The organism is Aeromonas intestinalis (genome assembly GCF_054052485.1).
Genome location: NZ_JBSTYK010000007.1, coordinates 113,862 through 171,532, shown reverse-complemented (window position 1 = coordinate 171,532; position 57,671 = coordinate 113,862). Strand labels below are relative to the sequence as shown.

Annotated in this window: 49 protein-coding genes (1 of these 49 only partly in view); 28 read left to right on the top strand and 21 right to left on the bottom strand. The window is 60.6% G+C overall.

The window, feature by feature from the left end:
* Positions 1 to 249 precede the first annotated feature (249 nt).
* The gene (locus ACW5W7_RS11075; protein ID WP_349917579.1) at positions 250 to 429 is read left to right on the top strand and encodes a hypothetical protein; all 180 of its coding nucleotides are present in this window, start codon (positions 250 to 252) and stop codon (positions 427 to 429) included.
* A 22-nt stretch (positions 430 to 451) separates the two neighbouring features.
* On the opposite strand, the gene ACW5W7_RS11070 is transcribed toward ACW5W7_RS11075, so the two are convergent.
* Entirely contained in the window at positions 452 to 1,507 is a 1,056-nt protein-coding gene (locus tag ACW5W7_RS11070) for a PA0069 family radical SAM protein (RefSeq protein ID WP_456501729.1), read from the bottom strand.
* A 174-nt stretch (positions 1,508 to 1,681) separates the two neighbouring features.
* Between ACW5W7_RS11070 and ACW5W7_RS11065 the strand changes: the two genes are divergently transcribed.
* The gene (locus tag ACW5W7_RS11065; protein WP_456501728.1) at positions 1,682 to 2,272 is read left to right on the top strand and encodes a tetratricopeptide repeat protein; all 591 of its coding nucleotides are present in this window, start codon (positions 1,682 to 1,684) and stop codon (positions 2,270 to 2,272) included.
* Positions 2,273 to 2,326: 54 nt separating this feature from the next.
* On the opposite strand, the gene ACW5W7_RS11060 is transcribed toward ACW5W7_RS11065, so the two are convergent.
* Complete coding sequence (locus tag ACW5W7_RS11060) at positions 2,327 to 2,935, bottom strand: Crp/Fnr family transcriptional regulator (RefSeq protein ID WP_456501727.1); 609 nt, start codon at positions 2,933 to 2,935, stop codon at positions 2,327 to 2,329.
* A 293-nt stretch (positions 2,936 to 3,228) separates the two neighbouring features.
* Here ACW5W7_RS11060 and ACW5W7_RS11055 point away from each other — a divergent pair, with 293 nt between their 5' ends.
* Together ACW5W7_RS11055 and ACW5W7_RS11050 are read left to right on the top strand one after the other, a co-directional pair.
* Positions 3,229 to 4,425, top strand: coding sequence for an EAL domain-containing protein (locus tag ACW5W7_RS11055; protein ID WP_456501726.1), 1,197 nt, complete (start codon positions 3,229 to 3,231; stop codon positions 4,423 to 4,425).
* A gap of 4 nt (positions 4,426 to 4,429) precedes the next feature.
* Complete coding sequence (locus ACW5W7_RS11050) at positions 4,430 to 5,671, top strand: diguanylate cyclase domain-containing protein (RefSeq protein ID WP_456501725.1); 1,242 nt, start codon at positions 4,430 to 4,432, stop codon at positions 5,669 to 5,671.
* A 40-nt stretch (positions 5,672 to 5,711) separates the two neighbouring features.
* Here ACW5W7_RS11050 and ACW5W7_RS11045 read toward each other — a convergent pair whose 3' ends face one another.
* Positions 5,712 to 7,244, bottom strand: coding sequence for an EAL domain-containing protein (locus ACW5W7_RS11045; RefSeq protein WP_456501724.1), 1,533 nt, complete (start codon positions 7,242 to 7,244; stop codon positions 5,712 to 5,714).
* Positions 7,245 to 7,562: 318 nt separating this feature from the next.
* On the opposite strand from ACW5W7_RS11045, the gene thrS reads away from it, so the two are divergent.
* The 14 genes from thrS to ACW5W7_RS10975 all read left to right on the top strand — a co-directional run bounded on the left by thrS (position 7,563) and on the right by ACW5W7_RS10975 (position 26,074).
* Positions 7,563 to 9,491 carry a threonine--tRNA ligase gene (gene thrS / locus ACW5W7_RS11040; RefSeq protein ID WP_434662296.1) on the top strand — a complete coding sequence of 643 codons (1,929 nt, stop codon included), beginning with the start codon at positions 7,563 to 7,565 and terminating at the stop codon, positions 9,489 to 9,491.
* A 3-nt stretch (positions 9,492 to 9,494) separates the two neighbouring features.
* A complete protein-coding gene (gene infC / locus ACW5W7_RS11035; RefSeq protein ID WP_434476195.1) occupies positions 9,495 to 10,043 on the top strand; it encodes a translation initiation factor IF-3 in 549 nt (182 codons plus the stop codon).
* Positions 10,044 to 10,129: 86 nt separating this feature from the next.
* Positions 10,130 to 10,327, top strand: coding sequence for a 50S ribosomal protein L35 (rpmI, locus tag ACW5W7_RS11030; RefSeq protein WP_005315535.1), 198 nt, complete (start codon positions 10,130 to 10,132; stop codon positions 10,325 to 10,327).
* A 14-nt stretch (positions 10,328 to 10,341) separates the two neighbouring features.
* Positions 10,342 to 10,698: a 50S ribosomal protein L20 gene (gene rplT, locus ACW5W7_RS11025; RefSeq protein ID WP_005300683.1), complete on the top strand. Its 357-nt coding sequence runs from the start codon at positions 10,342 to 10,344 to the stop codon at positions 10,696 to 10,698.
* Between the two features lie 399 nt (positions 10,699 to 11,097).
* Complete coding sequence (locus tag ACW5W7_RS11020) at positions 11,098 to 13,092, top strand: alkyl/aryl-sulfatase (RefSeq protein WP_456501723.1); 1,995 nt, start codon at positions 11,098 to 11,100, stop codon at positions 13,090 to 13,092.
* 404 nt (positions 13,093 to 13,496) lie between these two features.
* Positions 13,497 to 14,480, top strand: a complete 984-nt coding sequence (gene pheS / locus ACW5W7_RS11015; RefSeq protein WP_349917570.1) for a phenylalanine--tRNA ligase subunit alpha — start codon at positions 13,497 to 13,499, stop codon at positions 14,478 to 14,480.
* A 12-nt stretch (positions 14,481 to 14,492) separates the two neighbouring features.
* The gene (gene pheT, locus ACW5W7_RS11010; RefSeq protein ID WP_456501722.1) at positions 14,493 to 16,880 is read left to right on the top strand and encodes a phenylalanine--tRNA ligase subunit beta; all 2,388 of its coding nucleotides are present in this window, start codon (positions 14,493 to 14,495) and stop codon (positions 16,878 to 16,880) included.
* A gap of 3 nt (positions 16,881 to 16,883) precedes the next feature.
* Positions 16,884 to 17,180, top strand: coding sequence for an integration host factor subunit alpha (gene ihfA / locus ACW5W7_RS11005; protein WP_005300715.1), 297 nt, complete (start codon positions 16,884 to 16,886; stop codon positions 17,178 to 17,180).
* Positions 17,181 to 17,216: 36 nt separating this feature from the next.
* Positions 17,217 to 21,170, top strand: a complete 3,954-nt coding sequence (locus ACW5W7_RS11000; protein ID WP_456501721.1) for an ATP-binding protein — start codon at positions 17,217 to 17,219, stop codon at positions 21,168 to 21,170.
* A gap of 1 nt (position 21,171) precedes the next feature.
* Entirely contained in the window at positions 21,172 to 22,416 is a 1,245-nt protein-coding gene (locus tag ACW5W7_RS10995) for a response regulator (protein WP_456501720.1), read from the top strand.
* Entirely contained in the window at positions 22,413 to 23,027 is a 615-nt protein-coding gene (locus tag ACW5W7_RS10990; protein ID WP_456501719.1) for a GNAT family N-acetyltransferase, read from the top strand. The genes ACW5W7_RS10995 and ACW5W7_RS10990 overlap by 4 nt, the downstream gene beginning before the upstream one ends.
* 70 nt (positions 23,028 to 23,097) lie before the next feature.
* Entirely contained in the window at positions 23,098 to 23,871 is a 774-nt protein-coding gene (gene cobB / locus ACW5W7_RS10985) for a Sir2 family NAD+-dependent deacetylase (protein WP_349922320.1), read from the top strand.
* An 86-nt stretch (positions 23,872 to 23,957) separates the two neighbouring features.
* Positions 23,958 to 24,434 (top strand): hypothetical protein, encoded by a 477-nt coding sequence (locus ACW5W7_RS10980; protein ID WP_349922318.1) that lies wholly within the window; start codon positions 23,958 to 23,960, stop codon positions 24,432 to 24,434.
* A complete protein-coding gene (locus ACW5W7_RS10975; protein WP_349922316.1) occupies positions 24,431 to 26,074 on the top strand; it encodes a GGDEF domain-containing protein in 1,644 nt (547 codons plus the stop codon). The genes ACW5W7_RS10980 and ACW5W7_RS10975 overlap by 4 nt, the downstream gene beginning before the upstream one ends.
* Positions 26,075 to 26,168: 94 nt before the next feature.
* Here ACW5W7_RS10975 and ACW5W7_RS10970 read toward each other — a convergent pair whose 3' ends face one another.
* The 7 genes from ACW5W7_RS10970 to ACW5W7_RS10940 form a co-directional block, all read right to left on the bottom strand.
* The gene (locus tag ACW5W7_RS10970; protein ID WP_456501718.1) at positions 26,169 to 27,179 is read right to left on the bottom strand and encodes a substrate-binding domain-containing protein; all 1,011 of its coding nucleotides are present in this window, start codon (positions 27,177 to 27,179) and stop codon (positions 26,169 to 26,171) included.
* Positions 27,179 to 28,111 carry a ribokinase gene (gene rbsK / locus ACW5W7_RS10965; protein ID WP_456501717.1) on the bottom strand — a complete coding sequence of 311 codons (933 nt, stop codon included), beginning with the start codon at positions 28,109 to 28,111 and terminating at the stop codon, positions 27,179 to 27,181. Before rbsK ends, ACW5W7_RS10970 begins: the two co-directional genes overlap by 1 nt.
* A 122-nt stretch (positions 28,112 to 28,233) precedes the next feature.
* On the bottom strand, positions 28,234 to 29,109 hold the full coding sequence (gene rbsB / locus ACW5W7_RS10960) for a ribose ABC transporter substrate-binding protein RbsB (RefSeq protein WP_456501716.1): 876 nt from the start codon (positions 29,107 to 29,109) through the stop codon (positions 28,234 to 28,236).
* 34 nt (positions 29,110 to 29,143) lie between these two features.
* A complete protein-coding gene (gene rbsC / locus ACW5W7_RS10955; protein WP_349922308.1) occupies positions 29,144 to 30,112 on the bottom strand; it encodes a ribose ABC transporter permease in 969 nt (322 codons plus the stop codon).
* Positions 30,109 to 31,683, bottom strand: coding sequence for a ribose ABC transporter ATP-binding protein RbsA (rbsA, locus tag ACW5W7_RS10950; RefSeq protein WP_456501715.1), 1,575 nt, complete (start codon positions 31,681 to 31,683; stop codon positions 30,109 to 30,111). Before rbsA ends, rbsC begins: the two co-directional genes overlap by 4 nt.
* A gap of 32 nt (positions 31,684 to 31,715) precedes the next feature.
* Positions 31,716 to 32,135, bottom strand: coding sequence for a D-ribose pyranase (gene rbsD, locus ACW5W7_RS10945; RefSeq protein WP_349922304.1), 420 nt, complete (start codon positions 32,133 to 32,135; stop codon positions 31,716 to 31,718).
* A 196-nt stretch (positions 32,136 to 32,331) separates the two neighbouring features.
* A complete protein-coding gene (locus ACW5W7_RS10940) occupies positions 32,332 to 32,949 on the bottom strand; it encodes a glutathione S-transferase family protein (RefSeq protein ID WP_456501714.1) in 618 nt (205 codons plus the stop codon).
* A gap of 293 nt (positions 32,950 to 33,242) precedes the next feature.
* On the opposite strand from ACW5W7_RS10940, the gene ACW5W7_RS10935 reads away from it, so the two are divergent.
* Both ACW5W7_RS10935 and ACW5W7_RS10930 read left to right on the top strand, forming a co-directional pair.
* A complete protein-coding gene (locus ACW5W7_RS10935; RefSeq protein ID WP_456501713.1) occupies positions 33,243 to 33,995 on the top strand; it encodes a hypothetical protein in 753 nt (250 codons plus the stop codon).
* A gap of 26 nt (positions 33,996 to 34,021) precedes the next feature.
* On the top strand, positions 34,022 to 34,690 hold the full coding sequence (locus ACW5W7_RS10930) for a DUF2987 domain-containing protein (RefSeq protein ID WP_456501712.1): 669 nt from the start codon (positions 34,022 to 34,024) through the stop codon (positions 34,688 to 34,690).
* Positions 34,691 to 34,759: 69 nt separating this feature from the next.
* Here the strand turns inward: ACW5W7_RS10930 and ttcA are convergent, their stop codons facing one another.
* The 11 genes from ttcA to ccoN all read right to left on the bottom strand — a co-directional run bounded on the left by ttcA (position 34,760) and on the right by ccoN (position 44,976).
* Positions 34,760 to 35,668 carry a tRNA 2-thiocytidine(32) synthetase TtcA gene (gene ttcA, locus ACW5W7_RS10925; RefSeq protein ID WP_456501711.1) on the bottom strand — a complete coding sequence of 303 codons (909 nt, stop codon included), beginning with the start codon at positions 35,666 to 35,668 and terminating at the stop codon, positions 34,760 to 34,762.
* A 67-nt stretch (positions 35,669 to 35,735) separates the two neighbouring features.
* Positions 35,736 to 36,683, bottom strand: coding sequence for a universal stress protein UspE (uspE, locus tag ACW5W7_RS10920; RefSeq protein WP_434668266.1), 948 nt, complete (start codon positions 36,681 to 36,683; stop codon positions 35,736 to 35,738).
* Between the two features lie 140 nt (positions 36,684 to 36,823).
* Positions 36,824 to 37,579 carry an FNR family transcription factor gene (locus ACW5W7_RS10915; protein WP_349922295.1) on the bottom strand — a complete coding sequence of 252 codons (756 nt, stop codon included), beginning with the start codon at positions 37,577 to 37,579 and terminating at the stop codon, positions 36,824 to 36,826.
* Positions 37,580 to 37,647: 68 nt separating this feature from the next.
* A complete protein-coding gene (locus tag ACW5W7_RS10910; protein ID WP_456501710.1) occupies positions 37,648 to 38,334 on the bottom strand; it encodes a sulfite exporter TauE/SafE family protein in 687 nt (228 codons plus the stop codon).
* Complete coding sequence (gene ccoS / locus ACW5W7_RS10905) at positions 38,318 to 38,527, bottom strand: cbb3-type cytochrome oxidase assembly protein CcoS (protein ID WP_349922293.1); 210 nt, start codon at positions 38,525 to 38,527, stop codon at positions 38,318 to 38,320. Before ccoS ends, ACW5W7_RS10910 begins: the two co-directional genes overlap by 17 nt.
* A 128-nt stretch (positions 38,528 to 38,655) precedes the next feature.
* Positions 38,656 to 41,058 (bottom strand): heavy metal translocating P-type ATPase, encoded by a 2,403-nt coding sequence (locus tag ACW5W7_RS10900; RefSeq protein WP_456501709.1) that lies wholly within the window; start codon positions 41,056 to 41,058, stop codon positions 38,656 to 38,658.
* A gap of 76 nt (positions 41,059 to 41,134) precedes the next feature.
* Positions 41,135 to 41,623, bottom strand: a complete 489-nt coding sequence (locus ACW5W7_RS10895) for a FixH family protein (protein WP_456501708.1) — start codon at positions 41,621 to 41,623, stop codon at positions 41,135 to 41,137.
* A 118-nt stretch (positions 41,624 to 41,741) separates the two neighbouring features.
* Positions 41,742 to 42,731, bottom strand: a complete 990-nt coding sequence (ccoP, locus tag ACW5W7_RS10890) for a cytochrome-c oxidase, cbb3-type subunit III (protein ID WP_456501707.1) — start codon at positions 42,729 to 42,731, stop codon at positions 41,742 to 41,744.
* Positions 42,731 to 42,910 carry a cbb3-type cytochrome oxidase subunit 3 gene (locus ACW5W7_RS10885; protein ID WP_349922289.1) on the bottom strand — a complete coding sequence of 60 codons (180 nt, stop codon included), beginning with the start codon at positions 42,908 to 42,910 and terminating at the stop codon, positions 42,731 to 42,733. Before ACW5W7_RS10885 ends, ccoP begins: the two co-directional genes overlap by 1 nt.
* Positions 42,911 to 42,920: 10 nt before the next feature.
* Positions 42,921 to 43,535: a cytochrome-c oxidase, cbb3-type subunit II gene (ccoO, locus tag ACW5W7_RS10880; RefSeq protein ID WP_349922288.1), complete on the bottom strand. Its 615-nt coding sequence runs from the start codon at positions 43,533 to 43,535 to the stop codon at positions 42,921 to 42,923.
* A gap of 16 nt (positions 43,536 to 43,551) precedes the next feature.
* A complete protein-coding gene (gene ccoN, locus ACW5W7_RS10875; RefSeq protein WP_349922287.1) occupies positions 43,552 to 44,976 on the bottom strand; it encodes a cytochrome-c oxidase, cbb3-type subunit I in 1,425 nt (474 codons plus the stop codon).
* A 283-nt stretch (positions 44,977 to 45,259) separates the two neighbouring features.
* On the opposite strand from ccoN, the gene ACW5W7_RS10870 reads away from it, so the two are divergent.
* The 8 genes from ACW5W7_RS10870 to pyrD all read left to right on the top strand — a co-directional run.
* Positions 45,260 to 45,718 carry a hypothetical protein gene (locus ACW5W7_RS10870; RefSeq protein WP_456501706.1) on the top strand — a complete coding sequence of 153 codons (459 nt, stop codon included), beginning with the start codon at positions 45,260 to 45,262 and terminating at the stop codon, positions 45,716 to 45,718.
* 110 nt (positions 45,719 to 45,828) lie between these two features.
* Positions 45,829 to 46,287, top strand: coding sequence for a GAF domain-containing protein (locus ACW5W7_RS10865; protein ID WP_349922285.1), 459 nt, complete (start codon positions 45,829 to 45,831; stop codon positions 46,285 to 46,287).
* A gap of 101 nt (positions 46,288 to 46,388) precedes the next feature.
* A complete protein-coding gene (gene proQ / locus ACW5W7_RS10860; protein ID WP_349922284.1) occupies positions 46,389 to 47,030 on the top strand; it encodes an RNA chaperone ProQ in 642 nt (213 codons plus the stop codon).
* 8 nt (positions 47,031 to 47,038) lie between these two features.
* Positions 47,039 to 49,054, top strand: coding sequence for a carboxy terminal-processing peptidase (prc, locus tag ACW5W7_RS10855; protein WP_349922283.1), 2,016 nt, complete (start codon positions 47,039 to 47,041; stop codon positions 49,052 to 49,054).
* 127 nt (positions 49,055 to 49,181) lie between these two features.
* A complete protein-coding gene (gene pepN / locus ACW5W7_RS10850) occupies positions 49,182 to 51,803 on the top strand; it encodes an aminopeptidase N (protein ID WP_456501705.1) in 2,622 nt (873 codons plus the stop codon).
* Positions 51,804 to 51,882: 79 nt separating this feature from the next.
* On the top strand, positions 51,883 to 52,104 hold the full coding sequence (locus ACW5W7_RS10845; protein ID WP_434668242.1) for a DUF2835 family protein: 222 nt from the start codon (positions 51,883 to 51,885) through the stop codon (positions 52,102 to 52,104).
* Between the two features lie 371 nt (positions 52,105 to 52,475).
* Positions 52,476 to 57,314, top strand: coding sequence for an NAD-glutamate dehydrogenase (locus ACW5W7_RS10840; protein WP_456501704.1), 4,839 nt, complete (start codon positions 52,476 to 52,478; stop codon positions 57,312 to 57,314).
* Between the two features lie 65 nt (positions 57,315 to 57,379).
* Positions 57,380 to 57,671: the beginning of a quinone-dependent dihydroorotate dehydrogenase gene (gene pyrD, locus ACW5W7_RS10835; protein ID WP_456501703.1), read on the top strand. The gene runs 719 nt beyond the window's last position; only the first 292 of its 1,011 coding nucleotides appear in the window; it begins with the start codon at positions 57,380 to 57,382; the stop codon falls past the right edge of the window.

The following is a 57,671-nucleotide window of genomic DNA, read 5'->3' as shown; positions in this document are numbered from 1 at the left end:
ACCGGGTGGGGATGCTTTCTCCCCTCGATAAGGTTGTCAACGTGCGCTGATGCAAAGCCCTGCCAGATCTGGCAGGGCTTTTTCATTGTCTGACCGGGCGCCAGGCGCCCCGCCTCGCAGTGGTTCTCTCATCAATGTTTCACCGTTCGGTCATCCCGGTGTCATCTGGCCGGGGCAGGCTGCCCCTATCGACAGGCGGCCAAAATCCGCCGGTCACCATGGGCCAACGCCTCGTCAAAGGAGCATCTTATGACCAGCTGGGTAATGTGGGAGATCTGGTGGAGCCGGATGTGGGGTGGGTCTGCGCTGGGGCAGACAACCGAATATGAGTACGACGCCGAGGTGGCCCATGAGCCATCCCGCCTGCCGGTGGAGCTGATTGCCGAGGGCAGGGCGACACGTCCCTATCCGCCAAGGCCGCGGGGCTAGCCGTCACAGCGTAAAGGCAACGTTAAAATAGCCGCAACTGCTCGTTGGGGCGGATAAAACGCTCCGTATTGAGTGGAATGTGGCGCTTTCCAAGGGCGAGGCGCCTGCTGACAAGCTTGAAACGCTGGGACAGCAGGTCTGCAAATTGCCCCTCACCGCGCATGCGGGTGCCGAAGGCGGGGCTGTTGAGGGAGCCGCCCCGGCTTGCCCGCAACTGATTCAGGATGGCCTCTTTCTGCCCGGGATAGTACTCATCCAGCCAGTCACTGAACAGGGTGGTGAGCTCGTGGGGCAGGCGCAGCAGTATGTAGTCGGCGCAGCCAGCCCCCGCGGCCACGGCGGACTTGATGATCTGTTCGAGCTCGGGTTCGTTGAGGCGGGGGATCATGGGGGCGGCCAGCACCCCGACCGGTACGCCGGCCCCGGCCAGCTTCTCGATCACCTTCAGACGCCCGGCACCGCTACTGGCCCTGGGCTCCAGCTGTCTCCTCAGGGTGTCGTTGAGGGTGGTGACCGATACCATCACCTGGCAGAGTCCCTCCTTCGCCAGTTCCCCCAGCAGATCGAGATCCCGCAATATCATGGCGCTCTTGGTAATGATCCCCACCGGATGGCGGTGGGCCAGCATCACCTCCAGTAGCGCGCGGGTGAGGCGATAGTGTTGCTCGATGGGTTGGTAGGGATCGGTGTTGGCGCCGAGCACTATGGTCTGGGGCTGATAGCTCGGCTTGGCAAATTCCCGGCGCAGCAGGGCGGCGGCATTGAGCTTGGCAAATAACTTGGTCTCAAAGTCGAGGCCCGGCGAGAGTTCCAGATAGGCGTGGCTGGGTCTCGCGTAACAGTAGATGCAGCCGTGCTCACAGCCCTGATAGGGGTTGATGGAGCGCCCGAAAGGCACATCCGGTGAGAGGTTGTGGCTGATGATGCTCTTGGCCTCGATCTCCTGCACCTGGGTCTGGATGGCCTGGGCGTCAAACGCCGGCTCCCACTCCTGGGTCTGCCAGCCATCGTCGACGGCATCTACCCGAGGGCCGCTGAATCTGTGATCGACATTGTGGCTGCTGCCGCGTCCCGCCATCTCGTCATACCAATACTGTTTATATATACAGTCATTGTGGCGGCAATGGGGCGAGAGTGCAAGCCACGCTGATCGGGCGCTATCTAAAACTGCATCGCAAATGAATCTCCTGCTTGATCTGTCGCTACATTTCGTTTACATAGACGAAATGCGAACTGGATCACGGAAAACATCATGAAACCCACTGCCTCACGCTGGCTCTTTATCGGTGTCATCGGCCTGGTCATCTGGCGCCTGATCCCGCTCTCCACCGAGCAGGAAATGGCGGCGGCGAACCGTGCCTGGCGAGTGGGCCATTTCGAGGAGGCGACCCGGATCTGGCAGCCGCTGGCGGAGCAGGGCCAGCCGAGGGCCCAGGCCCTGATGGGCTGGAGCTTCGAGGTGGGGCAGGGGAGCGAGCAGGATCTGGAGCGCGCCCTCGCACTCTATCGCCAGTCCGCCGAGGCGGGGGATGCCTTTGGCCAATACCGGCTCGGGGAACTTTATCTGCGCGGGGTCGGGGTGCCGCGGGATCTGCACCTCGCGTTTCAGTGGATGGAGCGGGCCGCCCGCAACGGGGACGTGCCGGCCATGCTGAAAGTCGGGGTTCTGCACCTGATGGGGGTCAATGGCCGGGTGGAGATGGGAGAGGCCAAACAGTGGCTCTATCAGGCCTCCCAGAAAGGCAACAAGCTGGCACTCAAGGTATTGCAGGAGCTGGCCCTGGCCGAGGAGGGGCGCAGCGAATTTGACTTCAATTGGCAACCCTTGCTCGGCACCTCCTGAGTCAAACTCCTCGACATCACCTTCTTACCTGGATGCGGCAAGAGCAGAGAGTGCTCATGCCGTTAGTGGATCGTGGTACTGAAACGAGAAGCTGTGCAGCCGCGTTTTCAACCCGGCGGGATCCCGGATGACGATGGTTCCCCTTTCCGTCCTGATGGCCCCCAGCTCTGACAGGACATGCAAAATTTCGTTCAGTCTGGGGCGGCTGATGCCCACGATGTGGCTGAGGGTTTGCTGGGTGATCTTGATGCGGCTTTCGACGTCATTGGGCGGGGCCGCCTTGTTGGCCAGTTCCAGCAGCACATAAATGATCCTGGAGGTCAACGACAGCAGTGTATTGCTGCCAGTCTGCACCAGGATCCGCCCTATGTGCTGGGCGATGAAGAACAGCAGCTGGTATCCCTCGGGATGGCGGTTCAGCCATGACTCCACCTTTTCCTTGGGGAATAGCACCAGTTCGGTGGGGGTGATGGCCTCGTAGATACCCGGGGTGGGGATCGCATGGATTGACTGGATACCAAACCAGCAGCCATGACCATGGAGCATGCCAAGGGAGGCATCCATGTTTTCACTGAAGGTATAGCCGGTGAGACAGCCGGAGCGGATATACACGATACCGGGTAATCCATCATTCAATCTCTTGAGGTCCAGCGGCTCAGCCATATCGATGAAGTCATCGCGAAGCTGAGGGGGCAAGGGGCAGGGCCATCGAATGTCGGTCGCCAACCCTCCACGCCAGTCACGTTGTTTCGTACTCATCCGCGCTTTCCTTGTTCTATCGAGATAACCGACAGCGTTATTCACCCGGGATATTATCGCCAATGTTCTTGAAAGAACAGAGCTTCCCTTTATGGATTGTTAATATATGAAAGCACCGTCATGTAAAAAATAAAATAAACCTAACCCTTATGCCGAGCATTTAATAGAGAAACATGGAGTGTTCGTTGTTTTGCCAGATGGAACGTTCTGATGTCAGACCATTCTGGAGTAGCGATGCAACCCAAAAAAAATTCATTATTAGTCAGCAACAAGACAGTCTCGTACGATCTTGTTCTGCATTCACCGATGATATTCATTGTTTCGATGACTGCCTGGCGGCATATATGTCCATGGCTGATATGGGCTGGCCTGATATCGTCATGTGTGACTTTAACACCAGGGACAGCCATGTCGTGAAATTCCTTCATGCATTCTCTGAGGTAAAGAAATGGACTGGCGTTATTTTATTGTCAGAGACTCACCATGACATTTTGCCGTCGATAATCGACATGCTGCGATTGAATCAGGTTGATGTCCGGTTGTTATCCGGCCCCATGGCGGATGGTGGCGCGCTGGTTTGCACGCTGCAGAGCCTGCTGATGATGCAAGGGATGAATGTGGACAAGCAGGTGTTGGCGTTTGAACCGACGAGAGCGCAGCTGCTCGAGGCGTTATCCTGCGGGCATATTCAACCCTATTTTCAGCCCCAGATAACCATTCAAAATGGACGATTGATGGGGGCTGAGGCCCTTGCCCGCTGGGAACATGTTGCTCTCGGCCTGCTGGCTCCGGCGCAGTTCATGGATGCAATACGTCGCCATGATTTGTTGAATCGGCTGAGCGAGGTCATCCTGGATGCCTCACTGCAATTTGCGAAAAAATGGTGTGATGCCGGCCGTGAGATCCGGGTGTCGGTCAACGTCTCGGCGGATCAGATCGCCGATGAACATTATCCGGAACGGGTCGTCTCGCTGCTGGCAAAGTACCGATTGCCTTCATCTTGCCTGTGTATCGAGATCACTGAGGATGAGCGCCATCAATATGCTTCCCGCACGCTGGCAGGCGCTGCCCGCCTGCGCCTGCATGGCATAGCGCTCTCGCTCGACGACTTCGGGAAGGGGCATGCATCCCTATTCAACCTGATCCGCAATCCGGTGACCGAGTTGAAGATTGATCGCGCCTTTATCAGTCGAATGCTGGACGATCCTCGCCACTATGCAGCGGTGAAAACCTCCATCTCGATAGCCCAAAGCCTGGGGCTGCAGACAGTCGCGGAGGGGGTTGAAAACATCGATCAGATCCATGCACTCAAAGCACTGGGCTGTCACTGCATGCAAGGGTTTTATTTTTCACCCGCCATATCATCCCTCCATTTCTATAATTGCTGGAGTTAGCCTGATGAGAGAGAGAATTATCGATGCCATCGCCACGGGTGATGAGACATTTGTATCATCGGTCCTGATTACCGAAGAAGCTGAACTGCAATACAATGACTTTTTGGGTACCCGGCTGGCTAGATTGAGCAAGTTCTGCATGCTCTCTTTTATTATCGCTAATCTTTTCTTTCTCGCCTTGGCAGGGGCAAGGTTGTCTTATTTACATGCCAATGACATGCTGATATTCAATCCCGCAGCATGGATACCATTTGAGCAAGGCAAGGTCGATATATTCTCTTTTTTGTTGGCCTCGGTTGCATATGTGGTCTTTTTATTCAGACCAGGTGGGGTGACGTCCCGGGAAGGCCATTTGACCTGCATCATCATACCTCACCAAAAATTATTCACATCACTCGTCTATGTTGTCGGCCTGGCCTGGATGTGGGTGCTGCACCTGCATCACAACATGTTGTCTGTCGCACCGATGGGATATTCGTTGCTGCCAGTATTGAGTGTGGTGCTGCCATTATCGTTTATCTGTGCCATGGTCACGTTGCCTTTTTATAGCGTCGTGATGTTGGCCGCGCTGCTGGTAGCCAATATGCGCCCTGTGGTTGAGCTGGATACCGGGTTGTTTGTCATCAACCTCGCATTCTTGATGCTGTTCGTCATCGGAGTTGTGGCCTTGGCGTATTACGTCCTCACCGTCATTGTGAGGCTCGAGTATCAACATTTTCTGCTGACCAAGAAGGTCGTGGGGCGACTCAATCTCGATCCCTTGCTGGCGATCAGCAACCGGCGGATGTTTTTCACCCGGCTTGAGAAGCGGTTATCCAGAAGGCGGGCGGGGGAGATGCCAGGGTGTCTCATGATGATCGATGTGGATCACTTTAAAAAGTACAACGACAGCTATGGTCATGCCGAGGGGGACACCTGTTTGCAACTCATCAGCCAGGGTCTGCTGGAGTGTACGCGGGATGACATGGATCTGGTGGCGCGTTATGGGGGGGAAGAGTTCTGCGTCTACCTCGACGGGGCGTCTTGCGTTGAAGCTGAGATCGTTGCGGCCAGGATTGGCCGCTGGATGCGAGAACAGGCCATTCCCCACCGATCATCGACCGTGTCTGAGCATGTTACGTTGAGTATCGGGATTGCCGAATGCCGCCTCGATGAGCCTCCGGCGGCAAGCTGCGAGCGAGCGGACAAGGCCCTCTATCAGGTGAAAGCGCGGGGCCGCAATGGCTTTCTCATCTCGCTAGGGTGAATCATGTCTGCCATGGGCACGAACGCCTCATGGCAGAGGCTCAGGCCTGTCTGATCTCGCCGGGCTCGCTCTCTTGCTGAGGGCTCCATGTCAGGGCCTGCTCCAGCGGCATGGGTTTGGCATAGACATAACCCTGGATGAGATAGACGCCGTGTTTGGTGAGATAATCGAGCTGGGCCTGATTTTCCACCCCTTCTGCGATCATCTCCATCTTGGATTCGTGGCCGAAGGCGATGATGGCATCCAGCACGGTACGCTTGAAATCCTGGGTGCCGATGGTGTCGACGAACATCTTGTCGATCTTGATGCTGCGGATCCCCAACTGCTGCAGATAGGCGAATCCCCCGTAACCGGTGCCAAAGTCATCGATCTTGAAGTGATACCCCCGCAGTCCCAGCTTGGCTATCTCGCGTGCTGCGACCTTGATATTGGTGATGGGAAGGCGCTCGGTGAGCTCGAACGTCAACCTGTCCGGGCTCGGCCATTTCACTTTGCTCAGCATCTCCAGCAGATAGCGCTGCTCAAGATGGTCAGCGACCAGGTTGACGCTGACCCAGCGAGGCTGGGGCAGGTGCGCCAGATCGTCCACCACCTTGAGCACGAGCTGTTCGGTGATGGGGACGATCAACCCCTGCTGCTCCGCATAGTCGATAAACATCCCGGGGGAGATGAACTCCTCGCCTCGCTGCCAGCGAATGAGCGCCTCATAACCCACGATCTCCTGGGTGCGACTGTCGACAATGGGTTGATAGAAGGGGATGAACTCTCTCCGCTGGATCCCGAGTTTGAGCAGCCCGCTCAGGGAGTTGCGATAGTTGCGCAGCAACCAGTAGGCAAGGGTCAACAGCAGGCCGAGGAGGATGGCACCTGGCAACCCGTAGCCGCGCAACTTCATGGCGACGTAGTGGCGCAGTTCATTGCCGGCCGACAGGGTCTGCTCCACCTTGTTGCGTTCATCGAATGAGGAAACCGACAGTCGGTCCGGTTGCGTCTTGATGGCGGCATTGCCACGGGGGAAGTAGAGGTGGTCCAGGGCGGGATCCTGGTGAATGAATTCGAGATAGAAGCAGTCGGGGCAGGGGTCTTGCATCAACTCGTGGGCCCAGCTGCTATCGAGCACCCAGTAGGCCAGGTTGCCCTGATATTGGGAGTAGATCAGCGTCTCCTGCTCGGTGCCAAAGGCCCCCGGGGTGGCCGTCACGCGATAGTCGAGCCGGCCGGGCATATCCTGGACATCTTTCAGGATCGCAAGCCCAGGCCCCATGGTGGAGCAACTCTTGTCATTGGCCGTGCGAATGCCGGCGAAGCGGATATGACGGCTGTAGTGGGCCGGATCCCGCAGCAGTGCCATATCGATAGGGCCACAGTCAAACTGAAAGCCGGCCAACTGGGTCAGCACGCTGGCATCCAATGCCTGAGTGCGTTCGTCTTGATAGGCCAGCAGCTCGTGCCCCTTGTTGGTGAGCAGATGGCGGCTGATAGGGGTGATGAGGAGCGGGCTCAGGGCCGCGACCAGCAGCAAGGGGGTCAACAACAGCGCCAACAAGATCCAGAAGGAGGAGTATTTCGACATGCAGATCGTCCTTATGCGCGATGTCAGGGTCAATTGAACATTATTTTTGGCTACCCATTTGTAGCACCATACCCTGTCAATGGCTGCCAATTTTTGACCAGCATGCATCATCACCCTTGTCCGTGTTGTGACGTCTGATACAATCCCCCACTGTTCCTGTGAATGACGGGCCTAGCACGGCCACGACCGTGCGTATCACCCTTGTACTAACCGTATTGTGAACGGTGAAACACCGTGGTGAGTTGCCACTCATTCGAGGACTCTCCCAATCTGCATGTGACCTTTGGTACGGGTCACCACTGTATAAGGAAACTCACGATGCCAATCATTACTCTGCCTGACGGCAGTCAACGTCAATTTGCCCAGGCCGTTTCCGTCATGGACGTCGCCGCGGACATCGGTCCCGGTCTCGCCAAGGCGTGCATTGCCGGCCGGGTGAACGGTGAACTGGTGGATGCCTGCGAGTTGATCGAAACCGATTCTTCCCTCGCCATCATCACCGCCAAAGACGAAGAGGGTCTGGACATCCTGCGCCACTCCTGTGCGCACCTGCTCGGCCATGCCATCAAGCAGCTCTGGCCCCAGACCAAGATGGCCATCGGTCCCGTCATCGACAACGGTTTTTATTACGACATCGATCTTGACCGCACCCTGACCGACGAAGATCTGGCCGCCCTGGAAGAGCGCATGCTGGCGCTGGCCGCCAAGGATTACGACGTCATCAAGAAGAAGGTCTCCTGGCAGGAAGCGCGCGACGTGTTCGAAGCCCGCGGCGAGACCTACAAGGTCGAGATCCTGGATCAGAACATCGCTCGTGATGACCAGCCTGGTCTGTATCATCACGAAGAGTACATCGACATGTGCCGCGGCCCCCACGTGCCGAACATGCGTCACTGCCACCACTTCAAGTTGCAGAAGATGTCCGGTGCCTACTGGCGCGGCGACTCCAACAACAAGATGCTGCAGCGCATCTACGGTACCGCCTGGGCCGACAAGAAACAGCTCAAGGCCTACCTGCAGCGTCTGGAAGAGGCCGCCAAGCGGGATCACCGCAAGATTGGCAAGCAGCTTGACCTCTACCACATGCAGGAAGAAGCCCCCGGCATGGTGTTCTGGCACAACGACGGCTGGACCATCTTCCGCGAGCTGGAGACCTTCATCCGCGGCAAGCTCAAGGAGTACGACTATCAGGAGGTGAAAGGCCCCTTCATGATGGATCGCGTGCTGTGGGAGCGCTCCGGTCATTGGGAGAAATACGCCCAGGCCATGTTCACTACCCAGTCCGAGAACCGCGAGTACGCCATCAAGCCGATGAACTGCCCGGGTCACGTGCAGATCTTCAATCAGGGTCTGAAGTCCTACCGCGATCTGCCCCTGCGCATGGCCGAGTTCGGCTCCTGCCACCGCAACGAGCCGTCCGGTTCTCTGCACGGCCTGATGCGGGTGCGCGGCTTCACCCAGGATGACGCTCACATCTTCTGTACCGAAGATCAGATCATGGAAGAGGTCTCGGCCTGTATCCGCATGGTCTACGACGTCTATGGCACCTTCGGCTTCGAGAACATCGTGGTCAAGCTCTCCACCCGTCCCGAACAGCGCATCGGCTCCGATGAAGCCTGGGATCGCGCCGAAGCCGCCCTGGCGGAAGCCCTGGTGCTGAACGGCCTGAAATACGATCTGCAGCCGGGTGAGGGGGCCTTCTACGGTCCCAAGATCGAATTCACCCTGCACGATTGTCTTGATCGTGCGTGGCAGTGTGGTACCGTGCAGCTCGATTTTGCCTTGCCGGGCCGTCTTGGCGCCACTTATGTGGGCGAAGACAACGAGCGCCACGTCCCCGTGATGATCCACCGTGCCATTCTGGGCTCCCTCGAGCGCTTCATCGGGATCCTGACCGAAGAGTACGCCGGTCTGTTCCCGACCTGGTTGGCGCCGACCCAGGCGGTGGTGATGAATATCACGGATGCTCAGGCCGATTATGCGGTGAAAGTAGCCAAGGCATTGAATGATGCGGGCCTTCGCGCAAAAGCGGACTTGAGAAATGAGAAGATTGGCTTTAAAATCCGCGAGCATACTTTGAAGCGAGTACCTTTCATGCTGGTCTGCGGCGATAAAGAAGTAGAAGCCGGTAAGATTGCAGTACGGACTCGTAAAGGGGCTGACCTGGGGACTTATCCTGTTGAAGAGCTGATTGCTCTGTTGACCCAGGAAGTTCAGACCCGCGGACAAAAGAAAGTGGAGGAATAAGCTATAAAAGGCGGAAAAAAACTGGGCAAGCAACCGCAAGCCCGCGCTCACCGGATCAATGAAGAGATCCGTCTGAAAGAAGTTCGTCTGACCGGTCTGGATGGTGAAGCCATTGGCATCACCTCCATCCAAGATGCACTGAACTTGGCCCTTGAGGCCGGAGTGGATCTGGTCGAGATCAGTCCTAACGCTGAGCCGCCCGTTTGCCGGATCATGGATTACGGCAAATTCCTCTACGAAAAGAGCAAGACCACCAAAGAACAGAAGAAAAAGCAGAAAGTCGTCCAGGTCAAGGAGATCAAATTCCGTCCTGGCACTGACGAAGGCGACTATCAGGTAAAACTACGCAACCTGGTTCGCTTTCTGGAAGACGGGGACAAGGCGAAGGTCACCCTGCGCTTCCGTGGTCGTGAGATGGCCCACCAGGATCTTGGTATCAAGGTACTGGAGCGAGTCAAAACCGATCTGGAAGAGTTGGCCGTAGTCGAATCGTTCCCGAAAGTCGAAGGCCGTCAAGCTGTGATGGTTCTCGCACCTAAGAAGAAATCTTAAGGCCCACAAGAAATTGACTCATGGGGCCCGCCTCATGAGTCGGTTCGCCTTGCGATTTTGTTGTCACTCACAATGCGGAGTATGAAATGCCGAAGATGAAAACCAACCGGGGCGCCGCAAAGCGCTTCAAGAAGACTGGCTCAGGTCGCTTCAAGTGCAAGCACAACCACCTGCGTCACATCCTGACCAAGAAGAGCAGTAAGCGTAAGCGTAAGCTGGGGCCGAAGTTCATGGTTTCTGCTGCCGACCACAAACGTGTTGTCGCTTGTCTGCCGTACGCATAAGGGGGATGTGAAAAATGCCAAGAGTTAAACGTGGTGTGACCGCTCGCGCTCGTCACAAGAAAGTAATGAAAGCCGCCAAGGGTTACTACGGCGCCCGTTCCCGTGTCTACCGCGTAGCGGTACAAGCGGTAACCAAAGCTGGTCAGTATGCCTACCGTGACCGTCGTCAGAAGAAGCGTCAGTTCCGTCAGCTGTGGATCGCGCGTATCAACGCTGCTGCCCGTCAGAACGGTCTGTCCTACAGCCGTCTGATCAACGGTCTGAAGAAGGCTTCTATCGAGATCGATCGCAAGATCCTGTCCGATATCGCCGTTCACGACAAGTTGGCTTTCACCGCCCTGGTTGAAAAGGCTAAAGCAGCGCTGGTTTAATCCGGTTCTGTTATGAAAGATAAAAGGAGGCTTCGGCCTCCTTTTTTGTTGGGCGCCTCCCTGCGTGGGAGTCACCTGTGGTCATCGCTTGTCGCGTCGATACCAGGCTGCCGACTCGTGAATTTGGCGGCCTGCGCTTCCTGCCTTCATCCTGGACTCATCATTTATGCTGCCTGTCGCGCAGTTAAATAGTCGATTTACCCACTCCTTTCTGTTCCGCTGTTTGTTTCCGTTGTTTTTCCGTTCTGTAGTGGCATTGTCATCCATTCTTTACATTCTTGATGTGTCAATCGCTGTTATTGTTTCTGTAAACAGTTGATTGAAAAACAATATTAAGTAACTGTATGTCGACTAGAATGTGTGGGCGAGAAAAACAAGCGTTTGCAACAAGGAGTGTCTATGAAATACACGCAACGAAAAATGAAACCTCTTTTCATCAAGTTGGTGCTGGCCGGTCTGGTCACGAGCTTGTCCCTGCCGAGCCTGGCCGCCGAGGATCTGCGCAAGGAGGCCGCGGCCGCCACCCAGGCCGCCAACGACAAGCTGTTGACCGAGCTGCCATTTGCCGACAAGACCGACTTCGAGAATGCCAACAAGGGCTTCATCGCCGCCCTGCCGTCAGCCCCCATCAAGGGGGAGGCGGGCAACCTCATCTGGGATCCGCAGAAGTACGGTTTCATCAAGGAGGGGCAGAAGGCCCCCGCGACCGTCAACCCCAGCCTCTGGCGTCAGTCCCAGTTGATCAACATCAGCGGGCTGTTCAAGGTCACCGATGGGATTTATCAGGTGCGTAACCTGGATTTGTCCAACATGACCATCATCGAGGGCAAGGAGGGGCTCACCCTGGTGGATCCCCTGGTTTCTGCCGAAACCGCCAAGATAGCCCTGGATCTCTATTACGAGCATCAGGGCAAGAAGCCGGTCAAGGCCGTGATCTATACCCACAGTCACGTGGATCACTACGGCGGTGTGCGCGGCGTGGTCGACGAAGCCGATGTGAAGGCCGGCAAGGTGAAGATCTACGCACCGGATGGTTTCATGGAGGCGGCGGTCGCCGAGAACATCATGGCGGGCAACGTCATGAGCCGTCGTGCCAGCTACATGTATGGCAACCTGCTGCCGGCGGACGAGAAGGGCCAGGTCGGGGCCGGTCTTGGGACCACCACCTCGGCGGGGACCGTGACCCTGATCGCCCCCACCAACATCATCACCAAGACGGGCCAGAAAGAGGTCATCGACGGGCTGACCTATGAGTTCATGATGGCGCCGGGCTCGGAAGCGCCGTCCGAGATGCTCTGGTTCATCGAGGAGAAGAAGGCCATCTCCGCCGCCGAGGATGCGACCCACACCCTGCACAACACCTACTCTCTGCGCGGCGCCAAGATCCGCGAGCCGCTGCCCTGGTCCAAGTACCTGAACCAGGCGCTCTCCATGTGGGGTGACAAGGCCGAGGTCATGTTCGCCCAGCACCACTGGCCTACCTGGGGCAACAAGGAGGTCACCACTCTGCTCAAATCCCAGCGTGATCTCTATCGCTACATCAACGATGAGACCCTGCGTCTGGCCAACATGGGCTACACCCGCGACGAGATCGCCGAGCAGTTCAAGCTGCCGGATACCCTGGCCAACACCTGGGCCAACCGTGGTTACTACGGTTCCATCAGTCACAACGTGAAGGCGACCTATGTGCTCTATCTCGGCTGGTTTGACGGCAACCCGGCAACCCTGAACGAGCTGAGCCCGACCGAGTCGGCCAAGAAGTACGTGGAATTCATGGGCGGTGCCGACGAGGTACTGAAGAAAGCCAAGGCCTCCTACGACAAGGGTGAATACCGCTGGGTGGCTCAGGTGGTGAAACACGTGGTGTTCGCCGATCCGAGCAACAAGGCGGCCAAGGAGCTCGAAGCCGATGCCCTTGAGCAGATGGGTTATCAGGCCGAGTCCGGCCCGTGGCGCAACTTCTACCTGACCGGTGCCAAGGAGCTGCGCAGCGGGGTGACGCCGCTGCCGACCCCGAACACCGCGAGCCCGGACACGGTGCGCGCCATGTCGCTCGACATGTTCTTCGACTACCTGGCGGTGCGTCTGAACGGGCCCAAGTCCGGCGCAGCCAAGGCGGTACTGAACTTCGACTTCGGCGATACCGGTGGCAAGTACAAGGTGGAGCTGGAGAACGGGGTGCTGAACCACACCGCCAACAGCGAGGCCAGCAACGCCGATACCACGATCGCCCTGTCACGGGATACCCTGAACAACCTGATCTTGAAGCAAACCACCCTGGAAAAAGCCGTCGCGGCAGGGGATGTGAAGATCAGCGGCAACGCCGACAAACTCAAGGAAGTGCTGGGTTATCTGGACAACTTCGAGTTCTGGTTCAACATCGTGACGCCTTGATAAGGCTTGAGCGTCCGCTCGTCACACCAGGCGTGGTCATCAGGACCACGCCTTTTTTGTCTCTGGGGCCATGGTTTGGCCGAACGCGAAGGGAGCAGGGGCGACGGCGTACCTTTACGCCGCGCCAGCGCCGGGCGACGGTGGCCTTGCGCCGATAACATGACTGCCATCACATTGATTTGGCTTTAAATTTTGAGCCATGTCGGCGACAGCCCGGAGAAGGGATGCCGAACCTTGCCGGATCAGGGGGAGGGGATGGCGTTGTTCTGGGTCATAACAAAATGATTTCTCGGGAGAAAAGCCCACCTTAACTATGGTCAGCCGAGGCCATTTTTTTGTATTATCGACCTCTTGACCTTATTTAGCCTAAAGGCTCCTGTTCCGGGAGTGGTGACGAGGAAGACATGCAACAGCTTGAAGAAGTAGTCGGCCAGGCCAAGGCCGAAATTGAGGGCGTGAGCGACATTGCGACCCTCGATGAGATCCGGGTCAAATATCTGGGTAAAAAAGGCTTTTTTACCGAGCAGATGAAGGGCCTCGGGGCACTCACTGCCGAGGAGCGTCCCGCCGCGGGGGCCGTGATCAACCAGGCCAAGCAGCAGGTTCAGGATGCCCTGAACGCGCGCCGTGAAGCTCTGGAAGTCGCCGTGCTGAACCAGAAGCTGGCTGCCGAGACCATCGACATCAGCCTGCCGGGCCGTCGTATCGAAAACGGCGGTCTGCACCCGGTGACCCGCACCATCGAGCGCATCGAGCGCCTGTTTGGCGAGATGGGCTTCAAAGTGGAGCGCGGTCCCGAAATCGAAGATGGCTTCCACAACTTCGATGCCCTGAACATCCCGGCTCATCACCCGGCTCGCACCGATCACGATACCTTCTACTTCAATCCGGACCTGATGCTGCGCACCCACACCTCTGGCGTGCAGATCCGCACCATGGAGCATCAGCAGCCGCCGATCCGCATCATTGCACCGGGCCGGGTCTATCGTAACGATTACGACATGACCCACACCCCCATGTTCCACCAGGTCGAAGGGCTGCTGGTAGACGAACATGCCAGCTTTACCGAGCTCAAAGGCATATTGCACGACTTCTTGCGCAATTACTTCGAAGAAGATCTCACCATCCGCTTCCGTCCCTCCTACTTCCCGTTCACCGAGCCGAGCGCCGAAGTGGACGTGATGGGCAAGAACGGCAAGTGGCTGGAAGTGCTGGGCTGCGGCATGGTGCACCCGAACGTGCTGCGTTCGGTGGGCATCGATCCGGAAAAATACTCCGGCTTTGCCTTCGGCATGGGCGTCGAACGTCTGACCATGCTGCGCTACGGGGTCAACGACCTGCGAGCCTTCTTCGAAAACGACCTGCGCTTCCTCAAGCAGTTCAAGTAAGGGCGAGAGAACATGAAATTCAGTAAATCCTGGGTGATGGAGTGGGTCCGCACCGAGTTGAGTGACAACGCACTGGCCGAGCAGATCACCATGGCCGGTCTGGAAGTCGATGCCATCGAGGCCGTGGCCGGCCAGTTCAACAACGTGGTGGTCGGTGAAGTGGTCGAGTGCGCCCAGCACCCGGACGCCGACAAGCTGCGGGTGACCAAGGTCAACGTGGGCGAAGCCGAACTGCTGGACATCGTCTGCGGCGCGCCGAACTGCCGCACCGGCCTCAAAGTGTGCGTGGCCAAGGTGGGTGCGACCCTGCCGGGCGACTTCACCATCAAGAAGGCCAAGCTGCGCGGCCAGCCCTCCCACGGCATGCTCTGCTCCTTCAGCGAGCTCGGCATCGAGGTCGAGGCGGACGGCATCATAGAGCTGCCAGGCGATGCCCCCATCGGCACCGATATCCGTGAATACCTGAACCTCAACGACGTCGCCATCGATGTGGACTTGACGCCGAACCGCGCCGACTGCCTCGGCATCGCGGGGCTTGCCCGCGAGATCGGCGTGCTCAACAGCGCCGACGTGGTGGAGCCGAGCTGGACCCCGGCCGCGGCCACCATCGACGCCAGCTTCCCGATCCGGGTCGAGGCACCGGCCGACTGCCCGCGCTACCTCGGCCGCGTCATCAAGGGGCTGAACTTGAAGGCCCAGAGCCCGCTCTGGATGCAGGAGAAGCTGCGCCGTGGCGGCATTCGTTCCATCGACGCCATCGTCGACATCACCAACTTCCTGCTGCTGGAATACGGCCAGCCGATGCATGCCTTCGATCTGGCCAAGCTGGAAGGGGAACTGGTGGTGCGCCGCGCCCGTGCGGACGAGCCCATGACCCTGCTGGACGGCAACGAGGTCAAACTCAAAGAGACCACCCTTGTTATCGCCGATGCCACAGGCCCTGCCTGTATGGCCGGCATCTTCGGCGGTGAGCGTACCGGCGTGTCCGAGACCACCACCGACATCCTGCTGGAGTGCGCCTTCTTCGCGCCGCTCTCCATCACGGGTCGTGCCCGTGCCTATGGCCTGCACACCGACTCCTCCCACCGCTTCGAGCGCGGGGTGGATCCCGAGCTGCAAGCCAAGGTGATGGACAGAGCCACCCGCCTGTTGCTGGATATCTGCGGCGGGGAAGCCGGTCCCGTCATCGAGGTCAAGTCCGATGCCCACCTGCCGAAGGCCGCCCCCATCAAGCTGCGCCGTGCCAAGCTCGACAAGGTGATCGGCATCAGCGTGCCGGACGCCCAGGTGCTCGAGATCCTGACTCGCCTCGGCATGCAGGTGACCACAGAGGCCGATGGCTGGACCGCTCTGGCGCCCTCCTGGCGTTTCGACATCGCCATCGAGGAAGATCTCATCGAGGAAGTGGCCCGCATCTACGGCTACAACAACATCCCTAACCTGAAACCGGCCGCCTCCCTGGCCATGGTGGAGCAGGCTGAAGGCCAGGTGACCCTCAAGCGGGTGCGCGACCTGCTGGTGGATCGCGGCTTCCAGGAAGCCATCACCTACAGCTTCGTGGATCCCAAGGCCCAGCAGACCCTGTTCCCCCAGAGCGATGCCATCGTGCTGCCGAACCCCATCTCGGTCGAGATGTCCGCCATGCGCGTCTCCCTGTTCCCGGGTCTGGTGCAGGCCGTGGTCTACAACCAGAATCGTCAGCAGGGCCGGGTGCGTCTGTTCGAGCAGGGCCTGCGCTTCATCAAGGACGCCAATGCCGAGAACGGTATCCGTCAGGAGCCCATGCTGGCCGGCATCATCACCGGCAACCAGAGCGACGAGCACTGGGATATCAAGAGCCGCGGTAGCGACTTCTTTGATCTGAAAGGGGATCTGGAAGCGGTGCTGGATCTGACCGCCGAAGGGGCCACCTTCAGCTTCGAGCGTACCGAGCACAGTGCCCTGCATCCGGGCCAGAGCGCGGCCATACTGCGCAATGGCGTCGTCATCGGTCACATCGGTGTCATCCACCCGAGCCTCGACAAGAAGCTGGGCCTCAAGTCCCGGGCCATCATGTTCGAGCTGGAATTGGACAAGCTGATCCCGGCCAAGGTGCCGGTTGCGACCGAGGTTTCCCGCTTCCCGGCCAACCGCCGCGACATCGCCGTGGTGGTTGACAGTCAGGTTCTGGCCGGTGACGTCCTGGCAGTAATTAAAAAAGTTGGCGGAAATCAGTTAGTTGGAATAAACTTGTTCGACGTATATCAGGGTGCTGGTATGGCCGAGAACAAGAAGAGTCTGGCTATCAGCCTGGTGTTGCAAGACGCACAACGCACCCTGGAGGAGAAAGAGATCGCCGAGACCGTGGACAATGTCGTGCGGGCCCTCGGTGAAGAGTTGAATGCATCCTTGAGGGATTGATCTATGGCGCTTACCAAAGCCGACATTGCAGAGCACCTGTTCACCCAGCTCGGGATGAGCAAGCGTGAAGCCAAAGACATGGTGGAAGCCTTCTTTGAGGAAATCAGACAAGCGCTCGAGCGCGGTGAACAAGTCAAGATTTCAGGCTTCGGTAATTTTGACCTTCGTGAGAAGAATCAGCGTCCCGGACGTAACCCCAAGACGGGCGAGGATATTCCCATCAGCGCCCGCCGTGTGGTGACCTTCCGGCCTGGCCAGAAGCTCAAGGCCAGGGTAGAAAATGTTGAACCCAATGAGTAATAAAAAGCCAGGCAGATGCCTGGCTTTTGCATTTCGATGACAAAAATATACCTGCTGTTGGGTGCGTTGCTGGCTTTGCCGCTGCGTGCTGCCGTACTTCCCCTGCCGCCCGCCGCCCAGGCTTATGCCGATGACATCGGTCAGCTGACCTTCTGCTACCCGAGTCTGGAGCGTCCTCCCTATCTCGAAGATCAGGGAGGGCTGCTTATCGATCAGATGACCCGCCTGGCCCGGCAACTGCCGGTGCCCCTGCACTTCAAGACGTTGCCCAACTGGCCGGCGGTGGAGCAGGGCCTGCGTGATGGTCAGTGCGACCTCATTCCTCACATCGGCCCTTCCGTCGAGACCCGCTCAGGCACAGTATTGAGCCGGGCCATGCTGGAGGCGGAATCCGCCATCCTCTATCGGGGAGATCTCGAGCATGCGGCTTTTCTGGTCTCGCCGGTCTGGCAGGCGGGCGAGGTGCTGAAACGTCTCTATCCCCACTCCACCCAGTTGCAGCTGACCGATGCGGACAACTGGTATCTGGCGCTGTTTGCAGAGAAGGGCAGCGCCTATCTTGGGGATTACCTGCAACTGCGTTACCTGATGCGGGAGTACCCGGATGAGGGATTGAGATTGCGCCGCCTGCGCAGCGACGAACTGGTGGTGAGCTATCGGTTGATGATGCGAGACATCCCGGGCTTGCTGCAACTGGTGGACACGGCGATCCGCTTCTTGCCGCCGGGTAGCCTCTATCGGGATCTGGGACGCTATCTGCCCCAGAGCGAGCAAGATATCAACCCCCTGCATTTTACCGACAAGGAGCAGGCCTGGCTCATTGGCTCGGCCCGCACCATCAAGATGGTGGCGGCGCCTGGCCTGATGCCTTACAGCGGTATCAATCCGCAAGGGGAGCTGATCGGCTGGAGTGACGATGTGTTGCGGCGGGTGAGCCGACAGACCGGACTCAACTTTGAACTCATTCCCACGGCCAGCAAGGAGGAGGCACTGGCCAAGCTTCGAAGTGGCGAAGCGGCGATGATGGCGGGTTTGCCGGAGTCGCCGGCGCTGGGGCAGGAGTTTAACTTCACCCGGGTCATTGCCATGAGCCGCTACGCCCTGGTCAGCCGCAAACGGGCGGAGTATCAGGCCCTGGATAGCGTTTCGGGCAGCATAGTGGTTCCCAAAGCCCTCTATGACGACAGCCAGCTGTCGCTGCTGGGCCCGCATCACTGGGTACAGGTGCAGGACTTGCAGCAGGGGATCCAGGCGATGCAGGATGGCAAGGCTGATGCCATGCTGGCGGAGCTCTATCAGCTGCAATACCCCATGCGCAACAACCTGCTGGCGGATCTCGCCATCCGGGAGCTCCCTCAGAACCTGGGTTTTAGCTTTGCCATCCGGCACGATCAGCCAAGGCTTTCCGGCGTGATGGAGCAGAGCCTGATGACCATCAACGATCGGCAGGTGGATGAGCTGGTACAGCGCTGGCATCGTCTGATCCTGAATCAGCAGGAGGGGGTCAGCTATGGTTTATGGCTCACCTCCTTGCTGCTGGCCATGCTGATCAGCGGTGCGGTCATCTGGCTGATCTGGCGCTCGCGCCAGCAGCTCGCCCAGGCGGCCCGCGAGCGTCACCAGGCAGAGCAGGCGCTGGCGCTGGAGAGCAAGTTCCGGGAGTCGCTCTTCCAGACGTTGCCGGTCCCCGTGTTCCTGCGCAATGATCGGGGCGAGATCATCAAACGCAACAAGCGGGCCAAGCAACTGGAGGCCCGCTATCTGGCGGATCTGGTGCTGCCATCACCCCAGCTGCAGGGGGGAGAGGGGGAGCTGGCCCTGCGGGATCAGGTCTACTCTTATGCCCAGATCCCGCTGCAACTGGGCAGCCAGACGCCAGCGGGCGATCTCATCGCACTCTCCGACATCAGCGCCCTGCGCGAACGAACCCGTCTGCTGCGCCAGGCCGAGCGGCGGCTGCGGGCGCTGACCAATACGGTACCCGGCGTGGTGCTGCAGTTTACCCTCAAGGAGGGCGCCATCGGGCGGGTTGAATTTGTCAGCCGAGGCAGTCATGAGCTGCTCGGGCTGGCCAGCCAGCAGATCCGCCTCAATCCCAACGAAACACTCGTCAGGCTGGCGCGCCAGGACAGGCGAGAGATGCGCGCCCCCATGTTGACCATGTTGCTGGCGGGGCGTCCTTTCACCTACCTGCTGCGCTATCGCCACCCGAGCAAGGGGAGCCGCTGGTTGCAGTTCTCCGGCCGGGGGCGTCGCCAGGGGGAGGGCTGGCGCATCTACGGGGTGGTTCAGGATGTCACCACCCGGGTCGAGCAGGAGAAGGCCCTGCAGATCTCCCACGAGGAGGCCCAGCAGGCGGTGCTCGCCAAGGGACGCTTCCTCGCGGCCGTGAGCCATGAGATCCGCACGCCCATGAACGCCATGCTGGGGCTGCTGGAGTGGCTCGATCAGACCGAGCTGTCGGCGGAGCAGTCCTCGGTACTGACCCACATCAGGCAGGCGGGCAACGAGCTGCTGGGGCTGCTCAACGACGTGCTGGATTTCAGTCGCAACGAAACGCGCCAGTTGCGCCTTTCTCCCCAACCGACGGATCTGGTGGAGCTGTGTGAGCATGTGGCCGCCGTGCACTGGTCCAAGGCTCGTGCCAAGGGGCTGCAGCTTCGTCTCCATCTCGATCCCGCCTTGCCCGCATTGCTGGAGCTGGATCCCCACAGGGTGCAGCAGGTGCTGCACAACCTTATCTCCAACGCCATCAAGTTCAGTGAGCAGGGGCAGGTGGTCATCTGGGCACAGCGTCAGGGGGACACGCTCTGCTGCGGCGTGGATGATGAAGGGCCCGGGATCAGTGCCGAGCTCTTGCCCCGGCTGTTTCTTCCTTTCGAGCAGGGGGAGGAACCCGGCCAGCTGAGGGCACAGGGTACCGGGCTTGGTCTTGCCATCTGCCACCAACTGATGGAACAGATGGGTGGCGACATTGATGTGGAACCTCTGTCCGCCGGCGGCAGTCGCTTCCGCTGCCGCTTCCCCTTGCACGCCCTGCAGGAGCGGGCTCCCTGGAAGCCGAGCGTCGACACTGTCTGCCTGCAACTGATGGGAGAGGATAACGACTACATGCGTACCTGGCTGCAGGAGCTGGGGGTGAGGGAGAGCCCGGCGGGAGAGCACCTGAGTGCCGTCCGGGATGAACAAGGGCTGCAGCACTGGTTCTGGCAGGAAGAACCCTGGATCCCGGGAACCGTGGTGACCCTGCTGCAACCCAGGCTGAGTCAGCACCAGGCGATGCCAGGCACCCTGCCCGGCGCAGGGATGCGGGTGCTGCTGGTGGAAGATCACGAGGTAAACCGGGTGCTGATCAGCATGCAGCTCAGCCAGCTCGGCGCCCGGGTGGTGAGCGCGGCCAATGGTCGCCTGGCCCTGGATCTGTTGCAGGAGGAGACGGTGGATCTGGTGCTGACCGACTTGCAGATGCCGGTGATGGATGGTGCCGAGCTGTGCCAGCAACTGCGTGGTAGCGAGCGCTGGCAGCATCTGCCGGTCTATGTGATCACCGCGGACCTGAGTGAGCAGGCCGCGCAACTGCTGACCAACTGTGGCTGCCACGGTCATCTGGACAAACCGGTTCTGCTCAGGGAGCTAGCCACTTTGCTGCGCACTGTCTCTGGCCGCGAGGGCTTCATCTCGCAAGAGAGGGAGGAACCCACCCCCGCCTGGGTCCAGCAGGATCTGATGCCGCTGAGCCCCGAGCTGGCGACGCTCTACCTGACCTCCACCCGTCAGGATCTCGCCGACATTGAGCGCTGTGTCACACAAGGGGACATTGCAGCCCTCGAGACGGCTTTACACAAGATGAAGGGGGCCGCCAAAATGGTGGGGGCTATGCCCCTGGTCCAGGTGATCGATGCCTGGCAGAAGGCGCCCGATAAGCCCCTGGTGGAGCCCCTTACCCGTGCCGTGGATGATGTCTGTCGGCAACTGAGCAAGAGAGCATGAGATGATCATCACTGAGGAAGAGTTATTAGCGCTGCTGGAGTCCGATGTGAACCTGGATCCGGCATTTCACCCCGTCAGCATCCATGCCCTCGATGCCGTGTCATATCAGGCCGCCAAGACTCTGGGCATCCCGGATTATGTCAGCCTGCACCGTACTCAGCCTGACATCAACTGGCGCTGGGAGGGGGCCTTCACCACCAGCGCGATCGCCCTGTTCGAACCCGAGGCCCACCAGGGCCAACCCTATCTGTCCCAGCTGATGGCCGAGGGGCAGGGGATCTACCGAGTGACGGATCCCTGGCTGGCCGAACTGCAAGCCCGGGAGCTGCGCTGGCGTGACTGGCTGGCGAGGCTCTCGGTCTTGCTGCTCGAGGACCACCCGTTTCAGGGAGCCTGCATTGCCCAGGAGATCCAGTCTCTCGGGATGCCCTGCCAGTGGGTGCAGGATGGGGACGCCTGTCTGCAGGTACTGGCGCAGCACGAGGTGGGATTGCTGGTCTGCGATCTCAGCCTGGGGGAGGAGGATGCCATCGGCCTGTTGATGGGCCACGCCCAATACAAGCATCTGCCCATCATCCTGCTCTCCAGCCACGATCAGACGCTGATCGATGGCGCTCGCCGCCTGCTACACGATGCGGGATTCAACGTGCTGGCGGCCCTCGCCAAACCGTTGAATCACGGCGATCTGCTGCGCCAGCTCAAGGCCCTCTATCTGGGGCCGGCCCAGTCTCTCAGACGACACGGATTGAAGCGCACCATCCGCAGCTGGCAGGAGAAGGTGCTGGGCCAGATCAGCCTGATGGCGGATGCTGCCACCACCCATTCCCCCATCTGGCTGGCCCTGAGTGGTGTGCCACCTCATTGGGATCCCCTCAAGGCCTGGCTGGAACAGCACGGTCGGCGAACCGACGAACTGACCCTGATCGTGCACAAGCGGGATCAGCTGTTGAGCCGGGCGGATCGCTTCGCACTGGTATTGCAGGCGAGCATGGCGGGAGGGCAGCTGGCACTGCTGCTGGACAATGGTCAGCATCTGCCCTTCGAGGAGCTGGAACGCTTGCCTCTGCGTTACCTGTTGCTGGGGCCCCACCTGTTGCCTGAACTGGAGGCGATGGCGACGGATTCCCTGCTGGATCGCTTCATCGCTCGCGCCAGAGAGCTCGGTATCGGCCTCTATATCGATGATCCCTTCAACCAGCAGGACGCGGCCTTGTGGCAGGAGCGCGGCGTCGCGGGTCACTGGTGACTCGCTATCTCTGCTGGCCAGTGGATGAAGCGCGGCTATTGGCCGGGTTTACCGGATGGCTGCATCCTGCCCGGCGCAGCGACCTGCCGGTCATGATGGTGGTGGGTGCGCGTGATTGCTGGTTACGGGAGTTGGCGGGGGCGGATCCCGTCCAGCTGGTGGCCGCTTACGAACGCCTCAGCGAGCAGACGATTTACCTGCGCTTCATGCGCCCCAGACAGAAGCCAAGCGCCGAGCAGGTCTCCTTCTTCATCGATTACCCAAGGGACACCCAGATAGGCTTGCTGCTGACGGACAACGATGGGGTGCCATTGGCGCTGGCGCAGTCCATACGGCGGCGACGACATCCGGATCGGGCAGAGTTTTCCTGCGTGGTGGCGGATGACTTCCAGCATCAAGGGGCGGGTCGGCGCATCCTGCTGGCGCTGGCGTTGCTGGCATACGGGGAGGGGATCCGGGAGTGGACCGCCGAGGTGCTGAGCCAGAATCGCCCCATGCTGAGCCTGCTGAAGGGGTTGGGATTGCCACTGACCCTGGTGACGGGACGGGAGATGGTTTTCGTGCGCCTGGATTTGAGCGTTCTCGGCAAGCTGGATCTCCACCGGGCCTAAGACCAAGGGCGAATGGGCCGGACTCGTCCCCTGTGTTAAGGTTTGCTGGTCATCGTCAGAGGAAATCAACATGGTGCAGTCTGCCAAACATATCGTGATCCTCACCGGTGCCGGCATCTCGGCCGAGTCCGGCATCAAGACCTTCCGGGCCAGTGACGGTCTCTGGGAAGAGCACAGGGTTGAGGATGTCGCCACCCCGGAAGGCTATGCCCGGGATCCCGTTCTGGTGCAGGGTTTCTACAACGCCCGCCGCCAGCATCTGCAAAGTGCCGACATTCACCCCAACCCCGCCCACTATGCCCTGGCCCGTCTGGAGCGCTTGTTGCCAGGCCGGGTGACGCTGGTGACCCAGAATATCGACAACCTGCACGCAGAAGCGGGCAGCAAGAACCTCATTCACATGCACGGTGAACTGCTCAAGGCCCGTTGTCCCGCATCGGGTCAGGTGGTGGAGTGGCGGGGGGATCTGCATCAGGAGGAGCTCTGCTCCTGCTGCCAGTTTCCCCAGCCCTTGCGGCCCCATGTGGTCTGGTTCGGAGAGATGCCATTGGGACTGGATCGCATCTATGCCGCCCTGGCCCAGTGCGATCTCTTCATTTCCATCGGCACCTCGGGGGCCGTTTATCCGGCGGCGGGCTTTGTCCATGAGGCGGGGCTCAATGGTGCCCATACGATCGAACTCAATCTGGAACCGAGCGAGGTGGGCAGCCAGTTCGATGAGAAACGCTATGGCCCGGCTTCTGTACTGGTGCCAGCCTTCGTGGACGAGCTGCTGCAAGCCCTCGGGATACAGCAGCCCAAGGCCGTCCAGGGACATAACTGGATGGAGATGCGCGGTCCCTGACTATTGTGTCATTGCACAGTTGCATTGGTTCGATGAAGTCGCCACACTGACCATTAAAGTATCAGGTGCAGCTGGCGCAACCTCTCATGGATATCTTGAAACAATGGATGGCAGGTCTCCTGTTGGTACTGATCTCATTCGGTGCCGGGGCTTCTTCACCCCTGCTGCAGCTGGTCCTCGCTGACAAAACGGTCGTCAACATGGATGAGGCGGCGCTGGCGGCATTGCCAGAGGTGGAGTTCAAGACCGCCACCCCCTGGACCACGGGGGTGCACAGCTACCGGGGGCCGACCCTGGCCTCCCTGCTCGCGTCGCAGGGGCTCAAACAGGTGAGCATCATCGATGTCATCGGTCTCAATGGCTATCGTCAACGGCTGGATCTCTCCCTGTTTAGCGGGATTCCTCTTACCGTCACACGTTTTGAGGATGACAAACCGCTGACCCGTCGCAACAAGGGGCCGCTCTGGTTGCTGATGCCGTTTTCCGCCTACCCCGCGCTGGATCTGCCCACCATCCACAGCTACATGGTATGGCAGCTGATCCGTCTCGAGGTCGTCCAGTGAGTCGTCGCCAGCGCCATAATCTGCTGCTTGTCGCCATCTCCTCGCTCTTTCTGTTTTCGTCGGTCTGGGGGCTCTTCCTCCAGAACCGCCATGAACAGCTGGTCGATATCTTCTATCGCAATACGCACTGGAATATCAGCCAGGTCATGCTGGAGTCCCAGCGCTTCCTGTTTGACCTGCGCCTCTACCGGGCGGGCAGGCTCGACATGGAGACCCTGAGCCTGAATTACGACCTGTTGTGGAACCGGCTGGATATCTTTCTCATCAGCAGTGAAACCGCCGATGCCCGGACGCGCCACGGTCTTGGCGAGGTGCTGGCGCAACTGTTTGCCCAGGTGAAGCAACTGGAGCCCCAGATGCAGGCCGGGGCGCTGCAAAATGATGCCGCCCTGGATCAGATTGAGAGCCGGATTGCGGCGCTGACCCAGCAAGTGGAACAGATTGGGGAGCAGATCCTCTCCGGCCAGGAGCGGGAGGAGTCGGTCAACAAGCTGCGCCAGAGCTTGTTCTGGCTGCAGATCTGGCAACTGCTGCTGCTGGTGACCGGGGGTATCCTGGTGTTTGCCCTCATTCGCGCCAACCTGCAAAACCGCCGTCTCTCCCTGCTGGATCCCATGACGCGCCTCGGCAATCGCCGCGCCCTTCAGGGGCAGTTGCGACAGAGCCTCATCAAGAGCCCTGCCATGGCCCTGGTGGTGCTGGATCTCAAGCGCTTCAAGCAGGTCAATGATCAGCTGGGCTACCAGGTCGGTGATCGCCTGCTGCAGACGGTAGCGGCCAAGTTGCGGCAAGCCCATCCCAATCGGGCCTATCGGCTGGGGGGGGATGAGTTTGCGGTGATCCTGCATGGGGAGGAGTCACTGCTGGCATCCCAGCTGGCAGATCTGCAAGATCTCCTGCAGTTCGAGTTCGTCACCCGGGAGAGCAGCGTCGAGCTTGCCTGTCGCTTCGGGGTGGCGCTGGCTCAGGGGGGAGAGGCGAACCTGCTGCAGGAACAGGCCATCCTGGCCCTCAATCAGGCCAAGCGGGACAATCTCTCCCTCGTCTGGTTCCAGCCCGCCATGCAGATGGCGCTCAGGCGGGATCAGCAGCAGTTGCAGCAACTGCGCAACTGGCTGGCGGGAACGGGGCCTGCCCCCATTGAGAGCGTGTTTGAGGATCTCGAGGACGAGCGGGGCCAGCGCATCGCGGCCATGCGCCTGCGCTGGTGTGCGGGGCAGCAGGCGTGTGAAATGAGCTGGATGCAGGAGCGGGGCATACTGGGGCCCGTGGTATCACGACTCCTGACGGACGCAGTCGGCCCCTTGCCGCTGTTGCTGGCGCTGGAACAGCAGGCACAGCTGGCTCATCTGCTCGCCAGCTTGCCACCCTTGCCGGGCGGTGCCGTGATCCTGGCGCTGCCCACCCTGTACGAGGAACCTGAACTGCTGACCAAGCTGCAACAGAGTGGTTGCGTGCTGGCGGTGCGGGAACTCGGCAGCCGCACGCCGGATCTGCTGGAGGCGGGCTGGCCCCTGGGTTATTGGCTGCCGATGATGGGGGAGCACGAAATCCTGTTGCAACCCCTGGCCCAGCGACTCGGGTTGCGGCGGCTGGCCAACGCCAGGGTCGGCACCAGATGGGACGAACTGATGGGCTAGACGGCCAGTCGAGCGGCCGTGCGGGTGAACAGGGCATTGAAAACGACAAAGGCGACCCAGGGTCGCCTTTTTCATGCCTTGCGTTTGCAAAGGCTCATGGCTGGGGGAAGGGGGCGCAGGATGACCTGATCACCAGATCCGGGTCCACGGTGATCAGCCGGTTGTCGATGGCTTCACCGTTGATCCGTGCCAGCAGGCGGGTGACGGCGAGGCGACCCAGCTCCTCCTTGGGCTGATTGATGGTCGTGAGTGGCGGCGACATGTATTGGGCGAGGGCCACGTTGTCATAGCCGACCAGGGAGAGATCCGCCGGGATGCTGAGCCCCGCCTGATGGGCGGCGCTGATGACCCCCATGGCCATCATGTCGTTGCACACGAAGAGGGCACTCGGTCGACTGGGTTGGCTGAGCAGCCGCACCATGGCGTCGTGACCACTGGCGCAATCGAAATCCCCCTCCTGGATCCAGGCTGGATTGATGGTGAGCCCGGCCTCCTGCATCGCCTGGGTGAATCCGGCGAGACGCTGATCGGCGGGGGCACGGTTGTGCGGGCCCGTGATGCAGCCGATGTCGCGGTGGCCGAGGGCCAGCAGATGGCGGGTGGCCAGATAGCCTCCCTGATGGGAGTTGTCGGCGATGAGATCCACTTCACGACTCTCCATGCCCCAGTCCATCACCACCACCGGCAGGTTCTTGAGCCAGTCGAGCTGATTGAACACCTCCTGCTGGCCTTCGCTGCACATGATGAGCAGGCCATCGACCCGCTTTCTGAGCATCATCTTGAGGTAGGAGAGGGCGGTGTGGGCCTCTCCTTCGGTGTTGCCCAGCATCAGGTTGTAGCCCTGTTCGAAGCAGTAGCGTTCCACCCCGCGCACCACTTCGGCGAAGAAGGGGTTGCTGGAGGTGGTGACCAGCATGCCGATGCTGTTGGTCTCCTTCACCTTGAGGCTGCGGGCCACCAGGCTCGGAGCATAGTTGAGGGCCTGCATGGCGGCGAAGACCCGCTCCCGGGTCTCCTCGGCCACGAAACGGGTCTCGTTGATGACGTGGGACACCGTGGTGGTAGAGACCCCGGCCCGGGCGGCGACTTCCTTGATGTTGGCCATCAGCGACCCGGGGCCGTCTGGGCTTGCAGGAAGCGCTCGACCTCAGCCTTGGCGGGGATGGAGCTCTGGGCCCCTAGCCGGGTGACCGAGAGGGCCGCCGCGCCGTGGGCAAAGCGCACCGCGGCAGTGAAATCATCTCCTGCAAGTTCGGATGCCAGCAGAGCGCCGTTGAACGTATCCCCTGCGGCAGTGGTATCCACTGCCTCGACCCGAAAGCCCGGCACCAGTATCTGGCGTGCCTCGTTGCTGCAATACACGCCCTGGGAGCCTAACGTGATCATCACGTCCGCAATGCCCATCTGATGGAAGCGAACGGCCGCCTCGCGGGCGCTGGCCTCGTCCTTCACCTTGATGCCGGTCAGCAGCTCGGCTTCGGTCTGATTGGGGGTGATGAGATCCACCAGGGCCAGCAGTTCGGCACTGAGAGGGCAAGCGGGCGCCGGATTCAGCACCACCCGGGTGCCGTGGGCGCGGGCCAGCCGGGCGGCTTCCAGCACGCTTTCGAGCGGCACTTCCAGCTGCAGCAGCAGGGTGTGGGCCGCGGCGATGAGGCCTTCGTGTTCCCTGACCATGGCGGGGGAGAGGGCGCCGTTGGCCTCGGCGGAGATACCGATGCTGTTCTCCCCTTCATCGCTCACGTAGATGATGGCGATGCCGGTGGGGAGGGTCTGGTCGAGTTCCACCGCACTCACGTCGATGCCGTCTTTGGCGAAGCCATCGCGCATCTGGCGGCCGATGGCATCATCCCCGACCCGGGCGATAAAGGAGACGTCTGCTCCTAACCGGGCGGCGGCGACCGCCTGATTGGCACCCTTGCCGCCGGGCACTATCTTGTATCCGTGGCCGGTCAGGGTCTCACCGGGACGAGGGAAGTGGGGGACGCGCAGCACATGGTCCGCATTGACACTGCCGAGCACAACGAGACGATTCATATTCAGTCACCCTTGGTTTAGAACATCTTGGCTTGAGGGGGCTCAAGCCAAGAGGCTCTGGGATGCAAAGCACCCTTGATACGGGTCTTGCACGGGGGAGGCGAGCCTCCCCCTTCTTGCACTTACTTGCTGACGATCTGCAGGGGAACCGGGATGGATTGCTCCACCGGCTGACCCTTGAGCACCTTGTCGGCGGTTTCCACACCGATGGCGCCGATGAGGGCCGGTTGCTGGGCCACGGTGGCGGCCAGTTTACCCTTGGCGACGGCGGCCTTGCCATCATCGGTGCCGTCGAAGCCGACGATCATCACCTCTTTGCCTGCCGCTTGCACGGCGCGGATGGCGCCGAGCGCCATCTCGTCGTTCTGGGCGAACACCGCCTGCACGGTCGGGTGGGCGGCCATCAGGTTTTCCATGACGTTCAGACCCTTGGTGCGGTCAAAATCGGCAGGCTGGGAGGCCAGCACCTGCAGCTTGTTGGCGGTCACCGCCAGGGCGAAGCCTTCACCACGGTCACGGGCGGCGGAGGTGCCGGCGATCCCCTCGAGCTGGATCACCTTGGCACCGGTACCGAGCTTCTCGGTGATGAAATCACCGGCCAGCTTGCCGCCAGCCACGTTGTCGGAGGCGATATGAGCCTTGACCTCGCCCTGGGCGGCGCCGCGGTCCAGGGTCAGCACCGGGATGTTGGCCTTGTTGGCCAGGCGGATGGCGTTGCCCACGGCTTCGGAGTCGGTGGGGTTGATCAGGATGGCGTCGACCTTGCGCACGGTGAGATCTTCCACGTTGGAGAGCTCCTTGGCCGGGTCATTCTGGGAGTCCAGTACCACCAGGGTGTAGCCAAGCTCCTTGGCCTTGGCCTCCGCCCCTTCCTTCATGGTGACGAAGAAGGGGTTGTTGAGGGTGGAGACTACCATGGCCAGGGTGTTGTCGGCGGCGTGGGCCGTGCCCAGCACGGACATGACGGCGGCGGCGAGCAGGGTATTGAGCTTTTTCATCGTTTCATTCCTTGTGTGTGCGTGGTTAACGTTCTTATCGGGTGCTTTTGTTGTCGATCATCACGGCGAGCAGGATCACGCTGGCCTTGGCAATCATCTGGTAATAGGAGGAGACGTCGAGCAGGTTCAGGGCGTTGTTGAGGAAGCCGATGATGAGCGCCCCGATGAGGGTCCCCATGATCCGGCCCTTGCCACCCATCAGGCTGGTGCCGCCGAGTACCACGGCGGCGATGGCGTCCAGCTCATACCCCATGCCGGCGGTCGGCTGGGCCGACGACAGGCGGGAGGTGACGATGAGGCCGGCCAGAGCCGCGAGGGCGCCACAGAGGCCATAGACGGCAAGCTTGACCCTGTCCACGTTGATGCCGGAGAGGCGGGTGGCGGATTCATTGCCACCGAGGGCATAGATGTAACGACCCAGGCGGGTGTGGTTGAGCATGAACCAGGCCAGCAGGAAGACGATGGCCATCAGCCAGATGGGGGCAGGCAGGCCGAACAGGTAACCGGTCCCGAGCCAGGCGAAGTGATCGGCGCCATCGCTGAAACCGGTGGAGATGGGTCGCCCCTCGGTGTAGACCATGGTCACCCCGCGCAGGGCCGTCATGGTCACCAGGGTGGCGATGAAGGCCTGCACCTTGCCCTTGGCGATGATGAGGCCGCTGATGCTGCCGAGCACGGCGCCGGCCCCGATGGTGAGGGGGACCACCAGCCAGATGGGCAGCTCCATGGCGACCAGGGTCGCGGCCAGGGCGCCACACAGGGCCAGCACGGAGCCCACCGAGAGATCGATGCCACCGGTCAGGATGACCAGGGTCATGCCGACGGCGATGATGGCGTTGACCGAGGTCTGACGCAGGATGTTGAGCAGGTTGTCGGCGGTGAAGAAGTTCGGGCTCAGGAAGGAGACCACCCCGATCAGTACCAGCAGCGCGACCAGGGATTTGTTCTCGATCCACCACGCCTTGCTCATGAGACCACGGCGGGGAAGGGTTTGGGTTGTCATCGTTGTGCCTCTTGCTCTGCTTGCCACTGTTTGCCCACTGCGGCCGCCATCAGTTTCTCCTGATTGGCGTCCTGGGTGTTAAATTCTGCGCTGATGCGCCCTTCGTGCATCACCAGGATGCGGTCGCTCATGCCGAGTACTTCCGGCATCTCGGAGGAGACCAGGATGATGCTCATCCCCTCCTTCTTGAACTGGTTGATGAGCTGGTAGATCTCTTTCTTGGCCCCCACGTCCACGCCGCGGGTGGGCTCGTCCAGGATCAGTACCTTGGGACGGGTGAGCAGCCCCTTGGCGATGGCCACCTTCTGCTGGTTGCCGCCGGAGAGCAGCTTGATGAGTTGCTCGCTGCTGGGCGTCTTGATATTGAACAGGCGCACGTAATCGGCCACCGCCTGACGCTCCGCCTTGCCGTCAATCTTGCCACCCTTGTTGAACTCGTCGAGGGCGCACAGGCTCATGTTTTCCCGCACCGAGAGCTCCAGTACCAGACCATCCCCCTTGCGATCCTCGGAGATGTAGGCGATACCGGCATTGAGGCCGTCGGCGGGGCTGCGGGGGCGCAGGGGATGCCCATCCACAGTGATCTCGCCAGCGCTGATGAGGTTGGCGCCGTAGATGAGCTTCATCAGCTCGGTGCGCCCGGATCCCATCAGGCCGCTGAAGCCCAGGATCTCTCCCTGGCGCAGGGTGAAGTTCACTCCGCGCACCCCGGGGCCCATCAGATCCCGCACCTGCAGGCTGACCGGGCCGAGTTCGCGCTCGAGGCGCGGATACTGCTCCTCCAGTCGACGGCCCACCATCATCTCGATGATCTTGTCTTCATCAAGGGCGCTCACCGCCTCCTGACCTATCCATTTGCCATCCCGCAGCACGGTGACCTGATCGCAGATCTGGAAGATCTCTTTCAGGCGATGGGAGATGTAGACGATGCCGCAGCCCTGCTCGCGCAGCTCGCGAATGACTGCAAACAACTGCTCGGTCTCGGTGTCGGTGAGAGCGTCGGTGGGCTCGTCCATGATGATGACGCTGGCATCGAACGACAGCGCCTTGGCGATCTCCACCATCTGCTGTTCGCCGATGGAGAGATCCCCGAGCCGGGTGTCCGGGCCGTGCTTGACCCCGAGGCGCGCCAGCAGGCCACTGGCACGTTCGCGCAGTTGCTGGTGATCGATGTTGCCAAAGCGGGTGCGCGGCTCACGGCCGAGGAAGATGTTGGCGGCAATTGACAATTCCGGCAGCAGGTTTAGCTCCTGGTGGATGATGCTGATCCCCTGATCCTGGGAGTCGCGCGGTCCCTTGAAGTGAACCGGTTGGCCACGGTATTGAATGCTGCCCGCATCGGCCTGATAGATGCCGGTGAGCACCTTCATCAGGGTCGACTTGCCGGCGCCGTTCTCACCGAGCAGGGCCATCACCTGGCCCGGATAGACCCGCAGACCCGCCTCGTCGAGGGCGCGCACCCCGGGGAAGGTCTTGACGATGCCACTGAGCTCCAAAATGGGGCTGAGGACTTGGTCGGCGACGCTGTCGTGGCCGGTGGCGGGTGAGGGGGCCGAGGAGGTTGTGTTCATGACAGCTTCCTTTGGATGGCTTGTTCGAGGGCTCAAAACGCCACGCCGGCGCAGAGAATGAGATTGGCGTACGGGGTGACCTCGCCGCTGCGCACGATGGCCTTGCTCTGGCGGGAGCGGGTCTTGAACGCCTCGTGCAGGCAGTATTCGATGGCGATGGGCTTGCCCTGGGCGTTGGCATGCTGCTCAATCTGCAGGAGCAGGGCCTGATGGGTGGCGGGGCTTGTCAGCTTGATCTCGCTTGCCATGATCACCTTCTCCACCACCAGATCGGTGAGCAGGGCCCCCAGTACGGTATCGAGGCTGGGAATGCCCGCCATCAGTGCCAGATCGATGCGTTCGGGACCGGCCGGAATGGGCAGGCCGGCGTCGCAGACGGTGATCTCGTCGGTGTGGCCCATCTGTGCCACCAGGGCACTCAGGGGGGCATTGAGCAACTTGCCTCGTTTCATACTGCACCTCATCAGGCTTGGGCTTTCGCCTCGGCATTTGACTGGGCAACCGGTTACGCAACCGGTTGCGTTATGGGGTGGAAGATAGGCCCTAATGGTTAACGGGTCTAGAAAACCGTGATGAAAATGTGAAAACGATCTCAATGCGAGGGGGGGATTGGGGAATAAACAGGCCGGCTTGCTGCCGGCCTGAGGGTCAAATGAGCAGTGCCTGCTGCACGGTCGGGCGGGCCAGCATCCGCCGGGTATGGTCTGCCACCCTGGGGAAGGTTTCGATGTCGACGCCGTCGCTCTTGAGCCAGCTCGCCACCACGTACAGATAGATGTCGGCCAGGCTGAACTGCTCTCCCAGCACCCAGGGGCCGGTGAGGTAGTGGTTTTCTATCTGGGCGAAGCCGTCGCGCATGTTCTGCGGCATCTTGGCCTGCATGGCAATGATGGCTTGCTCATCATCGGCCCAGCGGGCCGCGCGCCGACCATGGGCGTGGGAGACATGCACGGTGGAGGCGAGGAAGCTGTTGACCTCCTGCATGCGGGCCAGCAGGAAGGGATCGTCAAGGGGGGCGAGCCCGGCCGCCGGGAAGCGCTGGGCCACATAGAGCAGCAGAGCCGGTGTCTCGGTCAGCACGCCGCGTTCGGTGACCAGGGCCGGTACCCGTCCCTTGGGGTTGATGGTCAGATATTCGGGGGATCGCTGCTCGCCGGCGGCGAAGTCGACGAGTTTGAGCTGATGCGGAGCATTGGCTTCCACCAGCGCGATGCGCACGGCCATGGCACAGGTGCCGGGGGTGAGATACAGGGTCAGTTCTGACATGCAAAGATCCTCAAGCTAACGGTGTGGCAGGGAGAGGGCACCCGGGGATCTCCGGGGCGTCTTGGGCATCCTACCCCCATGTCGTGCGAGGGCCAAGCGAGTAGGGACAGAAGGGGCGAGAAGAGAAAGGATAGCCGGGATCTTGTTTGGAAAAACTGAACGATATGGCGTGAAATCAATGGCTTTCTGAACAGAAGATAACAGGAAAAACGGCTACGCATGCCCGGTCAAATCGCTATAATGTGCCACCTTGATAGTCGCTTTCGATGTTGGATAGTCAATTGAGTAATAAAATGCGGATCGGTGGAACCCTCGAACAGTCCCTCAGTCAGGGATATCGTCTGGACTTGCAAGGGGTGCTGAAAGAGGGCTGGCAACAGACTCGTCGCACCGGCTTCGGTCTGGCGCTGGCCATCGCGGGTGTCATGGCGATCTGGATCCTGCTGAGTCAGACCCTGCTGAGTTCCCATATGGGGGCGGAGGGTGACATGGACATGGCGCTGGTGCTGAGCCTGCTCATCACCGTCATCATGTCCCCCATGACCTCGTCCCTCGACATGCTGGGCTTGCAGCAATCCGTCGGGGTTCGTGCCCGGCCGAACCAGGTGTTCGATTTCTTCCGCCACTTCCTGCGCCTGGGCAGCTTGAGCCTGCTGGGCAGCCTCATCACCAGCCTGTTTGGTCCCCTGTTCGAACTGGTGGGCCTGCCGGTGATGCTGGCCTTCATCCCCTCGGCCCTGGTCGGCATGGGGCTGGTGTTTACCGTGCCCCTGGTGCTGGAGCGCGGCTTGTCGCCCGCCCAGGCCATTCTGGTTTCCCTCAAGCTGTTCGCCCGTGGCTGGCCCAGCATAGTGTTGCTGCATGGCGTTATGCTGGCGCTCTTCTTCGTGGCGCTCATTCCCATGGGGCTTGGCCTCATCTGGGTGGCCCCTCTCTACTTCAACTGCAAGGGGATCCTCTATCGGGATCTGTGCGGGGTCGCCGTCGAGGTGACCGAGGTGGGGGAGCAGAACACCCCGCAAGGGCCGGATCATTTCAACGCCTGATGGGCGCATGGCAAAAGGGATTGCAGATGAAAAAGAGCGATGCCGGCCTCGCGGCCACCCTGCTGCTCATACCGGCACTCGGGCTGGCGCAGCCCTCGCAGCCACTCGAGCTGCAATACGCCACCTTCTATAGCCAGATGAAGACGGCTGCCAGAGGGGATTTTGGTGATGCCCGCCTCGGTTTCTATCTGACCGATCCACAAAACAGCCAGCGCTGTACCCTGCTCTCGGCTCGTGTATCGACGCCGGAGCGTGAAGTGCCCGCCGAGGTGACGGTGGATGGCGAGCTGCGTCTGCCCTATGACGATGACCTCAATCTGGACAAGGCCAGCGTCTGGGTCGAGCTGGGGGAACCTCACGAGCGCTGCGATCTCTCGGTGCAGGTAATGGCGGACGCCCCAAAAGGGTTGCGGGTGAAGGAGTTGCAGGTGCGCCAGCAGCAGATGATGGCCTTGCTGGACAAGCTGGCGGGCATGATCGGCAAGCACTTCCTGCCGAAGATGGAAGGGGTGCGCATCAGCCTGGTCAGCCCAAGCGGAACCGCCTATCTGAGTGAAGGGGATCGCCGGTTGGCGCTGCCATGGCAGGATGGGCAACTGCTGCTCAGCAATGACCAGCTAGCCGACTTTGCCAGTGGCAAGCTGCAGCTCGATGGTGAGGTCTTGCGGCTGACCCCCTGGCTGCATCAGGGTTAAACCTTGGGAAAATGAGACATGAAAAAGGAGCGCCAGGCGCTCCTTTTTTGTTGCTCGTGGGATGAGGGCTTAGCGCACCTCGATCACATCCAGCACATCCATCTCGTCGATGTTGAGCAGGGGGGCCGTGGGCAGCTCGGGGGGATCGAACGCCTTGTCACCGCCGTCTATGATGCCGGAGTCGCGATTGATGCTCTTGAAGTCAAACAGCTTGTGATCGAGCAGGTGGCTCGGGATCACGTCCTGGATGGCGGTGAACATGGTCTCGATACGGCCGGGGAAGCGGCGATCCCAATCCTGCATCATCTGCTTGATGGCCTTGCGCTGCAGGTTTTCCTGGGAGCCGCACAGGTTGCAGGGAATGATGGGGAAGGCTTTGACCTCGGCGTAGCGCACGAGATCCTTCTCCTTGCAGTAGGCCAGCGGGCGGATCACCACGTTCTTGCCATCGTCGCTCACCAGTTTGGGGGGCATGGATTTCAGCTTGCCGCCGTAGAACATGTTGAGGAACAGGGTCTCCAGGATGTCGTCCCTGTGATGGCCGAGGGCAATCTTGGTGCAACCGAGCTCCTGGGCGGTCCGGTAGAGGATGCCACGGCGCAGACGGGAGCAGAGGGCGCAAGTGGTCTTGCCCTCCGGCACCTTGTCTTTCACGATGGAGTAGGTGTCTTCCTCGACGATCTTGAAATCGACGCCCAGGGTCGCCAGATACTCGGGCAGCACGTGCTCGGGGAAGCCGGGTTGCTTCTGATCCAGGTTCACGGCCACGAGATCGAAATGGATGGGGGCGCTGGCCTTGAGGCTCATCAGGATGTCGAGCATGGCGAAGCTGTCCTTGCCGCCAGACAGGCACACCATGATCTTGTCGCCATCTTCAATCATGTTGAAGTCGGCGATGGCCTGGCCCACATTGCGCCGCAGGCGTTTCTGCAGCTTGTTGAAACTGTATTTCTCTTTGGCGTTAAGCTCTTCTAGCATGGCCTCAAACCCGGGACAAAAATAAGCGGCTTATTATAGCCATGTCCCGGGGGAGGGCAAGAAACGCTTATACCGGATGACGTCTGTCATCCACCGGGCAGCTGTAATCGTCCGGTTTGAGGATGAGGATGTCGCAGTTGAGCCGATCGACCACGTGTTCGGCGGTATTGCCGAGCAGGGCGGCGGACAGGCCGGTGCGACCGACGCAGCCCATGATCATCAGGGTGGACTTGAGGCTGTCGGCCATGTCGGGCAGAACCTCCTCGGGCAACCCTTCTGCGACACGGGTCCACATGTGACCGATACCAAACTGTTCCGCATGCTCGCGCAGCAGATCCTCGTGATGTTTGCGGATGGCATCGTTGTAGGCGTTGGGATCGAATTCGGGCAGCTCGATGGCCACGTTGACCGGGGTGCCCGGGTAGGTATTGACCAGGTAGAGGTTGGAGCCGAGCAGATCGGCGATGGCGGCCCCCTCGCGGGTGATGCGCTCGTTGAGCACCTTCTGCTCCACATCATCGCTCGAGCAATTGATGGCAGCGATGATGTTGCCACCACGCTGCCAATGGCCCTCTTTTACCAGCAGCACCGGGCAGGGGCATTTGCGCAGCAGGTGCCAATCGGTGGGGGTGAAGATGAAGGTCTGCAGGAAGGAGTGCTTGTGGGTCGCCTTGACCACCAGGTCGTGGCGCTGGGAGAGCACCTCCTGGATGACGCACTCAAACGGACGGTTGTGCCACATCACCTTGACTTCGCACTCCAGCCCTCTGGCGCGATAGGGCTGCAGTATCTCTTCCAGCCATTCCCGGCGCTGGGAGAGCACACCGTGGCGCATCTCCTCGCGCTCATCCACCGACAGCATGGCAGTCATCTCGTATGAGAAGTCGTAGATGGTCAGCAGCAGGGTCAGCTGGGCGCCCTCGTCCAGCTCGGCGACCTTGACCGCACGCTCGAGGGCGATTTGGCGCTCCTCTTCGGGGTTGATCACCACCAGAATGTTTCGGTATTTGACCATGGTTCTCCTCCTTGGCAAAAAACGCCAATGATGGCAGCTCTTTAGCCTTTACAGCTTAGTCCAAGGGGAGGGGCAATAAGGTGGGCCGGATCAAAATTCGGGGCGAACAGACCCGGCCGAGAACGAGTTGAGGAGGGAGATCAGCCGCAGGCGGGACGGGTTGCACCGGCCATGATGCCGAGTGCCACATGGTCCAGTACTGTGATGTACTTGCCCTTGACGCTGATGAGGCCGGACTTCTGGAAGCGGCCGAGCAGACGGCTGATGGTCTCGACGGTGAGGCCGAGATAGTTGCCGATGTCGCCACGGGTCATGGAGAGGCGGAACTCCTTGGCGGAGAAACCGCGCTCGGAGAAGCGCACCGACAGGTTGTGCAGGAAGGCGGCGAGACGCTCTTCGGCATTTTTCTTGGAGAGCAGCAGGATCATCTCCTGATCCCCCATGATCTCGTTGCTCATCAGCCGCATGATCTGCTGGCGGAGCTTCGGCATCTTGCCGGAGAGGTCATCCAGCACGTCGAACGGGATCTCGCACACCATGGCGGTTTCCAGCGCCTGGGCGAAGGAGGGGTGAGCCTGCTTGTGGATGGCATCAAAACCGACCAGATCGCCGGCGAGGTGGAAGGCGGTGATCTGCTCGTCCCCCTGCTCGGTGATGGTATAAGACTTGATGGTCCCGGAGCGGATGGCATAGAGCGATTTCAGCTCGTCGCCAGCCTTGAACAGTTCTTCACCCTTCTGGATCGGCTTCTTGCGCTCGATGATGCTGTCGAGCTGATCGAGTTCGTTGTCGTTCAGGGTGAAGGGGATGCAGAGCTGGCTGATGCTGCAATCCTGGCAATGAATTGCACAGCCACCGCTCTGAATACGTCTGCCAGGTTTCTTGTCCGGGATCATAGGCTCAAATGAATAATTGATTTATATCAAACAAGTTTACCACCAACTCATCCGTTTTGGATAGGGTTTCAAAAGGATGTGATCCCGATCCAGAAGGTGTGCAGGCCGTAAGCGATGAGCAGCAGGGCGCCGCCGAGGCGCAGACTGCGCAGGGTCAGCCAGTAGCGCAGGCGATCGGCCAGACCTCCCAACGCAAACAGGGTCGGCAGGGTACCGAGGCCGAAGAAGAGCATGATGAGTGCCCCACCCGTGGCGGAGCCCGCGGCCGCACTCCAGGTCAACATGGAGTAGACCAAACCACAGGGCAGCCAGCCCCATACCATGCCAAAGGGGAGGGCCTGCAAGGGGGTATGAAACGGGAGGAATCTGCTGGCCAGCGGCTTGATATGTGGCCAAAGCTTCGCCCCCATGCGCTCAAGTAGCAGAATGCCCTGCCACCAGCCCGCGAGATAGAGGCCGAGCGCTATCATCAAGATCGCCGCCACCAGTCTCAGCCCGGCGATGGCCTGTTTGCCGGCACCGAGTTCGCCAACACTGGCCAGCAGCCCCCCCACCAGCGCCCCCGCGATGACGTAGCTCAGGATCCGGCCGAGGTTGTAATTGAGCAGGTAGCCGAGCCGCCCCCAGAAGTGCTGGCTCTTCGGGGGGATCGCCATGGAGAGCGCCGCCGAGACCCCGCCGCACATGGCGATGCAGTGGCCGGATCCCGCCAGCCCCACCAGCAGGGCCCCCATCAGATCAAGGCTGCTGGTCATGGTGCCCCTTGCTCTCGTCCTCTGGCTCCTTGTCTTCAGCCTTGGCGAGCGGTTGCTCCTCATCGAACAGGATGTTGGAGCCCTGCCGGTCGAGATCCTCGAACTGCTCGGAGCGGATGGCCCAGAAGAAGACGACCCCGGCGATGATGACGAACAGGATGGCGATGGGGATGAGGACAAAGATGATGTTCATGGTCTCTACCTTGGCAAGTGTGCCCGTGGTGGCTGGTCCATGTTAACCCCGTTCGGGCCCGGCGCCAGCCGCCATCTGTCAGAAAATCTGGCCCGCCCCCTGGCAGGCCGTTCACTCAAGGGGCGGGATCAGCGGTTGAGCCGCATGGAGTTGGTGACCACTATGAGGGAGCTCAACGACATGCCCGCCGCCGCCAGGTAGGGGGGAAGCCAGCCGCTCGCCGCCAGCGGCAGCACCAGCAGGTTGTAGCCGATGGACCAGGCGAAGTTCTCCTTGATGATCTTGCGGGTGCGCAGCGCCAGGGTGCGGGCCGCCAGCAGGCGGGAGAGATCGTCCGCCAGCAAGATGGCGTCGGCACTGTTCTTGGCCAGATCCGTGCCCCCCGCCATGGCAAAAGAAGCATGGGCCCCGGCCAGCACGGGCGCATCGTTGATGCCATCCCCCACCATGATGCTGATCTCCCCGGCCGCTTCACGCCCCTTGAGATAGGCAAGCTTGCCATCCGGTGTCGCCCCCTTGATGAGTTCATCCACCCCGAGCTCCCGTGCCACCTCGTCGGCGGCGGCCGAGCCATCGCCCGTCAGTATGGTGGTTTTGAGGCCGGCATCCCGGAAGGCGGCGATGAGTGCCTTGGCATCTGTGCGCAGCGTATCGGCCAGGGTGAAGCGAGCCAGCAATCCGTGCTCGTCGGCCAGATAGATGACAAGGCCGCTCTCCTGCGGCGCCTGGCCATGGTCGTCACTCAAACCCAGCCAGCGGGCACTGCCAATCCTGTACTGGGTGCCGGCAATCACGCCCTGGATGCCGTGACCGATGACAGGGGTCACCTCGCTCGCCGTCAGCAGAATGTCGGCGGGGGCGGCGCGCTTGAAGGCACGAGCGATGGGGTGTTCGGAGTAGGCCTCCAGGGTGCGGGCGATGGCGAGGCATTCGGCATCGTCAAGCCCGGCCAGTGCCCGGGTGCTGACAAGGCGGATGTCCCCCGTGGTCAGGGTGCCGGTCTTGTCCATCACTACCCGGTTGGCACGGGTCAAAATGTCCAGCACATGGCCACGGCGCAACAGTATGCCGCTGCGGGTAAGATGGGCGGTGGCAGAGGTGAGCGCCGTGGGGGTGGCCAGCGACAGAGCGCAGGGGCAGGTCGCCACCAGCACTGCCAGGGTGATCCAGAAGGCGCGCTCGGGGGCGTGGAAGTGCCAGAAGGTCCATACCCCGGCGGCGATCACCAGCAACACCAGGATAAAGTGGCGGGAGAGCACATCCGCCAGCTCGGCGATGGCAGGCTTGTCGTCCAGCGCATGATCCTGCAGGCGCATGATCTGGGCGAGGCGAGACTCCTCGATGGGATGGCTGACCCGGATCTCCAGCGGCGCATCGGTGTTGATGGTGCCGGCGAAGACGGGCTCTCCCGCTTGCTTGAGCAGGGGGAGCTGCTCGCCGGTCAACATGGATTCATCCAGACTGGCGTTCCCCGTCACTATGATGCCGTCGGCGGGCAGGGTGGCGCCCGCCAGCACCCGCACCCTGTCGCCTGTGCGCAGGGTCTTGGCGGCGACGTCGTGTTCCCCGTCGTCATCGATGCGGGTCGCCATGATGGGTACCAGCCGCGCCAGGTTGGAGCTCGACTCCGACGCCTTGCGCCTGGCGCGCAGCTCGAGCAAGCGCCCCAGCAGCAGGAAGAAGACGAACATGGTGATGGAGTCGTAATAGACCTCACCGGTGTTGAACACCGTGGCCCAGATGGAGGCGACGAAGGCGCCGATCAGCGCCATCGACACCGACACATCCATGGAGAGGTGGCCCTGCTTCAGGGCGCGCCAGGCCCCCACGTAGAATGGCTGGGCGGAGTAGATCATGATGGGGGTCGAGAGCAGCAGGCTTATCCACTTGAAGTAGATCATGAACTCCTCCTCGACGCTGATGAAGAAGTCCATGTAGAGCGCTACCGCGCACATCATCACCTGCATGGATCCCAGTCCTGCCAGCGCCATGCGAAACATGTAGCTGCGCACCTCGCGGGCGTAGAGGGCTTCTTGGCTGTGGGTCTGGAAGGGGTAGGCGCGATAGCCAATCTTGGCAAAGCCCTTGAGGATGTCGCTCAAGGAGAGTTTGTCGGGGTCCCATTTGATGCGGGCGCGGTGGGTGGTGGTGTTGACGTTCACATAGTGCAGGCCCGGGAGTCCCATCAGGTGGCGTTCAATCAACCAAGCACAGGCGGCGCAACTAAGACCCTCTACGCTGAGCTGGATTTCGCGAAGTTTCTGACTGCCTGAGCCGGTTTCCACCACGAAATCCTGCTGCACTTCCGCCAGATCGTAGTGGGTCATGGCGACCAGCTCGCTCGGCACCAGTTCCCCCTTGATGCCGGGAGCGGTACGGTGTTCGTAGTAGCTGGCAAGGCCGCATTCGAGGATGGTCTGCGCCACGGCCTGGCAGCCGGGGCAGCACATGGGTTGCACTATGCCCTTGATCTCGAGGGCATAATCACTGCCAGTGGGAACCGGTTCACCGCAGTGAAAACAGCCGGTCATGGTGTATCCCTCCTTGGGAGCGGGCGGGGTGTCTGGGAAGCTGGCCGACTCGTCCAGGACGGCCATTCAGGGGGCATCAACGGCCCTTGGGATCGAGCTCGACGGCCGCCCCGGTCGGCAGATGTACCGTCTCTTGCAGGCGCCATTCGTGGTTGAAGGCATCGACCCGGATGTGCCATTTGCCGGTGATGGGCTTGTCCAGCATCAGGCGATAGACACCCTTGCCATCGGCGGTCACCAGATGTTCGTTGTCATGACCTGCCAGGGTGGGGTGGAAGAGGGATACATGCAGGGCCTGACCGGGCGGCACATCACCGGAGAGCGGCTTCAGGGTCAGCTCGCTGCCCTTGACCTCGAGGGCGATGCGGATGCCCAACGCCCCGGCGCGATCGAACTTGCTGAGATCCTGATTGATCTCCTTGCCCTGCTTGTAATAGTCCTCGGCCACCAGGTTGACCCCATCCTTGCTGGCGATGATGGCGGTGGCGATGCTGCCGACCACGGCGGCGCAGGGGAGGGCGATGATGAACCAGGGCCAGAATTGGCGATACCAGGGTTGAGTCATAGTTGCTACTGCCGTGAAACGTACGCTTAACGAATGGAGGGGTTTTAGCCAACACAAGATAACAAAAAGCCCCGAAGAGTCGAGGCTTTTTGCTGCGTAATCACGTGCTTATCACATGTTACTGCGCTTTTTGTCCCTCGTTGTGAGACAGGCTGTAGACATAGGATGCCAGCAGTTGCACCTTGTCCTCCCCGAGGATGTCCTTCCAGGCCGGCATGACCCCGTGACGCCCGTGGGTGATGGTCTGCTCGACCACCTGACGGGAGCCACCGTAGAGCCAGGTGTTGTTGGTGAGATCCGGCGCGCCGAAGGCGATGCCGCCCTTGGCATCCGGGCCGTGACAGGCGGCGCAGATGGCAAAGCGTGCCTCGCCCTTCTTGGCTTCCACCAGATCCACCTTGCGACCGGAGAGACTCAATACATAGGAGGCCACCTCCTTCACCCCATCCTGACCCAGGATCTCGCCCCAGGCGGCCATGACCCCCTGACGACCGCCCATGATGGTGGTCTTGATCTGCTCAGGTGCGCCGCCCCACTGCCATTCGCTGTCGGTCAGGTTCGGGAAACCGCGACCACCGCGGGCATCGGAGCCGTGGCACTGGGAGCAGTTTTGCAGGAACAGGCGCTGACCCACCTTGCGGGCTTCCGGATCGGCGGCGATCTCCTCGATGGGGCGATAGCTCTTGCCGTCAGCCTGGTAGGCCAGCTCGCGGAACTTGGCACCATAGACCTCGTCGGCCTTGGCGAGCTCCCGATCGTACTCGACCGCGCGCCCCTCGGCCTTGGCGGAGGCGGCCGCCGCCTTGGATTCGGCCAGGGAGCGGATGTCCTGGTTCGAGCTCTGCCAGCCCAGCAGACCCTTCCAGTTGCCCAGGCCCGGGAAGGCGAGCAGGTAGATGAGGCCGGTGACGATGAAGAAGATGAACATGTAGGACCACCACTTGGGCAGCGGGTTGTTGATCTCCTCGATGCCGTCGAAGGCGTGCCCCATGGGCTTGCCTTCTTCGGTTCCCAGCTTGTCCTTCATGCACCAGAGCAGCAGCAGGAAGCAGCCGATGATGGTGCCCAGACTTATCACGGTGACAAAAATGCTAAACAGAGTGCTCATTATTGCTTCGCTCCTGCGTTCTTGTTATCAGCACTGGGTTGCTCATCGTCGGCAAAAACCAGGTTGGCGGCCTCGTCGAAGGAGGCCTTGCGGCGCTTGCTGTAGGCCCAGACGATGATGGCGATCATGATGATCAGCAGCAGCAGGGTGTACAGGCCGCGAAATGTACCGTAATCCATTTCCGCCTCCTTATTTCAGGGCATGACCCAGTGATTGCAGATAAGCGACCAGGGCGTCGAGCTCTGTCTTGCCCTTCACTGCCTCACCGGCGCCTGCGATGTCGGCGTCGGTATAGGGCACGCCGAAGTGATCCCGGAACAGGGCCAGCTTCTTGCCGGTCAGCTCGCCGCTCAGGACGTTGGTCTCGAGCCAGGGGAAGCCGGGCATGTTGGACTCGGGCACCACGTCCCGCGGGTTGATGAGGTGGGCACGGTGCCAGTCATCGGAGTAGCGGCCGCCGACCCGGGCCAGATCCGGCCCGGTACGCTTGGAGCCCCACAGGAAGGGGTGCTCCCAGACGCTTTCACCGGCGACCGAGTAGTGGCCGTAGCGCTCGGTCTCGGCGCGGAACGGACGGATCATCTGGCTGTGGCAGACGTTGCAGCCTTCGCGGATGAAGATATCGCGCCCTTCCATCTGCAGGGCGGTGTAGGGCTTGAGGCCCTCCACCGGCTCCGTGGTCTGCTTCTGGAAGAACAGGGGGGTGATTTCGACCAGGCCCCCCAGGCTGATGGCAAAGATGATGCCGACCACCAGCATGGGAACGCTTTTTTCAAATATTTCGTGACGGTTATTGTTGCTCATGGCGTGACCTCTTCAATCAGGCTGGCTGTGCGACGGGTTCCAGGGAACCCTTGGGCGCAGTGATGGTGCGATAGGCGTTGTAGGCCATCAGCAGCATGCCGGTGACGAAGAAGCAGCCACCCAGGAAGCGCACGAAGTAGAAGGGGTAAGAGGCCTGCAGGGCTTCCACGAAGCTGTAGGTCAGGGTGCCGTCGTCGTTGACCGCACGCCACATCAGACCCTGCATCACACCGGAAATCCACATGGAGACGATGTAGAGCACGGTGCCCACGGTCGCCAGCCAGAAGTGGACGTTGATGAGCTTGATGCTGTACATGCGGCCCTGATCAAACAGGTTCGGGATCAGGTGATATACGGCGCCGATGGATACCATGGCGACCCAGCCCAGAGCACCGGAGTGAACGTGACCTATGGTCCAGTCGGTGTAGTGGGAGAGGGCGTTGACCGTCTTGATGGCCATCATGGGGCCTTCGAAGGTGGACATGCCGTAGAACGACAGGGAGACGATCAGGAAACGCAGGATGGGGTCATAGCGCAGTTTGTGCCAGGCACCGGACAGGGTCATGATGCCGTTGATCATGCCGCCCCAGGAGGGAACGAATAGGATGAGAGACATCACCATGCCGAGGGACTGTGCCCAGTCGGGTAGCGCCGTGTAGTGCAGGTGGTGCGGACCGGCCCAGATGTAGAGGGAGATCAGCGCCCAGAAGTGCACGATGGAGAGGCGATAGGAGTAGACCGGGCGGCCCGCCTGCTTGGGCACGAAGTAGTACATCATGCCGAGGAAACCGGCGGTCAGCAGGAAGCCCACCGCGTTGTGGCCATACCACCACTGCACCATGGCATCCATGGCACCGGAGTACATGGAGTAGGACTTCATGCCGGAGAGGGGCACTTCCATGTTGTTGACGATGTGCAGCACGGCCACCGTGATGATGAAGGCGCCGAAGAACCAGTTCGCCACATAGATGTGGGAGGTGGTGCGCTTGGCCAGGGTACCGAAGAAGACCACGGCATAGGCGACCCAGACCACGGTGATGGCGATGTCGATGGGCCACTCCAGCTCGGCGTACTCCTTGGAGGTGGTGTATCCCAGCGGCAGCGAGATGGCGGCCGAGAGGATGATCGCCTGCCAGCCCCAGAACACGAAGGAGGCAAGCTTGCCACCAAACAACCGGGTCTGGCAGGTGCGCTGTACCACATAGAAGGAGGTGGCCATCAAGGCACTGCAACCAAAGGCGAAGATAACCGCGTTGGTATGCAGGGGTCGCAGGCGGCTGTAGGTCAGCCAGGGGGTGTCGAAGTTGAGGGCAGGCCAGATCAGCTGGGCTGCAATCAGTACGCCCACCGACATACCGACAATTCCCCAGACAATCGTCATGACGGTGAACTGACGTACAACGGTGTAGTTGTACTCAGGATGGTTCGTAGTGTGGCTCATCGTTGTATTCCGCTTCCGATGCTGTTGTTTGTTTTTTGTCCGGCAATCAGGACCATTTTCATTCCAGATTTGCCGACTTCCGCTCGTTAACTTTTGTTAATAAAAGGAAAAGCAAAATGTGGATAAATGAAAATTCATTGGGAATGATACTGAACTGACCGGTAAAATAACAGTACAAACAGTGATATATTTGGCTCTGACGGGTCTCACCGCCGCCAGTTTTTTACCTTGCGCGAGATCACGAAAATGGCATTTTTTACGTACCTTACAAGGTTGTTTTTTCATGAAAGAGAGACTCACTTCACGCAAAATCGGGCACTTGCTGCTGGTGTTGGCCATTTTGCTCGCCCTGATGACTTATCGGACCTGGTTTTGGTCTCCACACGGGGCTGGTTTTGAGGGGGGAAATGATCAGATTTGTGATCTATCCCACAGTACCTGTGCGCTTATTATCGGAGACAAGCCCCTCTCTGCCAGTGTCGTCAACCTGCCGATCAAGGCTGAACATGACTTTAGCCTATGTCTTCAGGGGGGGGATCCTGCCATCAGCCCGACTCAGGCCTGGCTCGAGGGAAAGGAGATGTTCATGGGCCGCATCCCCGTGCAATTCGAGGCGAGCGAGGGGGGATGGCAGGGGACGGCCCAGGTGGGTTCCTGTACCTCGGCAACCATGACCTGGCTGCTCAATATCGAGTGGAGCAATGGTCAACGCCAGCAGTTGGCGCTCTCCGTCTCCCGCTGAAGCAGTGGCTTGTTTGAGGCCCAGAAGGGGGGATAGATGAAATTTGATTTGAATTTTTCAGGTGGGACTGTACCTTGCATTCATTATCAAGGAGTGAAGTTCATTTAATCATGATTGAAAAACAAGCATTTTATCGCACCCTGAACCAGCAAGCCCAGGCCCTGCTGGAAGGGGAACCGGATCGCATTGCCACCCTGGCCAACCTCTCGGCCCTGCTCAATCAGGAACTGGCTGACATCAACTGGGTCGGCTTCTACCTGTTGCAGGGAGAGACCCTGGTGCTCGGCCCCTTCCAGGGCAAGCCCGCCTGCGTGCGCATTCCGGTAGGGCGAGGTGTCTGCGGCACCGCGGTATCCGAGGGCAAGACCCAATTGGTGGACGACGTGCACCAGTTTGTCGGTCACATCGCCTGTGACGGTGCCAGCAACTCGGAAATCGTGATCCCCGTTCGCCACAACGGCGAGATCATCGGGGTGCTGGATATCGATAGTCCGATTTTTAATCGTTTCGACGCCGAGGACCAGCTTGGTCTGGAAGAAACGGTGCAAATTTTGGAAAGCATGCTCTAAGTCATTGCTAGATGGTTCGCAAAAGGCCCCAAGCTCTCTATAATAGGGCCTTTGTTGTGTTCGGGCTCGCCCGTGCGTCTATATGAAAGCCAAGGTTATACATGGAAAACACTGAAAAGCTGAAGAACAGTAAAGAGATCGTTGCCTACCTGGTCGAGAAATTCCCGGCCTGCTTCATCGCTGAAGGAGAGGCCAAGCCACTCAAGATTGGCATCTTCCAGGATCTGGCCGCGCGTCTTGCTGATGACGAGAGAGTCTCCAAGACCATGCTGCGCTCTGCTCTGCGTCAATACACTTCCAGCTGGCGTTACCTGCATGGCCTAAAGGCTGGCCAGGCCCGTGTCGATCTGGACGGCAACCCGGGTGAGCTCTTGACCGAAGAGCACATCGAACATGCCAAACAGGCCCTCAAAGAGAGCAAAGAGCGTGTCTTTGCCAGCCGCCGCACCAATACCAAAGAGAAGGACGACAAGCCCAAACAGCCCCGTCGCCCGGCTCCTCGCAAGTCTGATGCCCCCCGCGCCGACAAGCCCAAAGCCGCCCCCAAGGCTGCTGCTCCTGCCGTCGACGCACCGCTGGTGAAAGTGGATGCCGCTACCCTGAAAGTGGATCAGGGCGTGCGCGTCGTACTGGGCAAGTCCCCCGTACCCGCCACCATCAAGGAAGTGACCAAGGATGACGTACAGGTTCAATTGCAGACTGGCATGATGTTGCGGGTCAAGTTCGAGCACCTGGTTCTCTAAGGAGACAAATGTTGAAGCATGGCGTAATTCGTTTTTCCCTCGTTGCCTGTAGCCTGGCGCTTGCCGGGCTTGCACAGGCCATCGAGCCGGTGCTCAAGGAAAGTGATTTGCCTGTGTTGGCTCAAGAGAGCCAACATGCTACGGCCAGCAAGCGAATTACCAATCTGTTTACCCGCTCCCATTACAAGCAGTTCAAGCTGGATGATGCTTTCTCCGCGGTTGTCTTTGACAAATACCTCGAGAATCTGGATTACAGCCGCAACCTGTTTTTGGCCTCTGATATCAGCCGTTTTGAAAAGTACCGTAACGGATTTGACACCGACCTCGAGAGAGGACGGCTGGCGCCCGCCTACGAGATGTTCAACCTGAGTCAGCAGCGGCGCTATGAGCGGTTCGAATACGCCCTCAAACTGCTCGACACTCCCTTCGATTTTACCCAGAAAGACAACTACGTCTTCGATCGGGAAGGGGCGCCCTGGCCCAAGGATGAAGCCGAACTCAACGAGTTGTGGCGTCAGCGGGTCAAGTTCGATGCCCTGAGCCTCAAGCTCAGCGGCAAGGAGTGGCCGGAGATCAAGGAGCTGCTTGGCAAGCGTTACAACAACGCCATCAAGCGGATGTCCCAGACCGAGAGCGAGGACGTGTTCCAGCTCTTCATGAACTCCTTCGCCCGCGCCATCGAACCCCACACCAGCTATCTCTCCCCGCGCAGCGCCGATCGCTTCAACACCGAGATGAACCTCTCGCTGGAAGGCATTGGTGCCGTGCTGCAGGCGGAGGATGACTTCACCGTCATCCGTTCCCTGGTGCCCGGTGGCCCGGCCGCCAAGTCCAATCACCTCAAACCCGATGACAAGATCACCGGGGTAGGGCAGGACGATGGCAAGATTGTCGATGTGATCGGCTGGCGTCTCGATGACGTGGTCGAGCTCATCAAGGGCCCGAAAGGCAGCAAGGTGAAGCTGGAGATCCAGCGCGGCAAGGGCGCCAATGCCAAGACCGAGCTGGTGGAGCTGACCCGTGACAAGGTGCGTCTGGAAGACAGGGCCGCCAAGTCCAAGGTGATCACCGCGGAAGGCAAGAAGATTGGGGTACTCGAGATCCCGAGCTTCTATGTCAACCTGCACGATGACGTCATCAAGGAGCTCTCCAGCCTCAACAAGCAGAAGATAGATGGTCTCATCGTCGATCTGCGCGGCAACGGCGGTGGCGCCCTGACGGAAGCCTCTGCCCTGAGCGGCCTCTTCTTCGGCAGCGGTCCCGTGGTGCAAATTCGCGATCACATGGGCCGGATCACGGTCAATGGGGACGACGATGGCAACGTCTACTACGGTGGCCCCATGTCGGTGCTGATCGACAGATACAGCGCCTCGGCCTCCGAGATCTTCGCTGCCGCCATGCAGGATTACGGTCGTGCCCTGATCCTGGGTGAGAACTCGTTTGGCAAGGGCACGGTGCAGCAACACCGCAGCCTCGCCAAGGTGTACGACTTCTATGAGCAGCCGCTCGGCCACGTGCAATACACCATCGCCAAGTTCTACCGGATCAACGGTGGCAGCACCCAGAACAAGGGTGTGGCACCGGACATCAGCTTCCCCACCGCCGTCTCGCCTGACGAGACCGGGGAGAGCCGGGAGTTCAACGCGCTGCCCTGGGACAAGATTGCCTCAGCGGGTTACACCAGGCTGGGTGATTTCAGCGGCATGCTGGCCAAGCTGAAGGCGGATCACGAGGCGCGGATCAACAAGGATCCGGAGTTCGCCTACGTGTTGCAGGACATCAAGGAGTATCAGGCTGACAAGGACAAGAAATCCGTCTCCCTGAATGAAGCCGAGCGGTTGGCCGAACAGGCCAAGCAGGACGAGAAGGCGCTGGCGCGAGCCAATGAGCGGCTGCTTCGTCTTGGCAAGCCGACGGTGAAGAGCCTGGATGATCTGCCCACCGACTTCGAGGCACCTGACGAGTATCAGGTCGAGGCGGCCAATATCACGGCTGATCTCGCCACTCTCAGCAAGAAGAGCTGATGGGACAACACTATGACAAGGGCGACTCGGGTCGCCCTTTCTTTTGCCTGAATGCAAACTATTTGACCCTGTTCGAGCCTTGTGACAGCCTCTGACACGTCAATAACAAAGCGTGGAAGCAACAATAATGACTGAACAACCTCAGGCCATGACGGCCAAGTATCGCCAGGATTACCAAGCCCCCCATTACTGGTGCGACAGCATCGACCTCGATTTCCAGTTGCAGGAGCCCCTGACACGGGTCACCGCCATCTCCCGCCTGCGTCGCAACGGTGAACACAAGGAGCCCTTGGTGCTGGATGGGGAAGGGCTCTCCCTCGTCAGCGTCACTCTGGACGGGGTGTCCTTTACCCAGTACGAGCAGGGGGAGAGCAGTCTGACCCTGTTCAACCTGCCGGCCGAGTGCGTGCTGACCATCGTCACCGACCTGGATCCTGCCGCCAACACGGCGCTGGAGGGGCTCTACAAGTCCGGCGACGCCTACTGCACCCAGTGCGAGGCGGAAGGCTTTCGGCGCATCACCTACTACATGGACAGGCCGGACATCCTGGCCCGTTACAGCACCCGCATCAGCGCCGACAAGGCCAAGTTCCCCTATCTGCTCTCCAACGGCAACAAGGTGGCGAGCGGCGAGCTGGACGGCGGTCGTCACTTCGTGCAGTGGCAGGATCCCTTCCCCAAGCCCAGCTATCTGTTTGCCCTGGTAGCCGGTGATTTCGACGTGGAGCGCAACCACTATGTGACCATGAGTGGCCGCAAGGTGGCGCTGGAGATCTTCGTGGACAAGGGCAACCTGGACCGCGCCGGTTTCGCCATGGAGAGCCTCATCAACTCCATGCGCTGGGACGAGCAGCGCTTCGGTCTCGAGTATGACCTCGACATCTACATGGTCGTCGCGGTGGACTTTTTCAACATGGGCGCCATGGAGAACAAGGGGCTGAACATCTTCAACTCCAAGTTCGTGCTGGCAAACCCCGCCACCGCCACCGACACCGATTACCACGGCATCGAGCGGGTGATCGGCCACGAGTATTTCCACAACTGGACCGGCAACCGGGTCACCTGCCGCGACTGGTTCCAGCTCAGCCTGAAAGAGGGGCTGACGGTGTTCCGGGATCAGGAGTTCTCCTCCGATCTGGGCTCGCGCGGGGTCAACCGCATCAACAACGTGCGCACCGTGCGTGGCCCGCAGTTTGCCGAAGACGCCGGCCCCATGGCGCACCCCATCCGCCCGGATGTGGTGATCGAGATGAACAACTTCTACACCCTGACCGTCTACGAGAAGGGCTCCGAAGTCATCCGCATGCTGCACACCCTGCTGGGGGAGGAAAGCTTCCAGGCCGGCATGAAGCTCTATTTCGAGCGCCACGATGGCTCGGCCGCCACCTGTGACGACTTCGTACAGGCGATGGAAGATGCCTCCGGTGTCGATCTCGGCCGCTTCCGCCGCTGGTACAGCCAGTCCGGTACACCCGAGCTCACCGTCACCGACGAGTACGATGCCGCCACCGGCACCTATCGCCTGCACGTGCGCCAGCACACTCCGCCAACCCAGGATCAACCCCAGAAGCTGCCGCTGCATATCCCGCTGGATATCGAGCTGTATGATGCGAACGGGGCGGTGATCCCGCTCCAGTATCAGGGGGAACCTATCGGCCAGGTGTTGAATGTGCTGGAAGAGACACAGACCTTCGTGTTCGACCAGGTGCCGGTGAAGCCCGTGCCCTCCCTGCTGCGGGACTTCTCCGCCCCGGTCAAGCTGCACCATGACTACAGCGACGAGGCGCTGGCCTTCCTGATGCGCCATGCCCGCAACGAGTTCGCCCGCTGGGACGCAGCCCAGATGCTGGTGAACAAGGCGGTGATCGCCGGGGTGGCCAGCGTGCAGCAGGGCCAGGCGGTCGCCGTTTCCGACTCCCTGCTGGCGGCCTTCGTCGCCATCTTCGATGAGGCCGCGCTGGATCCGGCTCTGAAAGCCGAGATCCTGACCCTGCCGGGAGAAGTCACCCTGGGCGAGCTGTTCGACACCGCCGATATCGACGCCATCCACCTAGTGCGAGACGTTATTCAGGCTCGTCTGGCCGAGGCCTTCGGCGTCCGACTGGTCAAGGCCTACGAGGGTCTGCGTCTGACCGGTTACAAGGTGGTGCACGAAGACGTGGGCAAGCGCGCCCTCAAAGCCGTGGTACTCGGTTATCTGGCTGCCCTGAACCCGGAGCAGGCCGATACCCTGGTGCGGGAACAGTACACCCAAGCGGACAACATGACGGACACCCTGGCCGCGCTGCAGGTGGCCAACGCCCATCTGCTACCATGCCGCGCTGCGCTGCTCGCCGACTTCGAGGGCAAGTGGGCCCACGACGGTCTGGTGCTGGACAACTGGCTGCGGCTGGTGGGGGCGAAACCCGCCGCCGACGTGCTGGAAGAGGTGAAGCAGGCGATGGCGCATCCCACCTTCAGCATCCGCAACCCGAATCGGCTGCGAGCCCTGGTGGGGAGCTTTGCCTACAACCAGGCGCAGTTCCACGCCGTCGATGGCAGCGGCTACCGCTTCCTGACCGATCTGATGATTGAACTCAACGAGGTGAACCCCCAGGTGGCGTCTCGCCTCATCACCCCGCTCATCCAGTTCAAGCGGCTCGATGCAGGGCGTCAGACGCTGATCCGTGCCGAGTTGAGCCGTCTGGCCGCGCTGGACGGGTTGGCGCGGGATCTGTTCGAGAAGGTGAGCAAGGCGCTGGCGCAGTAAGCCGGCGCCGGTGACGGGCAGGGGAGCCAGACTCTCCTGCCCGTTTTATTGGGGCCCCGACAATCCAGAGGAGGATGCCATGCGGCACTATATCTTTCACCTCGCCCTCAGCCGGGATGAGATCATGCTGATGTACCAGGGACATGCCAATAGGCTGGTGGTGCGTACCGAGCAGGGGCTGACCCTGGAGCTGGGACTTGAGAAGATCCGGCCTTTCGTCGCCACCAACGGGGTTCACGGTCGTTTTCGACTCTCCACCGAGGATGATCACCGCTTCGTGCGGCTAGAGAGAGTCAACTGATCCGGCTTTGGAACCGGACCCGGGCAGTCGGGATGGTCAATATCGGCGGTAAAACCAGCACAAATCGCTGCCGGCTTCCCCCAAACGCATAAATTAACAAAACACGAACATATTTCCGGGTAAATATCTGCTTTAAGTCACTATCTATCCGGTAAATAGGCTCACAGCCAGTGCGTTTTTCTGAAAATGAACGACTTGGCAAAATTTTTCACAACCCAAGCCGTGATCTGCCCCTTGTTTTTAACATCCCGTTATCACCATCGCTCGCCTTCCTTGATCCAAGACATTACACTTCGCAGCAACTCTGAACCGGCTGGCATCCAGGGTGGATGTCGCCGTGTCTGTGATGTCGTCCGATAAGGAAACTAGCAATGGCATTGAAAGACGCCCCTACCTCAGTTCTGCTCGAAAACGTTCTCAGCCTGATCCATCAGAAGTTGCCCAAGAAGAGTGCCTCTCTGGTGGAGCGCTTTGTTGCCAAGTTCTACGGCAACATGGCCAGCACCGATCTGCATGATCGCAATGACAGCGATCTCTACGGCGCGGCCCTGAGTCTGTGGAATGCGCTCAACCAGCGTACCGGTACCGACCCCTATATCCGGGTCTACAACCCCGAGCTGACCCGCCACGGATGGCAGTCTCCCCACACCATTGTCGAAATCATCCTGCAAGACTCCCCCTTCCTGGTGGACTCCATCCGCATGGCCCTCAAGCGTCGCGGCATCACCGCCCACATGATGCTGCACCAGCCGCTGCACCTCATTCGCGGGGAAGAGGGCAAGATCAGCGCCATCCTGACCCTGGACAACACCGCCGAGCAGACGTCGGTCGAAACCGCCTTCCTCATCGAGATCGATCACCTCACCAGTGAAGAAGAGATGGAAGGGCTCTGCGCCGAACTCAAGTCCGTGGCTGGCGAAGTGGCGCTGGCGGTGGGGGACTGGCAGCCCATGCTGGCGCGCCTGAACGAGATCATCGACGAGTTGCCAAAGCGCAAGAACCCGGTCAGCAAGGAAGAGGTGGACTCCTGCGTCGCTTTCCTCAAGTGGGTGGCCGCCCACAACTTCACCCTGATGGGCTATCGCCGCTACGACGTGCGTGCGGTGGAGGGGGATCACGAGATCCTGCCCCAGCCGGAGTCGAGCCTCGGCCTGATGAAAAACTCCATCAAGGATGAGGGCCAGCGCCTTGGCAACATGCCCGCCAGCGCCCGCCACGCGGCCTTAAGCTCCGATTTGCTGATCCTCACCAAATCCAACAGCAAGGCTCGCGTGCACCGCCCGGCCTATGTGGATTACATCGGCATCAAGCGCTTTGACGAGCACGGCAAGGTCGTGGGGGAGGATCGCTTCATCGGTCTGTATGCTTCCTCCATCTACAACACCAGCGCCACCCAGATCCCCCTCATCAGCCATCGCCTCGAGCGCATCATGGCCGCCTCCGGCCACGAGACCGGCTCCCACGCCTACAAGGCGCTGCTGAACGTGCTGGAAACCTACCCGCGCGATGAGCTCATTCAGGCCCGTGAGGAAGAGCTGCTGGCCACCGGCCTCGGGGTACTGGAGATGCAGGAGCGCGACATGCTGCGCCTGTTCGTACGCCGGGATGTCTATGGCCGCTTCTTCTCCTGCATGGTCTATGTCACCAAGGAGCGTTACAACACGGCGCTGCGGGTCAAGACCCAGCAGATCCTGCAGAAATATTTTGGCAGCAGCGACGAGGTGGAGTTCAACGTCTACTTCTCCGAAGGCGTGCTGGCCCGGACCCACTACATAGTGCGGGTCAACAATAACAACGTGGATGTGGATGTGAACGAAGTACAAAACAACCTGATTGAAGCCGCCCGCAGCTGGGATGACCGTCTGGACTCCGTCTTGCTCTCCCACTACGGGGAAGCCCGTGGCAACGCCCTGCGCCGCCGTTTCAGCGCCGCCTTCCCCCGCGCCTACAAAGAGGACGTGCTGCCGGGCTCCGCGGTGGCCGACATCATGGCCCTCGACGGTCTGAGTGAAGAGGCGCCGCTTGGCATGCAGTTCTACCGTGCCCAGGAGGAGGAGAACGATCGCCGGGTTCGCCTCAAGCTGTTCCACCGCGCCGAGCCCATCCACCTCTCCGATGTGCTGCCCATGCTGGAAAACATGGGGCTGAGAGTCATCGGTGAAACCCCCTACCAGGTACGTACCCCGGCGGGGGAGGTGTTCTGGATCCTGGACTTCTCCATGCTGCTGCGCGGCGATCAGCCGTTCGATCTGGCCCAGAGCCAAGAGCGCTTCCAGCAGGCCTTCGCCGCCATCTGGAACAAGACCCTGGAAGATGACGGCTTCAACCGTCTGGTGCTGGGCGCTGGCCTGTGCGGTCGCCAGGTCTCGGTGCTGCGAGCCTATGCCAAGTACATGCGCCAGACCGGTGTCTCCTTCAGCCAGTCCTACATCGAGGAGACGCTGACCCGCTACCCGGACATCGCCGAGCTGCTGTTCACCCTGTTCGATCTGCGCCTGAACCCGTCCATCAAGCAGGATGCCAAGGCTCAGGACAAGCTGCGCGAGCAGCTCGCCGCCAAGCTGGATCAGGTGGCGAACCTGGATGACGATCGCATTATCCGCCGCTACATGGAGATGATCGACGCCACCCTGCGCACCAACTACTACCAGCAGGACAAGGCGGGCAAGATCAAGCCCTACATCTCCTTCAAGCTGGCCCCCGCCAGCATCACCGACATGCCGCTGCCGCTGCCCAAGTTCGAGATCTTCGTCTACTCGCCGCGGGTGGAAGGGGTGCATCTGCGCTGGGGCAAGGTGGCCCGGGGCGGTCTGCGCTGGTCCGATCGCAAGGAAGACTTCCGCACCGAGGTGCTGGGTCTGGTGAAGGCGCAGCAGGTCAAGAACACCGTCATCGTACCGGTCGGTGCCAAGGGCGGCTTCTACTGCAAGCAGATGCCGGTGGGCGCGGCCCGTGCCGTCATCCAGGAAGAGGGCAAGGCCTGCTATCGCCTGTTTATCCGCGGCCTCTTGGATGTCACCGACAACATCATCGGTGGTGAGGTGATCCCGCCCCGTGACGTGGTTCGCCACGACGAGGATGACTACTATCTGGTGGTCGCGGCCGACAAGGGCACCGCCACCTTCTCCGACATCGCCAACGAAATCAGCCAGGAGTATGGCCACTGGCTCGGCGATGCCTTCGCCTCCGGCGGCTCCGTCGGCTATGACCACAAGAAGATGGGGATCACCGCCCGCGGCGCCTGGGAGTCGGTCAAGCGCCACTTCCGTGAGCTCGGCATCAACTGCCAGAGCACGGACTTCACCTGCGTGGGCATCGGCGACATGGCGGGTGACGTGTTCGGCAACGGCATGCTGCTCTCCGAACATACCCAGCTGGTGGGCGCCTTCAACCACATGCACATCTTCATCGACCCGACCCCGAATGCGGCCAAGAGCTTCGTCGAGCGCAAGCGCCTGTTCGAGCTGCCGGGATCGAGCTGGGAAGACTACAACAAGGAGCTCATCTCCAAGGGGGGCGGCATCTTCCTGCGCTCGGCCAAGTCCATCAAGCTGAGCCCGGAAATCCAGACCCTGCTTGGCACGGACAAGTCCAGCATGGCGCCGAACGAGCTCATCAAGGCGCTGATCTGCCTGAACGTGGACCTGCTCTGGAACGGCGGCATCGGCACCTATGTGAAGAGTGCCAAAGAGAGCGATGCGGACGTGGGGGATCGCAGCAACGACGTGCTGCGGGTCAACGGTCGCAACCTGCGTGCCCGCATCGTGGGGGAGGGCGGCAACCTCGGCTTCACCCAGCTCGGCCGGGTGGAATACGCGAGCCAGGGCGGTCACATCAACACCGACTTCACCGACAACGTGGGCGGGGTGGATTGCTCCGACAACGAGGTGAACATCAAGATCCTGCTCAATCAGCTGGTGGCCGCCGGTGATCTGACCCTCAAGCAGCGCAACCAGATGCTCTATGAGATGACCGACGACGTCGCCCAGATCGTCATCACCAACGCCTATCGCCAGTCCCAGTCCATCTCGGTCACCGCCTTCCGCGGCGCCGAGCAGGTCAAGGAGCAGCAACGCTTCATCCAGGGGCTGGAGCGCGAAGGCAAGCTGGATCGCGCCCTCGAGTTCCTGCCCAGTGACGAGGAGCTCTCCGAGCGGATGGCTGCGGGCCAGGGGCTGACCCGTCCCGAGCTCGCCGTGCTGGTGGCCTATGGCAAGATGGTACTGAAAGAGCAGCTCAACTGCCCCGAGGTGACCGACGAGCCCTTCCTCGCCAACATGCTGGTGACCAGCTTCCCGGCCCAGTTGCAGCAGCAGTTCGGGGCGGCCCTGGCCCAGCATCCGCTGCGCTCCGAGATCATCGCGACCCGGGTGGCCAACATGCTGGTCAACGACATGGGGCTGAACTTCGCCAGCCGGATGAAGGATGAGACCGGCGCCTCGGTGGCGGAAGTGGCCTGCTGCTTCGCCATGGCCCGGGAGGTGTTTGGCCTGGATCGGCTGTGGCGTGACATCGAAGGGTGTGACAACCAGGTGGATGCCAACACCCAGCTCGAGCTGATGTTCTACAGCCGCCGCATCGTGCGCCGCGCCACCCGCTGGTTCCTGCGCGCCCGCAACCGCAGCTGGAGCATCGGCGAGAACATCGCCTTCTTCCGCCCGGCCTTCGAGACCTTGGGGACCCATCTCTACGAGGTGATGGACGAGAGCGAAGTAGCCGAGCACCAGCAGGCGGTCGCCATCCTGGTGGCCAAGCAGGTGCCGGAGCACATCGCCCGTCAGGTGGCGCACATGAGCAGCCTCTTCTCCAGCCTGGATCTGGCCCAGATCGCCGCGGAGCACAAGACGGACATCCTGCGCGCCGCCAACGTCTACTATCGCCTCGGCGCCAAGCTGGATCTGCACTGGTTCCTCGAGCAGATCAACCATCAGCCGGTGGGCAACCACTGGCAGGCGATGGCACGGGCCTCCTTCCGCGAGGATCTGGACTGGCAGCAACGCAGTCTCACTTCCGTGGTACTGGAAGGGTGCAAAGAGCAAGGGGAATGCGCTACCATACTGGCCAACTGGATTTCGGAGCATGAGCAACTCTTGTCCCGTTGGACCCACATGTTGGCCGACTTCAAGACCTCCAGCACCCACGAGTTCGCCAAGTTCTCGGTGGCCTTGCGAGAGTTGAACCTGCTCCAGTTGAATTGCCGCACGCTTTAATCGCACACAGTGGCATCACCCCAAAAGCCCCGGCCAGTTGCCGGGGCTTTTTTTAAGGAGCAAACATGCTGTACCCCATCGCCAGGCATTTTCTGTTCAAACTCAACCCGGAGCAGGCTCACGATCTCTCCATCAAATATTTGCCCCGCCTTCTCGGTACGCCGCTCGATTGTTTCTTCCGCCACTCCCTGCCCAAACGCCCCGTCACTTGCATGGGGCTTAATTTTGCCAATCCGGTGGGCCTGGCCGCCGGCCTTGATAAAGACGGGGAGTGCATCGATGCATTTGGCGCCATGGGGTTCGGCTTTATTGAAGTGGGTACAGTGACTCCCAAGCCCCAGAGCGGCAATGACAAAC

Excerpts from the sequence above, each read along its gene's own strand:
- ACW5W7_RS10910 (WP_456501710.1), bottom strand. The coding sequence starts at position 38,334 with ATGACCAGCAGCCTTGATCTGATGGGGGCCCTGCTGGTGGGGCTGGCG.
- ACW5W7_RS11055 (WP_456501726.1), top strand. The coding sequence starts at position 3,229 with ATGGAACGTTCTGATGTCAGACCATTCTGGAGTAGCGATGCAACCCAA.
- ACW5W7_RS10935 (WP_456501713.1), top strand. The coding sequence starts at position 33,243 with ATGCGGATCGGTGGAACCCTCGAACAGTCCCTCAGTCAGGGATATCGT.
- ACW5W7_RS11070 (WP_456501729.1), bottom strand. The coding sequence starts at position 1,507 with ATGGCGGGACGCGGCAGCAGCCACAATGTCGATCACAGATTCAGCGGC.
- rplT (WP_005300683.1), top strand. The coding sequence starts at position 10,342 with ATGCCAAGAGTTAAACGTGGTGTGACCGCTCGCGCTCGTCACAAGAAA.
- uspE (WP_434668266.1), bottom strand. The coding sequence starts at position 36,683 with ATGGTCAAATACCGAAACATTCTGGTGGTGATCAACCCCGAAGAGGAG.
- ACW5W7_RS11050 (WP_456501725.1), top strand. The coding sequence starts at position 4,430 with ATGAGAGAGAGAATTATCGATGCCATCGCCACGGGTGATGAGACATTT.
- rbsA (WP_456501715.1), bottom strand. The coding sequence starts at position 31,683 with ATGAACACAACCTCCTCGGCCCCCTCACCCGCCACCGGCCACGACAGC.
- ACW5W7_RS10995 (WP_456501720.1), top strand. The coding sequence starts at position 21,172 with ATGATCATCACTGAGGAAGAGTTATTAGCGCTGCTGGAGTCCGATGTG.
- ACW5W7_RS10930 (WP_456501712.1), top strand. The coding sequence starts at position 34,022 with ATGAAAAAGAGCGATGCCGGCCTCGCGGCCACCCTGCTGCTCATACCG.
- ACW5W7_RS10980 (WP_349922318.1), top strand. The coding sequence starts at position 23,958 with ATGGATATCTTGAAACAATGGATGGCAGGTCTCCTGTTGGTACTGATC.
- ACW5W7_RS10940 (WP_456501714.1), bottom strand. The coding sequence starts at position 32,949 with ATGTCAGAACTGACCCTGTATCTCACCCCCGGCACCTGTGCCATGGCC.
- ACW5W7_RS11000 (WP_456501721.1), top strand. The coding sequence starts at position 17,217 with ATGACAAAAATATACCTGCTGTTGGGTGCGTTGCTGGCTTTGCCGCTG.
- ACW5W7_RS10865 (WP_349922285.1), top strand. The coding sequence starts at position 45,829 with ATGATTGAAAAACAAGCATTTTATCGCACCCTGAACCAGCAAGCCCAG.
- ACW5W7_RS11020 (WP_456501723.1), top strand. The coding sequence starts at position 11,098 with ATGAAATACACGCAACGAAAAATGAAACCTCTTTTCATCAAGTTGGTG.
- ACW5W7_RS11075 (WP_349917579.1), top strand. The coding sequence starts at position 250 with ATGACCAGCTGGGTAATGTGGGAGATCTGGTGGAGCCGGATGTGGGGT.
- cobB (WP_349922320.1), top strand. The coding sequence starts at position 23,098 with ATGGTGCAGTCTGCCAAACATATCGTGATCCTCACCGGTGCCGGCATC.
- ACW5W7_RS10870 (WP_456501706.1), top strand. The coding sequence starts at position 45,260 with ATGAAAGAGAGACTCACTTCACGCAAAATCGGGCACTTGCTGCTGGTG.
- ACW5W7_RS11065 (WP_456501728.1), top strand. The coding sequence starts at position 1,682 with ATGAAACCCACTGCCTCACGCTGGCTCTTTATCGGTGTCATCGGCCTG.
- ttcA (WP_456501711.1), bottom strand. The coding sequence starts at position 35,668 with ATGCTAGAAGAGCTTAACGCCAAAGAGAAATACAGTTTCAACAAGCTG.
- ACW5W7_RS10845 (WP_434668242.1), top strand. The coding sequence starts at position 51,883 with ATGCGGCACTATATCTTTCACCTCGCCCTCAGCCGGGATGAGATCATG.
- ccoO (WP_349922288.1), bottom strand. The coding sequence starts at position 43,535 with ATGAGCAACAATAACCGTCACGAAATATTTGAAAAAAGCGTTCCCATG.
- ACW5W7_RS11060 (WP_456501727.1), bottom strand. The coding sequence starts at position 2,935 with ATGGCTGAGCCGCTGGACCTCAAGAGATTGAATGATGGATTACCCGGT.
- ccoP (WP_456501707.1), bottom strand. The coding sequence starts at position 42,731 with ATGAGCACTCTGTTTAGCATTTTTGTCACCGTGATAAGTCTGGGCACC.
- rbsD (WP_349922304.1), bottom strand. The coding sequence starts at position 32,135 with ATGAAACGAGGCAAGTTGCTCAATGCCCCCCTGAGTGCCCTGGTGGCA.
- proQ (WP_349922284.1), top strand. The coding sequence starts at position 46,389 with ATGGAAAACACTGAAAAGCTGAAGAACAGTAAAGAGATCGTTGCCTAC.
- ihfA (WP_005300715.1), top strand. The coding sequence starts at position 16,884 with ATGGCGCTTACCAAAGCCGACATTGCAGAGCACCTGTTCACCCAGCTC.
- ACW5W7_RS10895 (WP_456501708.1), bottom strand. The coding sequence starts at position 41,623 with ATGACTCAACCCTGGTATCGCCAATTCTGGCCCTGGTTCATCATCGCC.
- thrS (WP_434662296.1), top strand. The coding sequence starts at position 7,563 with ATGCCAATCATTACTCTGCCTGACGGCAGTCAACGTCAATTTGCCCAG.
- pheS (WP_349917570.1), top strand. The coding sequence starts at position 13,497 with ATGCAACAGCTTGAAGAAGTAGTCGGCCAGGCCAAGGCCGAAATTGAG.
- rbsC (WP_349922308.1), bottom strand. The coding sequence starts at position 30,112 with ATGACAACCCAAACCCTTCCCCGCCGTGGTCTCATGAGCAAGGCGTGG.
- ACW5W7_RS10840 (WP_456501704.1), top strand. The coding sequence starts at position 52,476 with ATGGCATTGAAAGACGCCCCTACCTCAGTTCTGCTCGAAAACGTTCTC.
- ACW5W7_RS11045 (WP_456501724.1), bottom strand. The coding sequence starts at position 7,244 with ATGTCGAAATACTCCTCCTTCTGGATCTTGTTGGCGCTGTTGTTGACC.
- rpmI (WP_005315535.1), top strand. The coding sequence starts at position 10,130 with ATGCCGAAGATGAAAACCAACCGGGGCGCCGCAAAGCGCTTCAAGAAG.
- prc (WP_349922283.1), top strand. The coding sequence starts at position 47,039 with ATGTTGAAGCATGGCGTAATTCGTTTTTCCCTCGTTGCCTGTAGCCTG.
- ACW5W7_RS10915 (WP_349922295.1), bottom strand. The coding sequence starts at position 37,579 with ATGATCCCGGACAAGAAACCTGGCAGACGTATTCAGAGCGGTGGCTGT.
- pheT (WP_456501722.1), top strand. The coding sequence starts at position 14,493 with ATGAAATTCAGTAAATCCTGGGTGATGGAGTGGGTCCGCACCGAGTTG.
- ACW5W7_RS10970 (WP_456501718.1), bottom strand. The coding sequence starts at position 27,179 with ATGGCCAACATCAAGGAAGTCGCCGCCCGGGCCGGGGTCTCTACCACC.
- ccoN (WP_349922287.1), bottom strand. The coding sequence starts at position 44,976 with ATGAGCCACACTACGAACCATCCTGAGTACAACTACACCGTTGTACGT.
- pepN (WP_456501705.1), top strand. The coding sequence starts at position 49,182 with ATGACTGAACAACCTCAGGCCATGACGGCCAAGTATCGCCAGGATTAC.
- ACW5W7_RS10885 (WP_349922289.1), bottom strand. The coding sequence starts at position 42,910 with ATGGATTACGGTACATTTCGCGGCCTGTACACCCTGCTGCTGCTGATC.
- rbsK (WP_456501717.1), bottom strand. The coding sequence starts at position 28,111 with ATGAATCGTCTCGTTGTGCTCGGCAGTGTCAATGCGGACCATGTGCTG.
- ACW5W7_RS10900 (WP_456501709.1), bottom strand. The coding sequence starts at position 41,058 with ATGACCGGCTGTTTTCACTGCGGTGAACCGGTTCCCACTGGCAGTGAT.
- rbsB (WP_456501716.1), bottom strand. The coding sequence starts at position 29,109 with ATGAAAAAGCTCAATACCCTGCTCGCCGCCGCCGTCATGTCCGTGCTG.
- ccoS (WP_349922293.1), bottom strand. The coding sequence starts at position 38,527 with ATGAACATCATCTTTGTCCTCATCCCCATCGCCATCCTGTTCGTCATC.